Raw genomic sequence first — 57,671 nt, 5'->3', positions numbered from 1 at the left:
CACGGTCAGCGGCTCGCCGATGCGGTTCAGCGGTACCTGATGTCGGGCAGCCAGGGCCTGCACGCTGCTGATACCTGGGATTACCTCCAGCGCAAGGGCCAAGCCGCGCTCCCGGACCAAGTCCAGCACGCGCAGGGTGCTATCGTACAGCCCAGGCTCCCCCCAGAGCAGGAACGCGCCGACATCGCCAGGCCCCAGCTCGTCCTCGAGCAGACGGCCATACAAGGCCGCTCGCTGTCGGTGCCAATGCTGCACCGCACCGACATAGTCCGCCGCCTGCCCATCACGCCTGGGGTCGGCCACCTGCACCAGGCGGTAGCCACCGGCCGGAACGTAGCGCTCCAGGATCATCGTGCGCAGGCGCGCCAGCTCGTCCTTGTCGGGGCCCTTGTCCAGGATGAAGAACACCGTGGTGCGCCGCAGCGCCTCCACGGCCTCGAAGGTGACCTGGCGGGGGTCGCCAGGCCCGATGCCAATCAGCAGAAGGTTTTTCATCGCCCTGCCCGCGCGGATGCCTGCGCCCATTGTCGGCCGGCCGCCGGTGTTTGGCAAAACGCCCTACAGGATCGAGAAGTTGTAGCTGACGATGACCCGCGTCTCGTCCATGTCCCGCGCCCACCGCTCATAGTTGCTGCGGTAGGTGGAGTTGCGCAGGCGCACGCTCAGGTCCTTGAAGGTACCGCCCTGCACCTGGTACTTGAGCTCGGTATCGCGCTCCCATTCCTTGCCTTCAGCGGTGCTGCCGGGGACTTTGATATGGTCACCGTTGATGTAGCGGGTGAAGAAGGTCAGGCCGGGCACGCCGAGGGCCTTGAAGTCGTAGTCATAGCGTACCTGCCAGGAGCGCTCCTGGGCGGCGGCGAAGTCGTTGACCTGGGCGTAGTTGACCAGGTACGGGTTGCTGCCGTCGAGGTACGGCATGGCGCTCTCGCCATACATGCGCTGCCAGCCGGCACTGATCTTGTGCCCGCCCAGGCTGTAGCCGAGCATGCCGCTGAAGGCGCGGTGGTCGATTTCGCCAGCGCGGGCGTTGCCGATGTCATCGCTCTTGATCAGGCGCAGGTCCGCCGACACGCTGCCCAGCGCCAGCGGCTGGGTAGCCACCAAGCCCAGGAACTGCTGACGGTAGATGTTCTCCAGGCGCGACACCTGGTACTGGCCGCTGAGGCGATCGCTGAAGCGGTAGTCGACGCCAGCCAGGTCGAAATGATCGGCCTCGGTGTCGCAGGCGTAACGCTTGTTCTTGCAGTGCACGCGAATGTCCTGGCGGTCGGTGGAGTCTCGCGCCGTGTACTGGTTCAGGCGCGCCAGGGTGAGTTTCAGGTCGCTCACCTCCTCGGAGGTGAGCATGGCGCCATGGAACATCGTCGGCAGCAGGCGGCCGTCGTTGTACTTGAGCAAGGGCATGTCCGGCATCATCGAGCCATAGCGCAGTACCGTGCGGGACACCTTGACCTTACCGGCCACGCCCAGCTTGGCGTACTGGTCGACCGAACGGCGCGGGTCATGGCCGGACGCCGGCAGCAGGCCGCTGTTGCTGTCCGCCGGGCTCGAGTCGAGCTTGAAGCCGACCATGCCCAGGGCGTCCACGCCAAAGCCCACCGTGCCCTGGGTATAACCGGACTGCACATTCAGGATGAACCCCTGCGCCCACTCTTCGCGCTTGGACGCCCCTTGGCTGGAACTGCTGTGGCCGTCACGGAAATCCCGGTTGAAATAGACATTGCGCGCCTCGAGCTTGGCGGTAGTGTCTTCAAGAAAACCAGCGGCCTGGGCCTGGGCACCGGCACACAGGAAGAACAGGCCGGCAACTCGACGCCCGGGGGCAAGGGGGAATGGGGCAAACATGCGAAAGGAACATCCAGAACAAAGCGAAAACGACCCGGGGCAGCACGCCGCCCCGGCACTACAAGACCGTCGGCAAATACCCCGGCCAGCTTCCTGGATGATCGCTCAGCCGCTCTAGACCAAGCCATAGGACCATGGTCTAGGTAGGCCTCAAGAGCACTATGAAAACCGCTGTGAATACCGCACGAAAAACTAGCAAAGTTCCGTGATTACTTATAAAAAGTTTGCGGTTTACCCTCATGAGTTCGAAGACTACACTCGATATCAGCGAACAGCTTTACCCATCCTCGTGGCCGGCGTTTATGGCTTTTTTTGTATGTTCGTCACGCCCCGCCACGGTACTTACAGGAGTGATGACAGTGTCCAGACTTGCAGAGTTTCGTGCTGCCGAAAAAGCTCTCCAGGAACAAATGGCGCAACTGGAGGCGATGAAAAAGGATGCCGGCCTAAAACGCGAAATCGAATTCGAGCAGAAACTAGTCGGCCTGATGAAAAGCTATGACAAGAGCCTGCGCGACATCATCGCCATCCTCGACCCCAAGGCGGCCACCCGGGCCCCGACTGCAGCGCCCAAGCAGCAGCGCCGCCCCCGCGTGGTGAAGGTGTACGAAAACCCGCACACCGGCGAGCTGATCGAGACCAAAGGCGGCAACCACCGCGGGTTGAAGGCCTGGAAAGAGCAATACGGCGCCAAGACGGTGGAAAGCTGGGTACGCACATGAAACATCAACGCGTACTTCACACTTTTTTCACATCGACACGCGCAGTATCGAACCAGCTAAAGGACTAGCGACCCCATCACGCGCCCGCACACGCGGGCCTCTAATTCCAGCGCCCTGCACTCGTGCAGGGCGCTTTCATTTGCGCTCACGCCTCACTGCCGTATCATGGCCCACCTGTCTTTACCGCCAGGGCCCGTCCCTGGCCTCGTTCCTGGAGCACCCATGAGCCTGCACGATCTGCAAACCCTGCCAGGCGTTACCGCCAAGCCGGACGCCGCCACCGCCCGTTTCGTCTTCAACCACACCATGCTGCGGGTCAAGGACATCGAAAAGTCCCTGGACTTCTACACCCGCGTGCTGGGCTTCAGCCTGGTGGACAAGCGCGACTTTCCGGAAGCAGCCTTCAGCCTGTACTTCCTGGCCCTGGTGGACCCTGCGCAGATTCCGGCCGATGACGCCGAACGCCACCAGTGGATGAAGTCGATCCCAGGCATCCTCGAGCTGACCCATAACCATGGCACCGAGAACGACCCGGCATTCGCCTACCACGATGGCAACACCGACCCGCGCGGTTTCGGCCACATCTGCATTTCGGTACCGGACGTACGCGCCGCCTGCGAGCGCTTCGAAGCCCTGCAGGTGCCCTTCCAGAAGCGCCTGAGCGACGGCCGCATGAAGCACCTCGCCTTCATCAAGGACCCCGACGGCTACTGGGTGGAGATCATCCAGCCAACCGAGCTCTGAGCCCGCCGGCAAGGCACGCTCGTCGGGCCGGGAACCCTCGGCCCCTCGCTGTGGTATATGGAATAGACCTGTTCCAAGCCACAGCGAGGTAAGGACGATGCAAACCCTTCACTGTGAATACCGCGACCACACCATCACCGCCAGCGTGATGACCCACCCAGGGTCGCCCCTGCCGTTTGCCGCCGGTTGCCTGATCACCGACCCGGAAGGTCACACCAGCAGGCGCCTGTCACTGCCGATGAAGATGGCGTTCCTGTCCGACCTTGAGAACGCCCAGCACGCCGCCCTCGCCCATGGCCGATGGTTGGTGGACCAGCAGCTCGACGGCGATCACCAGGTGTTCTGATCCAGTCATCGAGGCAGCAACACGATCTCTTGTGGGAGCGGCGGGTACAAGCCCGCCCCCACAGGTGTTCCCAAAAACTCAGGGCTGCCGCGCATAGGCAACCGCCTGCGCCACCTGCTCGTCGGTCGGCCGCACGCCGGTGTAGAGCACGAACTGTTCCAGCGCCTGCAAGGCGATCACCTCCAGCCCAGTGATCACCGGTTTGCCCAGCGCCTCGGCACGGCGGATCAGCGGCGTGCGCGCCGGCATCGCCACCACGTCGAACACCCGCTCGGCCGCCGCGATGGCATGGTCGGTAAAGGCCAGCTCATCCGCCTCGGGTCCGCCGGCCATGCCGATCGGCGTTACGTTCACCAGCATCGGCGGGCACAGGTCGCCCAACTCTGCCTGCCAGCGGTACCCGCACATATCGGCCAGTTGCCGGCCGGCCTGCTCGTTACGCGCCACGATGATCCCTTCACGCAGGCCCGCATCGCGCAAGGCGCTGGCCACCGCCTTGGCCATGCCGCCGCTGCCGCGCAGGGCGAACGCTGTGTTCGGATCCACCTGGTGCCGCTCCAGCAACTGGCGTACCGCCAGGTAGTCGGTGTTGTAGGCCTTCAGATGGCCGTGGGTATTGACCAGCGTATTGACCGAGTCGATGGCCGCAGCGGACGGGTCGACCTCATCGACCAAGGCCATGCAGGCCTCCTTGTAGGGCATGGAGATGCCGCAACCACGGATGCCCAACGCACGGATACCCGCCACTGCCGCCGGCAGGTCCTGGGTGGTCATGGCCTTGTAGTAGTAGTCCAGGCCCAACTGCCCATAGAGGTGGTTGTGAAAACGCACCCCGAACGTACCGGGCCGCCCGGCCAGGGAAATGCACAGCACGGTGTCTCTGCTCGGTGGAATCGCCATTGCCTGCTCCTTTGCTGGGGCTGAATCGATTGCGCAGCGTAGCAGACGCAACCGCCTGGGAGCACCCGGGCCCGGATATGAAAGTTGATAAAGCTAATGACCACTATCGAGGGCGTTGATTTCACCTGGCCGTGGCCTGCCGATAAGGTAGCGTCATGTCACACAGGAGGTCCCCATGGCCACTATCCAGATCATGTCCGTCATCGGCAGTGCCGTACCCGCCACGTTGCGCGAACAAGGCTTGCTGGCGTGCTGGTACCTGACCCGCAATGGCGAGACCGTCAGCGGACCGCTGACCTCCCGGGCCACGGCACAAGCGTTGGCCGACCGCCTGCAAGCCACGAGCCTGCTTGCCTGACCGAATTTTCGTTGTGCGTTTGCTCCCTTGACGCTCTCCTTGCCCGCCTTTTCAGGCGGGCTTTTTTATGTCGCCAGCTCGCCCTTCTCCAACCGACAAACGGCCACCGCGGAACCGTTCCAGCATGAAGCTTTTTTCATTTCCCGGCCCGCCTTCAACGAGCAATCGACAGCACTTCGGCCATACTCCACAATGCAACGGTTTTTTGGGGGAAACCCTTGCACAGCCAACGACATACCAACTTTTAGTGAGCCTCAACGTGAAAACTTCCCTGTCCATCCTCAGCCTGCTGCTGTTGCTCACAGGAACCGCGACCCTTCCGTCGACTGCTGCTGCACAACCCCCGGCCCAGGTCCAACGCGACCCCGCCAAGCTGCACCTGGCTTCCGGCAGCGCCTTGCTGGTCGATCTGAACACCAACCGAGAGCTGTATGCCAGCCACGCCGACCGTGTGGTGCCGATCGCCTCGGTGACCAAGCTGATGACCGCGATGGTGGTGCTCGACGCCAAGCTGCCCATGGACGAAATGCTCACCATGACCATAGCCAACAACCCGGAAATGAAAGGCGTCTATTCCCGGGTACGGCTCGGCAGCCAGCTGAACCGGCGCGAAACCCTGCTGATCACCTTGATGTCCTCGGAAAACCGCGCCGCCAACTCCCTGGCCAACCACTACCCAGGCGGCTACAGCGCCTTCATCAAGGCCATGAACGCCAAGGCCCGCAGCTTGGGCATGGCGCATACCCGCTATGTCGAACCCACAGGTCTTTCGACCCAGAACGTGTCCACCGCCCGGGACCTGGCCAAGTTGCTGCTGGCATCGCGCAGGTACCCGATGCTCGGCGACCTCTCCACCACCCGCGAAAAGACCGTGGCGTTCCGCAAGCCTAACTACACCTTGGGCTTCCGTAACACCGACCACCTGGTGAACAAGAGCAACTGGGACATCAAGCTGACCAAGACCGGCTTCACCAATGAGGCCGGCCACTGCCTGGTGCTGCTGACGAAGATGGACAACCGCCCGGTGGCCATGGTGATCCTGGATGCCTTCGGCAAGTACACCCACTTCGCCGACGCCAGCCGCATGCGCCAGTGGCTGGAAACCGGCACGGCCAAGCCGGCACCGGCAGTGGCCATGCAGTACAAGGCCGAACGCCAGAACCGCGCTCGCCTGGCGTCGGACTGAAGCCAATGAAGTGCACGCCCGCTCCTGCAGGTGGGCGTGCAACAGCAGATCGCGGTGTCAGGCCAGAGCGCTGACCATGCTGCCTGCGCTGCTGCCGCCGCTCTTGCGCAGGGCCTCGAGCAACAAGGCGGTGGCGGCCTGGATCTCTCCCGTGAGCGTGGCGATGCTGGCCTGCTTGGCCGAGATCGCCGCAAGCTTGGTGGTTTCGTCCATGTCGCTCTGCATCAACGCCGCCAGTTGCTTCTGTTCTTCGGCCAACTGTTTCTGCAGTTGGCGGATCATCTCGCGCAGCTGCTTGATGTGCGCAGGCTCGTCACTTTCCTGGGCGTCCTGGGTCGATTTCGCCTGGGCGCCGCCTTTCAAAGTGAAAAGATCACCCTGCAGGGTCAAGCCGGCCTTTTCACTGCCCTCGCCTTCGCCAGCCTGCACAACAGCGCCGGTGGTGACGGGGATATTGAGGGTGGCGGCGGTGATTGCGACCATGTCATACCTTCCTTGCAGTGAGTCTTCGCATTGACCTCCCTATCGGCGGCCGGGCGCACTTCTTGAATCGCACGTGGCCGATAAATTTGCCGCACCGCCACTCGTCCACCTGATACCCACGCCTGGCCCCGCGCGCCGTTGCGCCACCAGGCCGCCCGATCAGCCCTGCAACGAGATGGCAATGACCAAGACCCGTTCCCGCAAAGCCTTGTACATCGGCCTGCCCCTGGCCCTGGCGCTCGCCGTGGGAGGCGCGGCCGCCGGCTACTTCTACTGGAAGGCCAACGCCGGCTACCCGCGCAAGATCGTCCAGCAGGCCGAGGACATGCACGAACACATGCTCTCCTTCGATGGCCACATCACCGTGCCACTGACCTTCGGCACCCAAGGCCAGGAGGTGGACAAGGACGGCCCGTACCCCTTCGACCTGGTCAAGGCCGGCAAGGGGCGGTTGTCGGGCGCTGCGCTGACCATCCTGGCCTGGCCGGAGATGTGGAACGGCCCCAATGCCCCGCACAAGCCCACGTCGGGCTTCGTCGACGAAGCGCGCCACCAGCAGGAGGTGCGCTACCGGATCATCAGCAACCTGGTGCGCGACTTCCCCAACCAGGCCGGTATCGCCTATACCCCGGCCGACTTCCGCCGCCTCAACGGCGAAGGCAAGTTCGCCGTGTTCATCAGCCTGCTCAATGCCTACCCGATGGGCCAGGACCTGTCGCAGCTCGACCTGTGGGCCAAACGCGGCATGCGCATGTTCGGCTTCAGCTATGTGGGCAACAACAGCTGGGCCGACTCGTCGCGGCCGATGCCGTTCTTCAACGACACCGCCGATGCCCTGGGCGGCCTGTCGCCGATCGGCGAGCAGGCGGTGCGCCGACTCAACGACCTGGGTGTGATCATTGATGTCTCGCAGATGTCGACCCTGGCCTTGAAAGACGTGGCGCGCCTGAGCCGGGCCCCGATCGTCGCCTCCCATTCAGCGCCGCGCGCGCTGGTGGATATCCGCCGCAACCTGAGCGACAAGGAGATGCAGCTGATCAAGGACAGCGGCGGCTTGATCCAGGTGGTCGGCTTCGGCGCCTACCTCAAGCCCCTGGGCAAGCCAACCCTGGACAAACTCGAACGCTTGCGCGCGCGCTTCGACCTGGGCCCGCTCAAGGACCTCAACTATGCCCTGATGCCAGGTGACCCAGCCATCACTATCTGGCCTGAGCAACGCTTCGGCGAATACGCCAGCAGCCTCTACGACATCCTCGACGAAGAGCCCAAGGTAGGCCTGAAGGCCTATGTCGATGCCATCGACTACATCGTGAAGAAGGTCGGCATCGACCATGTCGGGATCGCCTCCGACTTCAACGAAGGCGGTGGCCTGGACGGCTGGAAGGATGTCAGTGAGATCCGTAATGTCACCGCCGAACTGCTCACTCGCGGCTACAGCGAAACCGATATCGCCAAGCTCTGGGCCGGCAACTTCCTGCGCGTCTGGGAACAGGTGCAGAGCGCCGGCCACCCCGTCGCTACCACCCACTGAACAAGGCCTGCCGCCCATGAGCAACCGTCGTACCTTTCTCAAGCAGGCTGGCCTGGTCGCCGCCGCCCTGCCGCTGCTGCCACAGGCACTGGCGGCCACTCCGGCGCCGCCCCCTCTGGCCGGCCCCGACAAATGGCGCAACCTGCGCGCCCTGTTCCCCCTGGCCCCCGACGTGGCCCACTTCGCCAATTTCCTGATCACCGCCCATCCGCGCCCGGTACAAGAAGCGATCGACCGGCACCGCGCCGACCTCGACCGCAACCCAGCCCTGCGCATGGACTGGGAAAGCCAGTACGAATGGCGGCGCGAAGACGAAGTGCGCCAATGGGCAGCCCACTACCTGGAGGTGCAACCACGCCAGATCGCCCTGACCGGCAGCACCACGGAGGGCCTGGGCATGATCTACGGCGGCCTGCACGTGGCAGCGCACCAGGAGATCCTCACCACCGAGCACGAGCATTATTCCACCCGCAACTGTCTGGCGTTCCGCCAGCGCCAGCACGGCACCCAGGTGCGCAAGCTGCGCCTGTTCGACCACCCACGAGAGGTCTCCATCGACCGCGTGCTGAGCCTGATCGACCAGAACATCCGCCCCCAGACCCGCGTGCTGGGCATGACCTGGGTACACTCCGGCAGCGGGGTGAAATTGCCAGTGGGCGCGATCGGCGAGCTGGTGCGCCAGCACAACCGCGAACGCAGCGAAGAGGAACGCATCCTCTATGTGGTCGATGGCGTGCATGGGTTCGGCGTGGAGGACCAACGCTTCGCCGACTTCAACTGCGACTACTTCATCGCCGGTACCCACAAGTGGATGTTCGGCCCCCGCGGCACAGGCATCATCTGCGCCGCTTCGCAGCAGATGCAGCACCTGACGCCGACCTTCGCCACCTTCTCGCGCAACGAAGACTTCGGCACCATCATGACGCCCGGCGGCTACCATGCCTTCGAACATCGCTGGGCCCTGGGCAAGGCCTTCGAACTGCACCTGACGCTGGGCAAGGCCGACGTCCAGGCACGCATCCACCAGCTCAACGACTACCTCAAGGCGCACCTGGCCGAGCACAAGGCGATCGAGCTGGTGACCCCGCGCAGCCAGGCATTCTGCGCAGGCTTTACCTTCCTGCGCATCGAGGGCCGCGACTGCGACGCGGTGGCGGCCCACCTGATCGCCAACAACGTCATGGTCGATGCCGTCGACCGTGACGTCGGCCCCGTGATCCGCTTCGCTCCGGGGCTGCTCAACGACGAGCAGCAGATCGACCGGGCCATGGCCCTGCTCACCCAGCACTTCTGACAAGGCATCCCAATGAACCTACCTCTGTATCGCCTGACCCTGGCGACTCTGTTGGCCAGCTGCGGCCTGTCGGCCCAGGCCGCGGATACGAAACCCAGCACGGTGTTTCGCGACTGCAAGGCCGCCTGCCCGGAAATGGTCGTGGTCCCGGCCGGCAGCTTCCAAATGGGCACTCCCGACGACGAACTCGGCCGCCAGGACGACGAAGGCCCGGTGCACCGGGTGACCTTCGCCAAGCCCTTCGCCATCGGCCGCTTCCAGGTGACCGCCGGCGAATGGAGCGCCTACCTCAAGGCCTCCGGCACCCGCATCGCCGACGGCGACGAGCGCCCGGGCCGGCGCTGCACGGCCTCAAAGCCCAGCTACCCGCAAGGGCCACGTCAGCCTGCGGTGTGCATGAGTTTCCAGGACGCCGAAGGCTATGTCGCCTGGCTGTCGAAACAGACCGGCAAGCACTATCGCCTGCCCAGCGAGGCCGAACGGGAATACGCGGCCCGTGCCGGCAGCACCGGGCCCTTCCCCTTCGCGATGGACCCGGATGCCGATTACGAGATCAGCCGCAACGCCAACACCTATGGCCCCAAGGATGGCTACAGCTACACCTCACCTGTGGGCAGCTACCCACCTAATGCCTTCGGCCTTTACGACATGCATGGCAATGTCTACGAATGGGTCGCCGACTGCTGGAGCCCCAACTACGATGGCGCGCCCGACGACGGCAGTGCCTGGACCGACGGTTTGGCCGGCGGCGACTGCAAGACCCGGCAGATCCGCGGCAACGACTGGACCGAAGCGCCGATCTTTTCCCGCTCCGGCAACCGCAACACCCGCTCGCCCGACGTCCGTGGCGACTGGCTCGGCCTGCGTGTGGCGCGCGAACTGTAGAACACAACCTGTAAGCACGCCGCGCGCCCTGTGGGAACGGGATCACCCGCGAAGAAGGCAACACCAGCTGCGCCGGTATTCGCGGGTAAACCCGCCCGGGGGCCTTTGCCCGCTAAATTCCCCCTTCCACCGCTCGTTCCAAGAACAGGCCCAGGCCGCCCATGGCGCCTGGCCCTTCCGCCCTACCCGGCCGCACATTCAAGGAACCGACGACCATGAGCCAGACGACTTCGCACGACAAGCTCCACGACCTGATCAGCGTGGGCTTCGGCCCTTCCAACCTGGCGCTGGCCATTGCCCTGGAAGAAAAGGCCATCAGCAGCGGCCAGACCCTCGACGCGCTGTTCCTCGACAAGCAGCAGGACTACCGCTGGCACGGCAACACCCTGGCGACCCAGAGCGAGCTGCAGATCTCCTTCATCAAGGACCTGGTATCCCTGCGCAATCCCACCAGCCCCTACAGCTTCGTCAACTACCTGCACAAGCAGGGCCGGCTGATCGACTTCGTCAACCTCGGCACTTTCTACCCCTGCCGCCTGGAGTTCAACGACTACCTGCGCTGGGTCGCCGAGCACTTCGCCGACCAGGCCCAATACGGCGAGCAGGTGCTGCGCGTGGAGCCGGTGGTCGCTGATGGGCAGGTGAACACCTTGCGCGTGATCTCCCGTGACGCCCAAGGCCGCGAACACGCCCGCCTGACCCGCTCGGTGGTGGTCGGCAGCGGCGGCTCGCCTCGCATCCCGGCGGTGTTCGCCCCCTACCGCCATGACAAGCGCGTCTTCCACCACTCCCAGTACCTGGCCGCCCTGGAGCAACTGCCGTGCGCCAGCGGCCATCCGATGCGCATCGCCATCATCGGCTCCGGCCAGAGCGCCGCCGAGGCCTTCATCGACCTCAACGACAGCTACCCCTCGGTCAAGGTCGACATGGTCCTGCGTTCCACTGCCCTCAAGCCCGCCGATGACAGCCCGTTCGTCAACGAGATCTTCGCCCCCAGCTACACGGACCTGGTGTTCAACCAACCTCCACAGGACCGCGAAAAACTCATCGAGGAATACCACAACACCAACTATTCGGTGGTCGACATCGACCTGATCGAACGCATCTACGGCATCCTCTACCGCCAAAAGGTCTCCCACCAGTTCCGCCACGCGGTGCTGTGCCGCCGTGCGGTAGAGGCGGTCAGCGCCACTGCCGACGGCATCGAGCTGACCCTGCGCGACCACGCCACCGGCAAGGACCAGACCCACCGCTACGACGCCGTGATTCTTGCCACTGGCTACGAGCGCCGCTCCCACCGCGAACTGCTGGCCCCGTTGGAAGGCTACCTGAAGGACTACCAAGTCGACCGTGACTACCGCGCCCTGAGCCAACCGCAAATGCGTGCCAACGTGTACCTGCAAGGCTTCTGCGAAACCAGCCACGGCCTGAGCGACACGCTGCTGTCGGTACTCCCGGCCCGTGCCGAGGAGATCAGCCATTCGCTGTACCAGCACTTGGGCAAGGCCCGCGAGCCCCGCCCGGTCGCTCAACTCCTCAACGCTTGAAGCCGGAGCCCTCCATGACCTGTCAACCTCGCAGCGCCGTGGCCGACCTGCTGGGCCTGCTCAAGCCGTTCTGGCCGTTGGTGGCGTTGTCCACGCTCCTGGGCATGGTGGGGGGTATCAGCGTCACCACGCTGCTGGCCACCATCAACGGCGCCTTGCACAGCCAGCACGGCCTGACCCAGGGCGTCGTCCTGGGTTTTGCCGGGCTGTGCCTGCTGGCCCTGGTCAGCACCATCTGCTCGGACATCGGCACCAACCATGTCGGCCAGCACATCGTCGCCCGGCTGCGCAAAAGCCTGGGGGAAAAAGTGCTGGCCGCGCCGATCGAGCAGATCGAACGCTACCGCAGCCATCGCCTGATCCCGGTCCTGACCCACGACGTCGACACCATCAGCGACTTCGCCTTCGCCTTTGCCCCACTGGCCATCTCCCTGACCGTGGTGCTGGGCTGCCTGGGTTACCTGGCCATGTTGTCGTGGCCGATGTTCCTGATGGTGCTGGTGGCCATCGGCCTAGGCACGGTGGTGCAGTTCATCGCCCGCAACCGAGGCCTGAACGGCTTCGAGTCGGCGCGTGAAGCCGAAGACGAGTTGCAAAAGCACTACAGCGCCATCGCCGGCGGCGCCAAGGAACTGCGCATCCACCGTCCGCGCCGCCAACGGATGTTCCGCCAAGGCATCCAGGACACCGCCGAACGCATCTGCACCATCCAGGTACGCTCGATCAATACCTTCGTGCTCGCCAAGAGCTTCGGCTCGATGCTGTTCTTCGTGGTGATCGGTGCGGCGTTGGCGATGCAGTCGCTGTGGCCGGCGCAGAACCAGGCGGCGATGAGCGGCTTCGTACTGGTGCTGCTGTACATGAAAGGGCCGCTGGACAATCTGATCGGCGCCTTGCCAGTGGTCGGCCGCGCCCAGATCGCCTTGCGCCGTATCGCCGAGCTGTCGCGCCAGTTCTCCTCCCCCGAGCCGCACCTGCTGCTCGACGGCCCGGCCCAGCCGGCCAGCGCCGTGCAGAGCCTGGCGCTCGAGGCCGTGACCTATGCCTTCGCACCGGTACCCGGTGCCCAGCCGTTCAGCCTGGGCCCGGTGGACCTGCGCATCGAGGCAGGGGAAATCGTCTTCGTCATCGGCGACAACGGGTGCGGCAAGACCACCCTGATCAAGCTATTGCTGGGCCTGTATACGCCCCAGAGCGGGCACATCGCCTTGAACGGCAAACCGGTGGTGGCCCAGACCCGTGACGACTACCGGCAGTTGTTCACCACCATCTTCGCCGACTACTACTTGTTCGACGATGTGGTCCAGGGCGACACGCACATCCCCGAGGATGCCGAGCGCTACCTGCGCCGCCTGGAGATCGACCACAAGGTCAGCGTGCGCGACGGCGTGTTCACCACCACCGACCTCTCCACCGGCCAGCGCAAGCGCCTGGCCCTGCTCAACGCCTGGCTGGAGGAACGCCCGGTGCTGGTGTTTGACGAATGGGCCGCCGACCAAGACCCGACCTTCCGCCGCATTTTCTATACCGAGCTGCTGCCCGACCTCAAACGCCTGGGCAAGACCATCATCGTCATTTCCCACGACGATCGCTATTTCGACATCGCCGACCAACGGGTGCGCCTGAAGGCCGGCAAGATCGTCAGCGAACCGCAACCCGCCTGATCCCGCCGCTCGCCGCCGACCGGAAATTTTTTCCGGTTTGTGCGGTGACGCACGTCTCAAGCACAGTAATAAAAATCATTCCCAATAATCTGCCAACGCAAGAGCACAGCCCCATATGTCCAAACACGTACTGAGCCCGCTGGCCAGGGCCCTGAAAACCCGTCGCCTGTTCACCACCCCACGCCTGGCGCCGACCCTGGCCCTGACCATGGCCTTGCCGCTGAGTGCCCAGGTCCAGGCACGCGAAGCCACCTTCGACATCCCAGCACAGCCACTGGCCCGTGCTCTGCAGCAATTCGGCAAGCAAGCGGACGTGCAACTGCTGTTCAGCCCCGACGACGTGGGCAACCTGCAAGGCGCCACCGTACGCGGCCGCCTGGACACCGAAACAGCCATTCGCGCCCTGCTGGTCGGCACCAACCTGCGTTACGAACTGCGCGGCGACACCCTGACCATCAGCGGCCGCGGGCCGACGTCCTCGGTCGAACTGGGCACCACCACCATCGCCGGCACGGGCCTGGGCAGCACCACCGAGGGCACCGGCTCCTACACCACCGGCCAGACCAACACCGCGACCAAGCTCAACCTGAGCCTGCGCGAAACCCCGCAGTCGGTCAGCGTGATGACCCGCCAGCGCATGGAAGACCAGAACCTGCGCAGCATTGGCCAGGTGCTGGAACAAACCCCCGGCATCAACGTGCAAAGCCCGGGCAGCGACCGCCTCTACGTGTATTCCCGTGGCCTGGCCATCGACAACTATCAGTACGACGGCATGCCCACTACCTCGTTCGCCTTCAGCCAGGCTCTGCCCCAGGCGCTGTCGGACATGGCCATCTATGACCGAGTCGAAGTGATTCGCGGCGCCACCGGCCTGATGTCCGGCGCCGGCGACCCCTCCGGTACCGTCAACCTGGTGCGCAAGAAGCCCACGTCCACCTTCCAGGGCTATGTCAGCGGCGGCCTGGGCTCCTGGGACCTGTATCGGGGCGAGGTGGATGTCTCCGGCCCGCTGAACCAAAGCGGCACGGTGCGTGGCCGCGCGGTGGCGGCCTATCAGCAGGGCAACAGCTTCACCGACCACCTGGAGCAGGAAAAGACCATCCTCTACGGCGTGACCGAAATGGACCTGACCCCCAACACTTTGTTCACCCTGGGTGTCGAGTACCTCAATAGCGACCCGCGCGGCTTCTCCACCACAGGCCTGCCGGTGGTCGGCAAGGACGCCGCCGGCAACGGCTTCCAGTTCCGCATGCCGCGCTCCTACAACGGCGCCAGCCGCGACAGCACCAACCGTCAGGAATCGGTCAACACCTTCGCCTCGATCGAGCAGAAACTCGACCACGACTGGACCCTGAAGGTGGCCGCCAACTACCTGTACGGCACCCGAGACTACGACTCGATCATCGTCGGCACCACCACCGGCTTCGTCAACCCGAGCACCGGCGACGGCCTGAAGTACACTGCCACCAAGGGCGACAACACACAGGTGCAGCGCGGTGTGGACATCATGCTCAGCGGCCCGTTCGAGCTGATGGGACGCGAACACGAACTGGTGGTGGGCTTCAACTACCAGAGCTACGAGAACCGCCGCAACGGCTTCGGCAACCTGCTGGCCAACGGCACGAGCGACAACGGCGTCAGCGGCAAGCCGGTGAATATCTGGCGTTGGGACAACAAGGCGCCGAGCGCGTCCTACAATTTCAACCGGGAGGACGACAACATCAACCAACGCCAGAACGGCGCCTACCTGGCCACCCGCCTCAAGCCCACCGACGACCTGGCGGTGATCCTCGGCGCACGGGTCAGCAACTACAAGTACGACGCCATGCTCCACTACAACGTGGCCAACATGCAGCGCTTCAACACCGACGACTCGGTCAAGGCCACCGGTGAAGTCACCCCCTATGCCGGCGTGGTCTACGACCTCAACGACGTGCATTCGGTCTACGCCAGCTATACCAGCATCTTCAAGCCCCAGCCCTACCGTACCCAGTCCGGCAAGCTGCTCGATCCACGCGAAGGCGACAACTATGAGATCGGCCTCAAGAGCGAGTACTTCGGCGGCCGCCTGAACACCGCCATCGCCTTGTTCGAAGTGAAGCTGGACAATGACGCCGTCGCCGACGGCACGGTCGAAGGCACCGATGGCCTGGTCACCGCCTACCGCGCCGAGAAGACCAAGACCAAGGGTATCGACATGGAGATCAGCGGCGAACTGACGCCAGGCTGGAACCTCCTGGCCAGCTACACGTACTCGCGGGTCAAGGACAACGACGGCGAGCGGGTCAAGACCACCATCCCAACCGACATGTTCAAGCTGTGGACCACCTACCAGTTAAAGGGTGACCTGGACAAGCTGACCATCGGTGGCGGTGTGAACTGGCAGAGCGGCATGCACTTCACTGTCGACAACTGGCAGTTGAACAGCCCGGTAAAGGTCAAGCAGGACGACTACGCGATCGCCAGCCTGATGGCCCGCTACCAGTTCAACCGCCAATGGTCGGCCACCGCCACCGTGGAGAACCTGTTCGACAAGAAGTACTTCAGCTCCCTGGACGAGAACTTCTACAGCGCCTCGTACGGTACGCCACGCAGCTTCCTGATCAGCACCAAGTACGCGTTCTGACCGGGACAAGAGAGCGGCGCTATACCTGTAGGAGTGGGCTTGTCCCGCGATCAAGGGCCAAGCCCTCGCCAGGCGACGGTGATGTCGGGGCCGGCCTAATCGCGGGACACGTCAGATCGCCGCTCCTACAAAGCGCTCGCAGAATCAATTGGTTATGCGCTGTTGTATGAGAGCAGGCCCCACGCTTGCAGCGGTTCGATCAGCCCTGCCGCACGGCCAGCCAATCGAGCGCGTCGGCATAAAGCCCCTCTATCTCCGCCACGATCCCACCCATGCGCAGGAAGTCGTGGGACAGCTCCTCCTCCACCCGCAAGGTCACGGCAGTACCACCGGCACGTAGTTGCTCGGCATACGCCAGCCCCTCGTCACGCAAAGGGTCATGGCCGGCAACCGCGATATACGCCGGCACCTGGGCGGCGGTGCAATCCCCCAGCAATGGCGATACCCGCCAGTCGAGCCGTTGCGCAGCATCGGTGACGTACTGCGCATAGAACCACTCCAGCGTCTCGCGCTCCAGCAGGTAGCCCTCGCCATAACGCCGGTGCGAATCGCGGGTGGTGCTGATGTCGGTGACCGGGTAGAACAGCAACTGCGCCAGCGGTTGCACCCCCAAGACCTGAGGCTCGCGGGCAGCGACCATCGCCAGTACCGTGGCCAGGGTAGCGCCGGCACTGTCGCCGGCCAGGGCCACGCGGCGCAGGTCCAGTTTCCATGCATCGGCCAGGGCCGGCAGCGCCTTGAGGCTGTCCTCGGCGTCCTCCACCGCGGTCGGGAATGGGTGCTCTGGCGCCAGCCGATAGGCCGGGGCCAGTACCGCGAAACGCCCGTCCAGGGCCAGGCGACGGCACACCGAGTCGTGGGAGTCGAGGCTGCCGACCACATAGCCGCCACCGTGCAGGTAGAGGATCACCGGCAACCGCGTCTCGTCCTGGCCGGCGGCGCGGTACAGGCGCGCGGGCAGTTGCGCGCCGTCGCGCATCGGCAGGCTGAGCGCGTCTACCCTCACGGCGCCCGGTGGGTTGGGGTCGAGGATCTGCGAAGACGCTTCGAAATCGCTGCGCGCCTGAGCCAGTGGCTGCAGGTGCAGTGGCTGGCTCTTGCCAGCCAGGCGGCCGAGTTCGACCAGTTCGAGGAAAGCGGACAAATCAGAGTGCAAGCGCATGCGGTGCTCCAGGGGCAATCGGTAATGAACAACAAAGCAAGGCATTCGCAGGCCCCCGCACCTACAGGGACCCGCAAAATCAAGTCATCGGGAAAAGGGCTGCGCAGCAGCCCCTGTTTCAGTGCTGCAACTGCCCCAGCCGCACCAGGCATTGCCGCACCTGGTCCAGCAACACCTCATGGCTGAGCATGTCGTAATGGCCGACAGCGACCCGCTCGTGGCCGATACCACACTGCACGTGCTGCTCGAAACCACTGACCAGCGCCGCCGGCAGGTCGGCACGCCACCACAGGCTGGCCGGGCAGCGGGTACGCGGCATCGCCGGCGTCAGACGCGACAGCGCTTTCAGGCGCAGGCCGACCTGGTAGGCACGGGCCAGCTCGTCCGCAGCGAAGCCTTCGCCGGCACGCTCGCCCAGCAACCCGGCGAACAATTGCCCAAGCCCCTCGAGGTCTGGCTCGGCCTGCGGCAGGTGCTCGCGCGACACCGGCAAGCCACAGGTTTGCCGGAGGAAGGCCGGCAGGTCATCGCGCCAATCGTCCTGTGCAGGCACCTCGGCGAAGGGGATGAAACTGTCCACCAGGCCCAGGAACGCCACCGCCTGCCCCTGCATCTCCAGCTGCGCAGCCACCAGCAGCGCCAATGTACCGCCCAGGGACCAACCCAGCAGATGGTAAGGTCCCTGGGGCTGGCACTGGCGGATGTACTGGGCATAGTCGATGGCCATGCTTGCCAGGCTGTCGTCCTGCCAGTCGCGGTCCAACAGCATCCGGCATTGCAGCCCATGGACCCGGTAGTGGCCCTCCAGGCGGCGGGCCAGCGGCTCGTAGTCGAACACCGTGCCGAAGCCTGCGTGCAGGCAGAACAACGCCGGTGCATCGACGGCCGTGGCATTGAGCACAAGCAGCGGGTTCAGGTCGCTCTCGTGCGCCTCGTAGCCCGACAGTTGGGCGATGGTCGGTTTGGCCAGTATGTCGCGCAATTTCAGCTCGAACGGTGGCTCGGCCAGGCTGCGCACCTTGCTCAGCACCTTGAGGGTGCGCAGCGAGTCGCCACCGAGCTCGAAGAAGTTGTCGGTGATGCCGACCCGCTCGACCTCCAGCACCTCCTGCCAGATCTGCGCCAACAGGCGCTCCAGGGCATTGCGCGGCGCCACGTGGGCCTTGGCACGGAAGTCCGCGTCCGGCAGCGCCAGGCGGTCTATCTTGCCTGCGGGGTTCAGGGGCCAGGCGTCGAGCAGTACCACTTGCGCCGGCACCATATAGTCCGGCAACTGCTGTTGCAATGCATCACGCAAGGCCTCGCCCCGCACCTGCGGCGTCGCGGCCACCACGTAACCGACCAGGCGCTTGCCGGCCTGGCTGTCGCGGGCCAGTACCAAGGCATCGCGTACACCCGGCAAGCTGCGCAGGCGCGCCTCGATCTCGCCCAGCTCGATACGAAAGCCACGGATCTTCACCTGATGGTCGAGACGCCCAAGGTAGTCGAACAGGCCGTCGGCGCGACGACGAACCAGGTCGCCGGTGCGGTAGAGGCGTCCACCCGCCTCGAACGGGCTGGCGATGAATCGCTCGGCGCTGAGCCCCGGGCGTTGATGGTAGCCACGGGCCAGGCCCTCGCCACCGATGTACAGCTCACCGGGCACACCGTCGGGCACCGGGTCGAGCCAGGCATCGAGCACATACAGGCTGCGGTTGCCCACCCGCCGGCCAATGGGGGCGTAGGCGGCTTCGCACGCGTCTTGAGGAGCGGCTTTCCACAGCAGCGGCGTGACCACGGTCTCGGTCGGGCCATAACCATTGGTGAGCCACTGCGGGCGCAGACTACGCCGCGCCTGCTCGAAGCTCTCGTCGGCCACCGCATCGCCACCGAAGCAGTAGATGCGCACGGCCGGCGGCGTGCCGTGTTGCTCGGCGAACTCGGCCAGTTGCTTGAGGTAGGCCGGCGGGAAGCAAGCGATGCTGATGCCGTGGGCATGCAGCGCGGCCCAGGTCTGCTCGGCGGTCCACAGCGTGTCGTCTCGCAGCACCAGGCGCCCGCCCGCGCACAGGGTCGACAACCAACGTTCCTGAGCGCCATCGAAGGCGAACGACATGAAGAGCAGTTCTCGGGTGCTGGTGTCCATCCCGTACAACCCGATGATCGCTTGGCAGTGCATGGCCAGCGGCCCGCGCGGCACGGCCACGCCTTTGGGCTTGCCGGTAGAGCCGGAGGTGTAGATCAGGTAGGCCAGTTGCTGCTCGTCGATCGCCAGCGCCGGGGCCCGGCCCGGCAACGTCGCCCAGTCGAGCCGGTCCAGCTCCAGGCGCTCGACACCGCCGTCGGGCAGGCGTTGGCGCAGGCTGCTGACGCTGATCAGGATACGCATGGCCGAATCGTCGATGATCCACTGCAAGCGCTCCTGCGGGTAGTCGATGTCCAGTGGCACGTAGGCGGCACCGGCCTTGAGCACGGCATAGAAGGCCACCAGGGTCTGCACCGAACGGTTCAGCGCGACACCGATGCGCTCCTCGGCCCCCACGCCACGCGCCAGCAGGGCCTGGGCCAGTTGGTTGGCCTGGTGGTCGAGTTCGGCGTAGGTCAGTTGCTGGTCGCCGCACACCACGGCGACAGCATCCGGTTGCCGGCGGGCCTGAGCCTGCAGGCACGCCAGCAGCGAGGGCGCCTGCCCGTGGGGCAGCAAGCCGTTGCCGGCCTGCGCGGCGGCCGGCTCGAGCATCGCCAGGCTGCCCAAGGTAGCCTGGGGTTGCTCCAGCAGGCCCAGGAGCAGGCGTTCGAAGCAAGCGCGGATGTTCGCCACACTGGCCTCGGTAAAGCGGTTGCGCAGGTAGAGGAACTCGATGGAGAGGGTCTGCCCGAGGTTCACCGCCAGGTCCATCGCATAGTTGGTGACATCGCGCCCGCTGGCCGAACCAAAGCGCAGTTCGCCTTCGGCGGCCTCCTCCAAACGCTCGTCCACCGGATAGTTCTCGAACACCACGATGCTGTCGAACAGGCTGCGCCCGCCCTGCCCGGCCCAGCGCTGGATGTCGGCCAGCGAAGCATGCTCATGCTCGCGAACCTCCAGGTTGTTGGCCTGCAGTTGTGCCAACCAGGCCTGAACCGTCTGCTCCGGGTGCGGCGCCTGAACGATCGGCAGGGTATTGATGAACAGCCCCAGCATACTGCCCGCCTGGGGCAGGCTCGCCGGGCGCCCCGCCACGGTGGCACCGAAACATACCCGCTGCTGACCGGTGAAACGCTGCAGCAACAGCACCCAGGCCCCCTGGATCAGGGTGTTCGCGGTCACCCGCAACTGCTGGGCGGCCTGGCGCAGCCGCGCGGTGCGCGGCGCATCCCATTCCAGGTACAGGGCGTCATGGCCAACCTGCCCGGGTGCAGGCTTGGGCCACGTGCCGGCAGCCAACTCGGTGACCTCCTCCAGCGCCGCCAGCTGTTGGCGCCAGAAGGCCTCCAGGGCCTTGGCATCCCCCTGGCGCTGCAGCCATTCGATGTAATCGCGAAAACGCCCTTCGGCCTGCACCGGGCGCCCATGATAGGCCTGCAGCACCTCGCCCAGCAGACGCGAACTGCTCCAGCCGTCCATGAGGATATGGTGGCGGGTCCAGATCAGGTGGCAACGGCGTTCGTCCAGACGCACCACGGTCACCCGCATCAACGCGCCCCGTTGCAGGTCGAAACCCTCGCGGCACTCGGCCTCGGCGAGCGTGTGCAGGGCCTGGTCATCGACCTCGCGCCCACGCCAGTCCAACACCTGCACCAGCGACGGCGCCTGGCGGCATACGATCTGCAGTGGCTCGGCCAGGGTGCTGTCGTGCCAAAAGCGGGTGCGCAGCACATCGTGGCAGGCCAGCGCCTGGTCCCAGGCGGCGATGAAGCGCGGGATATCCAGCCCCTGCACAGGTACACAGGTCTGGTTGATGTACAGCGCCGCTTCGTCGGCCTCCAAGGAGTGGAACAGCATGCCCTGCTGCATCGGTGACAACGGGTAGATGTCCATCACCTCGCGGGCAGGCACCGGCACGTGCTCGAGCTGGGCCTGGGTCAGCCGCGCAAGCGGCACGTCGGACGGCGTGAGCCCGCCGTTGGCCTGGTCGCAGCAGTGCTCGACCAGGGCCTGCAGCTGCTCGCTGAAGGCCGTGGCCAGGGCTTGGACCTGGGCCGGGTCGAACATCCGCGGGCTGAAGATCCAGCCGATGCTCAGTTGCCCTTCGAACACTTGGCCATTGAGCGTCAGCCAGTTGCCCAGCGGTGCGTCGGCAGCGCGCTCGCTACCGGCGGCCTCGCGGGCCACGCCGAACAATGCGGCCTGGCCCGGCTGATGGGCGGCGAAGCTGTTGTCGAACTGGCCCAGGTAGTTGAAGGTGATGCGTGGCAGTGGCCGCTCGGCGAACAGCGCCCGGTTGGACGCATCACCCAGGTAGCGCAGCACGCCATAACCGATGCCGTTGTCGGGCACTGCCCGCACCTGCTCCTTGATCGCCTTGAGCGTGGCGCCCAGCCCTGGCCGGGGTGTCAGGCTCAACGGGTACTTGGTGGTGAACCAACCGACGCTGCGGCTCAGGTCCACCTCATCGAACAGTGCCTCGCGGCCATGGCCCTCCAGCACTACTTGAGTGCCAGCCTGTCCCGTCCATTGACAGATCACCCGTGCCAGAGCCGCCAATAGCAGCTCTTGGACCCGGGTGCGGTAGGCACTGGGCGCCTCCTGCAGCAGGCGCCGGGTGGTCTCGGCGTCGAGCCGGCTGTACACCGTGTGCGCATCGCGCTGCAACGGTACGCAATCCGGCGCCGTGGTCGGCAGGTCCTGGGGCAATGACTGTTGCAGCCAATAGCCGAGCTGGCCTTGCAAGGCGTCGCCAGCAGCCAGTGTCTGCAGGCGCTCTGCCCAGTGCTTGAACGATGTGGTGCGCGCCGGCAGCCGTGGCGGCTCACCCCGGACGGCCTGCGAGTAGGCGTGCTGCAGGTCCTCCAGCAGGATGCGCCAGGAGACGCCGTCGACCACCAGATGGTGGGCCGCCAGCAACAGGCGCTGCTGGCCATCGGCCCAGTCGAACAGCACCGCGCGCAACAACGGGCCTTGGGCCAGGTCGAGGCTGCGCTGGGCAACTTCGCACTCGCCCTGCATCGCCTCGGCATCAGCCACCTGGCGCTGCCAGAGCAGCGCCGGCGTCGCCTCCACGGGCCGGTGCTCGGCGTGCCAGCCCTCAGCGCCGGGGGTAAAGCCCAGGCGCAACGCATCGTGTTGCAGCACCAGTGCCTGCAAGGCCTGCTCCAGGGCTTCGGGCCGCAGCGGGCGAGCCACTCTGAGCAGCACCGACTGGTTCCAGTGGTGACGGTCGACGACCTCGGTGTCGAAGAACATCTGTTGGATGGGCAGCAGCGGCATCGCCCCCTGTTCCGGCCCACGGGCCTCGGCCATCCGCGCCTCACGCCATTCGGCCACCTGGGCCAGGCCCTGCACCGTCTGGTGCAGGAACAGCTGTTTGGGGTTGAGCCGGATGCCGGCCTCGCGGGCCCGGCTGACCACCTGGATGGAGATGATCGAGTCGCCACCCAGCTCGAAGAAGTTGTCCTGGCGCCCGACCTGCTCGACCTTGAGCAGGTCCTGCCAGATCGCTGCGATACGGGTTTCCAGCTCGCCCTGTGGGGCGTTGTACTGGCGCTGCGCGGTGGCCGCCGGCTGCGGCAGCGCACGGCGATCGAGCTTGCCGTTGGCGGTCAGCGGCAAATGTTCAAGCAACAACAGGTGCGCCGGCACCAGGTATTCGGGCAGTCGGCCACGCAACTGCGCGAACAACGGCCCAACCTCGAGGCCGGCCTCGCCAACCACATAGCCCACCAGTTGCTGACCCCGTTCACTGGCCTGGGCCAGCACCACCGCTTCACGCACGCCGGCCAGCCGGCGCAGGCTGGCAGCCACTTCGCCCGGTTCGACCCGGTAGCCGCGGATCTTCACCTGATCGTCCAGCCGCCCCTGGTAGAGCCATCGCCCGCGCTCACGGCGCACACCGTCACCACTGCGATACAGGCGCTGGCCCGGCTCGCCGAACGGGTCGGGCACGAAGCGTTCGGCGGTCAGGCCCGGCTGGCCGACGTAACCACGGGCCAGGCCCGCGCCGCCGATATACAGCTCACCGGTGACACCCTCGGCTACCGGTTGCAAGCCAGCATCGAGTAGCCGCACGTCGCTGTTGGCCAGCGGCTGACCAAGGCCCGGAGCCTGCGGGTCGAGCGCGCCGGCAAGCACCCCGACAGTGGTCTCGGTCGGGCCGTAGTGGTTGAACACCTGGCACTGCGGGGCCAGCACCGCGATGCGTTCGAGCAGCGCGGTCGTGGCACGCTCGCCACCTAGCACCAGCAAGCGCTGCGGCAGCACCGCCGCGCCCTGGGCCGAATCGAGCAGCGCTGCCAGGTGCGAAGGGACGATCTTCAGCGCATCCACACCCGCCATCGCCTGCCCCATGGCCTGGCTGTCCATGGCTGCATCGGCATCGATCAAATGCAGGGTACGCCCAGCGCACAGCGCGCCGAACAGCGTGGTATGGCCCAGGTCGGCGGCGACGCTGGAAACCATCGCCAGGCTCTGGGCCTGCGCCAGCGGCAGGTGCCGCAGCATGCCCTGCACGTAGTTGGCCAGGGCACCATGGCTGACCAGTACGCCCTTGGGGCGGCCGGTGGAGCCTGAGGTGTGGATGACGTAGGCGCAGCTCTCGGGCAAGGGCTCCACCGGCGTGAGCACCGGCGCCGCGGCGAGCGCCAGTTGATCCAGGTTGATCGCCTGCACCCCGGCTGGCAACGCCCACTGCCCAAGCCAGGCGGACTCGCTCAGCAGCAGGCGCGCACCGCTGTTTTCCAACACGTCCTGCAGGCGCTGGCCGCCCGCCTGCGGGTCTATCGGCACATAGCCGGCGCCCGCCTTGAAGATGGCCAGGATCGCCAACGGCAGGCTGGCGCCCCGTCCCAAGGCCACCGCCACAGGCACTTCCGGCCCCACGCCCTGGGCCTGCAGCAGCGCCGCCAGGCGCTCCGAACGTACGTCCAGTTCAGCGAAATCCAGGCGCTGCGAACCGGCCACCAGCGCCAGGCGCCGCGGGTGCTCGGCCACCTGCCGGCGGAACAGGGCCAGCACATGGCGGTCGGCAAACGCACAACGCTCGCCCTGGCCTGCGGCCAACAGCGTGTGGCGCTGGGCGGGCCCGAGCAAGGGTAGATCCTCGATGCGCACCCGGGGGTTCTCGCAGATCGCCTGCAGCACAGATCGCCACTGCCCGGCGATGCGCTCGGCGCTCGCCGCATCGAACAGGTCGCAGGCGTAGATCAGCGTGGCCTCCAGGCCCTCGTCGTGCTCCAGGGTGTTGAGGGTCAGGTCGAACTTGCTGCTGCGCACCGGTTGCGTCAGCGGCTGCAACTGCAACCCTGTGCTGGCGGTGGCGGCGGCGCCAAGGTCCTCATGCTGGTGGTTGAACATCACCTGGAACAACGCCGAATGGCTCAGGCTGCGCTCGGTCTGCAAGGCTTCGAGCAGTTGCTCGAACGGCAGGTCCTGGTGTTGCTGGGCCTGCAACGCCGCCTCACGCACCTCAGCGAGCAGGGTGCTGAACGGCTGCTCGGGGCGCACCTGCGCGCGCATGACCTGGGTATTGACGAAAAAGCCCACCAGCCGCTCGGTCTCGGCACGACCGCGATTGGCATTGGGCACGCCGACACGGATGTCCTGTTGCCCGCACAAACGCTGCAACAGTGCCTGGTAGGCCGCCAGCAGCAGCACGAACAGGGTGACGCCTTCCTGCGTCGCCAGCGCCTTGAGGCGCGCCGCCAGTTCAGGCCCAGGGCTGGCATCCACGCTGGCCCCGGCGTGGCTGGGTAGCGCCGGGCGCGGTCGGTCGGTGGGCAGGCACAGGATATCCTCGGCCCCCGCCAGCCGCTCGCGCCAGTAGGCCAACTGTCGCTCGCGCTCGCCGTGATCCATCCATTGGCGCTGCCACAGTGCATAGTCGGGGTACTGCACCGCCAACGCCGGCAGGCTGGCGTCGCGCCCGTCGACACAGGCGGCGTAGCAACCGGCCAGCTCCTCCAGCAGCACCTGCAACGACCAGGCATCGGCGACGATGTGATGCAACACCAGGCTCAGCACATGGTCGTCTGCCCCGCATTCGAGCAGCGCCGCCCGCAGCAAGGGGCCGTGGGCCAGGTCGAAGCCCTGCCCTGACTGGGCCAGCAGGAACGCCTCGGTACGCGCTGCCTCCCCGGGGCCGTCGAACGCTGCCATCGCATGCACCGGCAGCGCTACGGCGAACGGCGCCAGCACTTGCTGGCGCACGCCCTCGGCCGTTTCGACGAACACCGTGCGCAGGCTTTCGTGGCGCGCCACCACCTGTGCCAGCGCGTGCTCCAGCGCTTGTCGGTCGAGCGGGCCACGCATGCGCACGGCCAAGGGGATGTTGTAGGTCGCCGCCCCAGGCTCCAGTTGCCAGAGGAACCACTGGCGCTGCTGGGCGTAGGACAGCAGGAGCGGCTCGTCCTCGCCGCGCCTGAACATCGGCGCGATCGCATACAAGTTGATGCCCTTGTGCCTGAGCATCACCGCCAGCGCCCGGCGCTCCTTCGCCGTGAGCGCGCCCACGGACTCTATCAACTTTTGCACGCACGACCCCTCAATCAGGAAAGCAGTTTCTCAAGATCATCGGCAGATAGACGTTTGAGGGCCTCCAGGGATTTAGTCAGCTCGTCCTGCACTGGCGCCTGCTCCTGACGCAGGCCGTCGAGCGCCGTGCAGAACGCCTCCAGGGTGGCGGTTTCGAACAGCAGGCGTATCGGTACCTCGACCCGCAACTGCTCGCGCAGGCGCATGGCCGCCTGGGCCGCCAGCAGCGAATGGCCGCCCAGGGCGAAGAAGCTGTCGTCCAGGCCGACCTGGTCGACCGCCAGCAGCTCGCCCCACACCTGTGCCACCTGCACCTGCAGTTCGCCTTGCGGCGCACGGTAGGCGGCCTGGGCCTGCAGGCTGTCCAGGGCGGGCAACTGGCGTCGATCGAGCTTGCCGTTCGGGCTCAGCGGCATCTGCGCCAACACCACCAGGTGCGCCGGCAGCATGTGCTCGGGCAGCCCTTCGCGCAGGAACCCGCGCAACTGCACCTGCTGCGCCTCGCCAAACGTGCCCTCGGCCACCAGGTAGGCCACCAGTTGCGGGCCCTTGCCTGCGTCCGGCGCGGTGACCACGGTCTCACGCACAGCAGGGTGCTCCAGCAGGCGCGCCTCGATCTCGCCCAACTCGATGCGCAGGCCCCGGATCTTCACCTGATGGTCGATACGCCCGGCGTATTCAATGGCGCCGTCTTGGGCATAGCGGGCCAAGTCGCCGGTGCGGTACATGCGCTGCCCCGCCACGAACGGATCGAGCGGGAAACGCTCGGCGGTGAGGCCCGGGCGGCGGTGGTAGCCCCGGGCCAAGCCTTCGCCGGCCAGGTACAGCTCGCCGGTAACGCCCGGCGCGACCGGCTGCAGGTCCCGGTCGAGGATGTAGGTGCGCAGGTTGTCGATGGCGCGGCCGATCGGCACGCCATGGCGACCGTCGTCGACACAACGCCAGTGGGTGACATCGATCGCCGCTTCGGTCGGGCCGTACAGGTTGTACAGCTGTGCCTGTGGCAAGCGCGCGAATACCTGTTGCTGGGCGTCCAACGGCAGCGCCTCGCCGCTGCAGACGATACGCCGCAACGAGGTGCAGGCGGCCACCCCTGCGTGCTGCAGGAACACCTGCAGCATCGACGGAACGAAGTGCAAGGTGGTGACCTGTGCCTGGCGGATCAGCGCCACCAGACGCGCCGGGTCGCGGTGATCGCCTGGCCCGGCCACCACCAGGTGCGCCCCCGCCAGCAGCGGCCAGAAAAACTCCCACACCGAGACGTCGAAGCTGAACGGCGTTTTCTGCAACACCACATCACCTGGCGCCAGCGCGTAGGCGTCCTGCATCCAGAGCAACCGGTTGACCAGCGCCCGATGGCGGTTGCCCGCGCCTTTCGGCTTGCCGGTGGAGCCCGAGGTGTAGAGCACATAGGCCAGGTGCTCGCCGTCGACCTCGACAGCTGGACGCCCTGGGTCCTCGCTGGGCCAGGCCAGGGTATCGAGGTTCAGCACAGGCAGGGCCGGGCGCACCGGCAGGTCATCGAGCAGCCACGACTGGGTCAGCAACAAGGCGATACCGCTGTCCTCGAACAGGTAGGCCAGGCGCTCGGCCGGGTACTCCGGGTCCAGCGGCACATAGGCACCGCCGGCCTTGAGCACGGCCAGCAGGGCCACCACCATCTCCAGCGAGCGCTGAGCCGCGACGCCCACCAGCACGTCCGGGCCGACGCCTTGCGCCACCAGGTGCCGGGCCAACCCGTTGGCCCGTGACTCGAGCTCGGCGAAACTCAGCGTGACCTCGCCAAAGCTCAACGCCGGGGCCTGCGGCGTGCGCACCGCCTGGGCCTCGATCAGGCGCACCACGCTGGGCTGCTGTGCATGCTCGGCCCGCGGCCCTTGGCCCAGGGCCAGCCAGGCCTGACGTTGACGCTTGTCGAAGGGACGCAAGTCGCCGACTCGGGCCTGGGCATCGAGACCGGCCATGGAGGCCAGCAGCGCCAACAGCTGGGTGCCCAGGCCCTCGATCGTAATCGCGTCGAAGATCGCGGGGTCGTACTTGAAGGTCACGGTCAGTACCTGGCTGGCGTCCACCAGCAGGCTCAGCGGGAAGCCCGTCTGTTCATGGCCATGCACTTCACCAAAGCGCAGCCCGCCCGGGGTCCCCTGCTCCAGGACCTCGGCCACCGGGTAGTTCTCGAACACCAACAGGCTGTCGAACAGCGGCTCGCCGCTGTGCCCGGCCCAGCGCTGGATATCGTAGAGCGGCGTGTGCTCCCAGTCGCGCAGGTGCAGATTGAGCGCCTGCAGCGCCTGCAGCCAAGGCACCAGCGGCTGATCGGGCATGGCACCGGCGATCACCGGTAGGCTGTTGATGAATAGGCCGATCTGCTGCTCGATACCCGGCAGTTCGGCCGGGCGCCCGGACACCGTGGCGCCGAAGACCACCCGCGCCTGGCCGGTATGGCGTTGCAACAGACAGGTCCAGGCTGCCTGGACCAAGGTGTTGAGGGTGACCTTGGCAGCCCGGCCGAAGCCCTGCAGTGCCTGGGTCACCTGCGCGTCGAGGCTGGTACGGTACTGCCCGCCCCCGCTCGGCGCCCCCTCGCGGGTGATCGCCTGGCCGAGCAAGGTCGGGCCGTCGAAGCCACCGAGCTGCTCACGCCAGAAACGCTCGCCGGCGTCGGAATCGCGTGCCTGCAGCCAGGCGATGTAGTCACGGTAGCGCCCTGCAGGTGCCCCGGGCACTTCACCGGCATAGCGCTGCAGCACCTCGGCGAGCAACCGGGCATGGCTCCAGCCGTCCATCAGCAGATGGTGGCTGGTGAAGATCATCTGATAGGTCTGCTCGGCGCAGCGGGCCAGTTGCACCCGCAGCAACGGCGCCTCGTGCAGCACGAAACCCTCGTCCCGGGTCTGGGCCGCCAACCGTTGCAGAGCCTGGGCCGGATCGGTTTCGCCACGCAGGTCGAGCAGCTCGAACGGCAAGCGCACATCGCGCAATACCAGTTGCAGCGGCTGAGCCTGGTCCGCTGGCCAGTGAAACTGGCTGCGCAGGCTGTCATGGGCATCCAAGGTGGCCTGCCAGGCACGCTGGAAACGCTGCGGGTCGAGCCCATCGATACGCACCTGCAATTGGTTGATGTAGTCGCCTCGGGCCTCGCTGTACAGGCCATGGAACAGCATGCCTTGCTGCATGGGCGACAGCGGGTAGGCATCGACCAGGCGTGACGGCGCCACTGGCAGTGCGTCCAGGCTGGCCTGATCGAGGCCCGCCAGCGGCACGTCCGACGGCGTCACGCCACCGGCCTGTGGCGCCAGGCAGTGCTCGACCAGCACAGCCAGTTCCCGCGCATAGTCGTCGGCCAGGGCCTCGACCGTTGCCAGCGGGAACACCTGCTCGCTGAAGGTCCACTCGAACACCAGTTCGCCTTGGTACACCTGGCCATTGATGCTGAGCGGGCTGCCCAGCGGCGCGTCCTCGCCCTGCTCGCTGCCGGCCGCCTCGCGTGCCGGCACCAGCAGCGCCTGGGGGTCGTCGAAGCTGCCGTCGAACTGGCCCAGGTAGTTGAAGGTCACCTGGGGCGCGGCCAACTCACGCAAGGGTTGCAGGCGTGGGTCGGCATGGGCGCGCAGCATGCCAAAGCCAATCCCTTTGTCGGGGATGGCCCGTAACTGCTCCTTGATCGCCTTGATCGATTCGCCCAGGCCGTCGGCCGGGCGCAGGCACACCGGGAAGGCACTGGTGAACCAGCCTACGGTTCGGGTCAGGTCGAGGTCGGCGAACAACGCTTCGCGGCCATGGCCCTCCAGCTGCACCCACAATGTCGGTTGCCCGCTCCAGGCACGGAATACCCGGGCCAGGGCGGTCAACAGCAAGTCGTTGACCTGGGTGCGGTAAGCGCTGGGCGCCTGTTGCAGCAACGCCAGGGTCAGCGGTGCCGGCAGGCGGGTGCGCGCATGGCGGGCATGGCGCCTGTGCAGGCTGCCTGCGGGGTTGTCACAGGGCAGCGCCTGCAGCGGCTGGCGGGCCTGTTCCAGCCAGTAGTCGGCACTGGCGCGCATCGCCTCGCTGCCGGCATGGGTTTGCAGGCGCAGGGCCCAGTCGCGCACCGAGCTGGTCTTGGCCGCCAACCGCGCTGCCGGCTGGTGATAAAGCGTTTGCAGGTCTTCGAAAAGGATGCGCCAGGAAACGCCGTCAACCACCAGGTGATGGGCCACCAGCAACAGCCGCTGGCCACCGGCATAGTCGCACAGCACCGCACGCAGCAATGGCCCACAGGCCAGGTCCAGGCTGCGCTGGGCGCGCTCGCATTCGGCCAGCAGCGTCGCTGCGTCGGCAGCCTGGCACTGCCAGAGCAGGCGCTGCGCCGGGTCAGGCTCGACATGGGTCGCCTGCCAGCCGTCGGCGCCCTGGACGAAGCGCTGGCGCAGGGCATCATGCTGACGCAGCAAAGCCTGCAGGGCTTGCTCCAGCCGCTCGCCGTCCAAGTGCTGGCGCGGCTCGAGCAACACTGACTGGTTCCAGTGATGACGCTGGGCCATGGGCATGTCGAAGAACACGCGCTGGATCGGCAACAGCGGCAGCTCGCCGCTCACCAGGCCCTGCTCGGCCAGCGCCTGCGGGACACCGTGCTGGGCGACCTGGGCCAGGGCCTGCACGGTCTGGTGCTGGAACAGTGCCTTGGGCGTGAAGTGGATACCCGCCTGGCGCGCACGGCTGACCACCTGCAGGGAGATGATCGAATCACCGCCGAGCGCGAAGAAGTTATCCTGCCGACCGACCTGCGCCACCTTGAGCACGTCCTGCCAGATACCGGCGATGGCGATTTCCAGCGCGCCTTGCGGTGTCTGGAAGCCATTTGACGCTGCCTCGGCGTCCGGGCGCGGCAGCGCGGCGCGGTCGAGCTTGCCATTGACCGTCAGCGGCAGGCACTCGAGCGGCACCCAGTGCACCGGCACCATGTAAGCCGGCAAGCGCGCGGCCAGGGCCTCGTGCAGCCGAGCCGGGTCCTGGATCGTCGGAGCCACCAGGTACGCCACTAGTTGGGTACCGCCTGCGCCCTCCACAGGCAGCACCACCGCCTCGCGCACCCCAGCCTGGTCGAGCAGCGCCGCCTCGATCTCACCCAGCTCGATGCGCAGGCCGCGCAGTTTGAGCTGGTGATCGATCCGCCCAAGGTAGTGCAGTTGGCCATCGCCGCGCAGGCGCACACGGTCGCCGCTGCGATACAGACGCGCCCCCGGCGCACCGGCCGGGTCAGGCACGAAGCGCTCGGCGGTCAGCCCTGGGCGGCGATGGTAGCCACGGGCCAGCGACGCGCCGCCGATGAACAGTTCGCCCGGGGCATCCAGCGGACATGGGCGCAGGCTGTCGGCCAGCACCTGGGTCGTGACGCCGGCAATGGGCGAGCCGATCGCCACCACATCGCCATCGCCCACCTCGCCAGGCTCGTGCCAGGCGCTGTCGATGGTCGACTCGGTCGGGCCATAGAGGTTGACCACCCGACCCGGCCAGCGCTCGCGCAGCTGGCGCACCAGGCTGCCCTTGAGCGCCTCGCCGCCGATCAGCAGCAGGCGCAGCGAGGCCAACTGCTCGGTGCGGGCGTCTGGCAGCAGGCCCTGCAGCAGCGAGGGGGCCATCTGCAGCACGGTGATGCCCTGGGCGGCGACCAAGGGCCACAGCTGGCCCAGGTCGTCGTTGAGATTGGCCGGTGCCAGCACCAGTTGCGCGCCGCACATCAGCGGCAACCAGAACTCCCACACTGAGGCATCGAAGCTGAAGGCGGTTTTCTGCAGCACCCGGTCCTGGACGCTCAGGGGGTAGGCCTGGCGCATCCAGTGCATGTGGTTGGCCAGGCCGCCATGGCGCACCGCCACGCCCTTGGGGCGCCCGGTGGAGCCGGAGGTGTAGATCACGTAGGCCAGGTGTTCGGCGTCCAGTTGCAGCGGCGGCGCGCCCGGGTCTTGTGCAGGCGGCGCACTGCCCGTCTCGTCCAGCAACAGGCTGCGCGGGGCCGGCAAGGCGCCCGTGCGCTCGCGTACCCCCTCGGTGGTCAGTAACAACCCCAGGCCGCTGTCTTGCACCATGTACGCCAGGCGCTCGCGCGGGTAGTCCGGGTCGAGCGGCACGTAGGCAGCGCCGGCCTTGAGCACCGCCAGTTGCGCCACCACCAGCTCCAAGCTGCGCTCCAGGGCCAGGCCCACCAGGCACTCGTGGCCCACGCCCGCATCTCGCAACTGCCAGGCCAGGCGGTTGGCGCGGGCCTCCAGTTCGGCGTAGCTCAGGCTGCGCTCGCCCAGGCGCAGCGCCACGGCATCGGGGCCGACGGCGATGCGCTCGCGCAGCGCGTCGAGCAGCAAGGGGGCCGCGGCAAGAGGCTGCGCCCCTGTACTGGGCAATGCGACGACGCCTGCTGCTTCCAACGGTTTGCTCAGGTCACCGGCGAAGGCCTGCAACAAGTGCTGCCAGTGGCCGGCCATGCGCTCGACGGTCGCGCCATCGAACAGGTCGGTGGCATAGGTGAACGAGGCCCACAGCCGTTGGTCATCCTCGAAGGTGTCCAGGCTCAGGTCGAACGGCGAGGCATGCCGCGCCCAGGGCAGCGCCTCGACCTGCAGCCCGCCGCCGACCTGCGACGCCTGCGCCTGGCGGCCCTGGACCTGGTGGTTGAACATCACCTGGAACAGCGGGTTGTAGCTCAGGTTGCGCTCTGGCTGCAGCGCCTCCACCAATTGCTCATAGGGCAGGTCCTGGTGCGCCTGAGCCTGCATTGCGGCGTCACGTACCTGGCCCAGCAGACTGGCCAGGGTATCGCGCTCGTCGACCTGCGCACGCAGTACCTGGGTGTTGACGAAAAAGCCGATCAGGCCCTGGGTTTCGACACGGTTGCGGTTGCCCACCGGCACGCCGACACGGATGTCGCGCTGGCCGCTGTAGCGCTGCAACAGCCACTGGAACGATGCCAGCAGCAGCATGAACAGGGTCACGCCTTCGCGCTGACAGGCCTGGCGCAAGGCCTGCAGCAGGACGTCCGGCAGCCGGACCTCGCAGCGGGCGCCCTGCTGACTGGCCAGTGCCGGACGCGGGCGGTCATGGGGCAGCTCCAGCACCGGTTGCGGGCCACCCAACTGGCCGGTCCAGTAGGCCAGCTGGCGCTCGCGCTCGCCCGCCTCCATCCAGCAGCGCTGCCACACGGCATAGTCGCCGTACTGGATCGGCAAGGGTGCCAAGGTCGCGGCCTGGCCCAGGTAGAGGGCAACCAGCTCGCGCACCAGCACCTGCATGGACCAACCATCGGCAATGATATGGTGCAGCGCCAGCACCAGTACCTGGTCCTGCTCGCCCAGCCTGAGCAGGCGGGCCCGCAGCAACGGGCCCTGGCGCAGGTCGAACGGCTGCGCCAGGGTGGCGTCGACGAACGCCGCGATCAGCGCCTCGTGCTCGGCCTGCTCCAGCCCGGCGGGCGCCTGCTCGACCTCGATCGGCAGCGCCAGGCTCGCCAGGACCTGCTGGTGCGCCACCGGCTCGTCCTGGAAGCAGGTGCGCAGGCTTTCGTGGCGTGCGACCAGCGCATCCAGCGCCGCGTTCAGCGCCGGGAGGTCGAGCGCACCGCGCAGGCGCAGTGCCGCCGGGATATGGTAGGCGCTGCTGCTCGGCTCCAGTTGCCAGAGGAACCATTGGCGTTGCTGGGCATAGGACAGCGGCAGGCTACCATGCTCGTGGCGGCTGACCGGTATCGGCAGGTTCGCCAGGCTCATGCCCTTTTGCGCGAGCTTTTCCAGGAACAGCCGGCGTTGCTCCGGCGGCAGTTTGATGAAGCGCTGCACCAGCTGTGCGTTATCCAGGCCAGCCATCTCAGTTCGCCTCCAGTTCGTTTAGGAAATCAAACATGTCGCTCAAGTCGTCCTCGTGATTCGATGTCATGCAGCCCGCCACCGCCTCGGCGTACTCCGCCAGGGTGCGAGCCTTGAACAGCAGTTCCAGGCTCAGGTCCAGGCCAAGCGCCAGTTGGACCTGGGCGGTGACCTGGGTGGCCAGCAGCGAGTGCCCGCCCAACTCGAAGAAATTGTCCTGCAGGCCGACACGCTCGACCTTCAGCACTGCCTGCCAGATCCCGGCCAGGCACCGCTGCAGCTCGTCCTGCGGGGCCTGGTAGGCAGCCTGCCCGCCCTGGGCCGGGGGCTCGGGCAACGCCTTGCGGTCGACCTTACCGTTGGGGGTGAGCGGTAGCTGCGCCAGGCATACCCACTGGCTCGGCACCATGAAGGCCGGCAAGCGGCGCTCCAGCTCGGCACGCAGCAGGCGCAGGTACTCGGCCTCATCGCCCGACAGACCGCCCCCCGGCACCACGTAGGCGACCAGGACCTTGCCATGGGCCCCGTCACGGGCCGCTACGACGGCGTCACGTACCCCAGCCTGGTCCTTGAGGCAGGCCTCGATCTCGCCCAGCTCGATACGAAAGCCCCGGACTTTCACCTGGTGGTCGATCCGCCCCAGGCAATCGACCAGGCCGTTGGCTCGCAGCCGCACCAGGTCACCGGAGCGGTACATGCGCGCCCCCGGCGGGCCGAAAGGGTCCGGCACGAAGCGCTCGGCGGTCAGCCCCGGACGGTTCAGGTAGCCCCGAGCCACGCCCTCGCCGCCCAGGAACAGCTCACCGGCCAGGCCGGCGGGCAGCAGTTGCAGGCTGGCATCGAGCACCCGCGCGCTGCGGGCGCCGACGCGGTCACCGATCGGGGCATGGGCGGCCTCGCAGCGATCGCCTGCGGCAGCTTTCCAGATCAGCGGCGTGACCACCGTCTCGGTCGGGCCGTAGCCATTGATGATGTATTGCGGGCGCAAGGCGCGCTGGGCCAGGTCGAAACTGGCGCTGGCCACCGCGTCGCCACCGAAGCAGTACACACGCATGGCCGGCGGGTTGCCTGCGCGCTCGGCCTGTACGGCCAACTGCTGCAGGTATACCGGCGGGAAGGCCGCAACCGTCACGCCATGGCGATGCAGGGCAGCGAAAGTCTGCTCCGGTGTCCACAACGCATCGTCGCGCAGCAGCAGGCGGGCGCCGTGGGTCAGGCTGGTGAGCCAGCGCTCGTGGGCCCCGTCGAAGGCGAACGACATGAACAGCAGTTCGCAGTCGGACTCGCTCATTTCGTAGCGTGCGCCGATGCTCTGGCAATGCATGGCCAGCGGACCGTGCTCGACCGCCACGCCCTTGGGCAAACCGGTGGAGCCGGAGGTGTAGATGATGTAGGCCAGGTTACCTGGCTCGACGGCTACCGATGGCGACACACTGGGGTAGCTGTCCAGCTCCAGCTGGTCCACCGCCAGGGATCGCACACCGGCCGGCAACGGCACCGCCCAGGGTTGGCGGGAATCCACCAACAACAAGGGTGCCGCGCTGTCCACGAGCAGGTACGCCAGGCGCTCGGCCGGGTAGGCAATGTCCAGTGGCACGAACGCACCACCGGCCTTGAGCACGGCGAGCAAGGCCACGGGCAACTGCTCGTTGCGTGGCAGGGCGACGGCGACCCGGACCTCCGGCCCTACGCCCTGCGCCACCAGGGCATGGGCCAACTGGTTGGCACGCTGCTCCAGCTCGGCGAAGCTCAGTTCGCGCTCGTCCTGCACCACTGCCACCCGACTTGGCTGGCGCGCAGCCCAGAGGCTGATGCGCTGCTGCACCAGCAGGCCGTCGCCCGGCGCCGCCTCGGCATTGCGCTCGGCATCCAGGGCCACCTCGTCGGGCAGCGCCAACCCCAGTTCCCCCAGGGGTTGCCCGGGCGCGCTGACGAACTGCAGCAACAGATGCTCCAGGTGCGCGGCCAGGCGCACCACGCTGGCCGGCTCGAAGTGTGCCCGGGCGTAGTCGAAGCCCAGGTGCAGCTCATCGCCCAGCTCCACCGCCAAGGCCAACGGATAATGGGTCTGCTCGTGGCTGTGCACGGCACCGAAGCGCAGCGCGCTGGCATCCCGTTGACGCAGGACCTCCCCGACCGGATAGTTCTCGAACACCAGCAGGCTGTCGAACAGGCTTTCGCCCGCCAGGCCTGCCCAGCGCTGGATCTCGAACAACGGCGTGGCTTCGTGCTCGCCGCGCTCCAGGCTGTCGGCCTGCACCTGCTGCAACCAGCTGGCGACGGTCTGCTCGGCGGCCGGCGTGCCGATCACCGGCAAGGTATTGATGAACAGGCCGACCTGGCCATCGATGCCCGGTACCTGCACCGGCCGCCCGGCGACCGTAGTGCCGAACGCCACGCTGGCCTGACCAGTGTAACGCTGCAACAGCAGCATCCAGGCAGCCTGTACCAGTACGTTGGCGGTGACCTTGTGCTGGCGGGCGAAGGCCGTGAGAGCCTGGGTCCGTCCGGCATCGACCCGTAGCGTATGGCGGGCACGTCCAGGCTGCACCGGCAGGTTGCCGCCCAGGCTCTGGGCCAGGCGGGTCGGCGCTTCGAGCTCGGCCAGGCGCGACTGCCAGTAACGCTCGCCAGCCTCGCCGTCAACCTGCTGCAGCCAGCCGATATAGTCACGGTAACGCCCACTCGGCGTGGCGGGTGGCTGGCCGTGGTAACGCGCCAGTACCTCGCCGAACAGCCGTGCGTAGCTCCAACCGTCCATCAGGATGTGATGGTTGGTGCAGACGAGCCAATAGCTGTCGTCATCGGTACGCGCCAGACACAAGCGCAGCAAGGGTGGCTGGCGCAGGTCGAAGCCACGCGCGCGTTCCTCTTCGAGCAACTGCGCGAGGGCCTGCGCCGGCGCCGTGTGGTTGCGCCAGTCCAACAGCTGGAACGGCAATGCGACCTGCTTGCAGATGAACTGCAGCGGCGCGGACAGCTCGCCCTGCCAGAGGAAGCCGCCGCGCAGCGGTTCGTGGGCCTGGACAGCCTGCTCCCAGGCCGCGCGCAAGCGTGCCGGGTCCAGCCCTTGTACCTGCACATGCATCTGGTTGATGTAGTCGCCACGGCCCTGTTCGTACAAGGCATGGAACAGCATGCCCTGCTGCATCGGCGATAGCGGGTAGAGGTCTTCCAGCGTGGCCAGGGGCAGCCCCAGGCGCTCCAGCCCGGCTTGGTCGAGGCCAGCCAGCGGCACGTCGGACGGTGTCAGACCGCCAGCACCCGGCACGCAGCAGCCATCGACCAGACGGCGCAACTCTTCGCTGAACTGCTCGGCCAACTGGGCCACCTGCGCCGGGGCCAGCTGGTCCTCGGCGAAGGTCCAGCCCAGGCTCAGGCAGCCCTCGAACACCTGGCCGTTGAGCGTCAATGGGTGGCTGAGGGTGGCGCGTGCACTGTGGTCGCGACTGCCGCTGTCACCGGCCGGGCGCAGCAGGGCCTGCTGCCCGTCGAAGCTGCCGTCGAACTGCCCCAGGTAGTTGAACAGCACCTGTGCCCGTGGCAGCGCGGCCAGGCGCTGGCGTGCCGCCAGCGGGCCCAGGTGGCGGAGTACGCCATGGCCGAGGCCTTTGTACGGTACCGCCCGCAGTTGCTCCTTGATGGCCTTGAGGGAGCCCTCCAGGCCCTCGGTGGGCGTCAGGCGCAGGGGATACAGGCTGGTGAACCAGCCGACGCTGCGGCTGAGCTCCAAGTCATCGAACAGCTCCTCACGGCCATGCCCTTCGAGCTCCAACAACACGCTGGCCTGGCCGCTCCAGCGGCACAGCACCCGCGCCAGGGCGGTCAGCAGCAGGTCGTTGACCTGGGTACGCCAGGCCTGCGGCGCCTGCTGCAGCAGGCGCTCGGTGGTCGCGCCGTCCAGCCGGCTGTAAACCGTGCGGGCACGGCTTTCGAGCGCCAGGCCCGCCGGGATCGGCAAATCCGCGCCAGGCGCGCACTGGGCCTCCCAGTAGGCCAGTTGCCCTTGCAGCGAGGCATCGTCCGCCCATTGCACCAGGCGCAGGGCCCAGTCGCGGTACGCACCGGTCTTGGCGGGCAATTGCACGCTGGTGCCCTGCTCGAGCTGCCGGTAGGCCGTCTGCAGGTCTTCGCACAGCACGCGCCAGGACACCCCGTCCACCACCAGGTGATGCGCCACCAGGAACAGCCGCTGCCCGCCTGTGCCCAGGTCCAGCAACAGGCCTCGCAGCAACGGACCGTGGGCTAGGTCGAAGCATACCTGCAGGCGTTGACACTGCTCGCCGAGCGCCTGCTCGTCGGTCACGTGCGCTTGTTGTAGCAGTGGCTGCACCGGCTCCACCGGGCGATAGCTCGCCACCCAGCCCTCCTTGCCCTGGGTGAAGCCCAGGCGCAGCGCGTCGTGGTGATTCACCAGGGCTTGCAGTGCCTGTTCCACCCGCCGAGGGTCCAGGGGCCGGGCCGGTGCCAGCAGCACGGATTGGTTCCAGTGATGCCGATCGACCAGCACCTCCTCGAAGAAGGCCTGCTGGACCGGCAGCAACACCTGTGCGCCTTGCACCGGGCCTTGCTCGGCCTGCGGGGTAGCGGCGCAGGCCTGGGCCACTGCGGCCACGCCCTGCAGGGTCTGGTACTGGAACAAGTCCTTGGCCTTGATCTGCAGGCCGGCCTGGCGCGCGCGGCTGACCACCTGCAGGGAGAGGATCGAGTCGCCGCCCAGCTCGAAGAAGTTGTCCTGCAAGCCGACCCGGTCGCATTTGAGGACCTCGGCCCAGATCGCCGCCAGGGTGACCTGCGCGACACTTTCGGGCGCCTGGTGCGCCGCACGCGAGGGTTGCGGCATCGGCAAGGCCGAGCGATCCAGCTTGCCGTTGGCATTGAGCGGCAACTGCGCCAGGAACAACCAGTGCGTGGGTACCATATGCTCCGGCAGACGCTGGCGCAGTGCGGCGCGCAGGGTCTCGGTATCCGACTCGACGCCCTCACGGGCCACCAGGTAGGCCACCAGTTGCCCACCCAGCCCCAACGGCTGCACCAGCACGGCGGCATCGGCAATCGCCGGGCAGTCGCGCAAGGCGCTCTCGATCTCGCCCAACTCGATGCGCAAGCCACGCAACTTGACCTGTTGGTCGCGCCGACCGTGGTAGGCGAACGTGCCATCGGCGCGCAGACGCGCCAGGTCGCCGGTACGGTATAAACGGGCGCCAGGGGCGCCGAAAGGGTCGGGGACGAACTGCAGCGCGGTCAACCCCGGGCGCCCCAGGTAGCCACGGGCAAGGCCCGCGCCGCCCAGGCACAGTTCGCCAATCGCGTTGCCTGGCGTCAAGGCCAGGTCGGCGTCCAGCAGCCAAGCCGAACGCTCGCCTACCGGGCTGCCGATCGGTGCGTACAACGCCGGGCTGGCCATGGCCTGGCAGGCATGAATCAGCGGGCTGATCACCGCCTCGGTCGGGCCGTAGGCATTGAACAGCTGCCCCGCGCGCAGGCGCGACAGCCCGCTGAACTGCTCCTGGCTCCAGGCTTCGCCGCCGAGGATGCAGGCGCGCACCTCGAGCGGTGGGCTGCCTGGCTCGGCGGCCTCGAGGATACGCGCCAGGTAGCTCGGCGGCAGGTCCAGAACACTGATATCGTGGGCCCGCACCTGCTCCAGCAGTTGCGCGTAGGCCCATTGGGTGGCGTCGCCAAGCACCACCGCAGCGCCCCGCATCAACGGCATGAAGATCTGCTCGGCTGCCGCATCGAAGCTGATCGAGGCGAACTGCAACACACGGTCCTGCGGGCCCACGCCATAGCGTGCGGCCGCGCCATGGCAGTGCATGGCCAGGGCAGCCTGGCTGACCGCCACGCCCTTTGGCCGGCCGCTGGAACCGGAGGTGTAGATCACATAGGCCAGGCTCTGGCCCATGCACGGTGCGGCACGGGCAGGCACTATGGTGTCCACGGTGTCCAGCGCCAGCGTCCGCTGCCCTGCCGCCAATGGCAGGCGCGCCAACTGTGCCGACTCGCCGATGACCAGCGCCGCGCCGCTGTCTGCAAGCATGTACGCCAAACGTTCGGCGGGGTACGCCACATCCAGCGGCAGATAGCCAGCGCCAGCCTTGAAGATGCCCAGCAGGCCGACCACCAGGCCAATGCCCCGTTCGGCGACGATGGCCACCAGCGTCTCGGGCCCCACCCCCGTGGCGCGCAGGCGTGCCGCGAGCTCGTCGCTGCGCAGGTCCAGGGCGGCATAATCGATACGCTCATCGCCATGGATCAGCGCCAGGGCCTGCGGCGCGCGCCGCACCTGGGCGGCAAAGGCCTCCAGCACATTGCCCGGCGCCGCCTCGGTCGGCCCCTCGACCTGCGCCAGGCGCTGCTGCCACTGGGCTGGGGCCTGCAACTGGACTTCGCCCAGCGACTGTCGCGGCTGCTCCACCAGTGCGCCGAGCAAGGTCTGCCAGGCCTCGGCCATGCCGACGATACTGGCCGGCTCGAACAGTTCTGCGGCATACAGGAAGGCCACGTTGATGCCGTGGTCGGTCTCCAGGGTTTCCAGGGTCAGGTCGAACTGCGCCATGCCTGCTGGCAGTACCCTCTCCTGGGCGTGCACGTCCGGCAGGTTGCCCGCGGCGGCGGCGCCCACCGTGTTGAGGTGGTTGTACATCACCTGGAACAGCGGGTTGTGCTGCAGCGAACGCGGTGGGTTGAGCGCCTCCACCAGGCGATCGAAGGGCAGATCCTGATGAGCCTGGGCAGCCAGTGCGGTCTCCCGGGCCTGGCGCACGATCTGCTCCAGGGGGGCGCTTGGCAGGATGTCCAGGCGCAGCACCAGGGTATTGACGAAGAAGCCGACCACGCCCTCCAGGGCCTGGGCATTGCGGTTGTTCACCGGCAAACCGATGCGGATGTCGTGTTGGCCGCAGTAGCGTTGCAGCAACATCCCATAAGCAGCGACGAATACCTGGAACAACGTCAGGTTGTGCTGGCGCGCGTAGTGACGCACAGCCTGGGCCAGGGTGTCCGGCAGGCGCAGGTCCAGGCGCCCTTCGCGGTAGTCGCGGCGCACACCGCGCGGGTGGTCGCACGGCAATTCGAGCAGCGGGTGCTCGTTGCCCAGCTGCCCGCGCCAGTACGCCAGCTGACGCGCCATCTCGCCGGCTTGCAGCCATTGGCGCTGCCACTGCGCATAATCGGCGTACTGGATCGGCAACGCTGCCAGCACGGGCATTTCACCCTGCTGGAACGCGCGGTAGAGCTGGGCGAACTCACGCCCGAGCACGCCCATCGAACCGCCGTCGGAGACGATGTGGTGCAGCGTGACCACCAGCACGAAACGGTCGGCCGCCAGCTCGAACACCCGGACGCGCATCAGCGGCCCCTGCTCGAGGTCGAACAAGGTGTTGATCTCGGCCTCGATACGCGCCTGCAGCGTGGCCTCGTCGGCACCGGCCAACCTGTCCCAGTGCACCACCACCTGCCCTTGCGCCTCGACCACCTGGCACAACTGCTCGCCATCGCGAGCGAAATGGGTACGCAGGGCCTCGTGGCGCGCCACCAGCGCCGCGAAGGTGCGCTCCAGGGCCTGGCGGTCGAGAGCACCGTCGAAGTTAACCACCAGCGGTGTGTGGTAGGCGACGCTCTCGGGCTCCAAGGTCCAGAACAGCCATTGGCGCTGTTGGGCGAAGGATGCGGGCAGCGGCGCATCACGCCCGACGGCCACCAGCTCGCTGGCCGTGGCGGTGCCCCGGGCCGCTTCGACCTCGAGGGCGAAGGCTTGCAGGTCGGCACTGTCGAACAGGCTGCGCAACGGCACATCCGCCCGCACCAGGCGGCGAACACGGGAGATGATCTGAGTGGCGAGCAACGAATGGCCACCCAGGCTGAAGAAGTTGTCACCCAGCCCTACCCGCTCGACGTCCAGCACCTGCGCCCAGATCTGTGCCAGTTGCTGCTGCAGCGGTGTCTCGGGGGCCAGGTAACGCGGTTGGGGGGCATCCGGCAGCGATGCGGCAAGGGCCTGCAGGTCGAGCTTGCCGTTGAGGGTCAACGGCATGGTGTCGAGCAGCACGAACGGGCCAGGCACCATGTAGTCCGGCAGCGTCTTGGCCAGCTCGCGCTTCCAGGCGGCGACCTGTGCGGGCTGGTCACCGATGACACCCTTGGGCACCACATAGGCTACCAACTGCGCCGCGCCCATCGCCTGGAGCACTCGGCAATGGGCCTCGCGCACCTGCGCCAGGCCACGCAACCGCGCTTCGATCTCACCCAGCTCGATGCGATAGCCGCGAATCTTCACCTGGTGGTCGATGCGCCCGTGGAAGGTGAAACGCCCATCCAAGCCCTGGCTGGCCAAGTCGCCGGTGCGGTACAAGCGCGCGCCTGGTGGGCCGAAGGGGTCGGGCACGAAGCGCTCGGCGGTCAGCCCGGGGCGGCGGTGATAACCACGCGCAAGCCCCGCACCACCGAGCAGCAGCTCGCCCCGGGCGCCGCAGGGCAAAGCCTGCAAGTGCCCGTCCAGTACCTGGGCACGTAGGTTCGGCAAGGGGCGGCCAAGCGCCGGCGGCTCGGCACCGCCCTGCAGCAGCGGTGCCGTCAGCACGCCGACCGTGGTCTCGGTCGGGCCGTAGTGGTTGATCACCTGGCAGGCCGGCGCCCACTCGGCGATGCGCGCCAGCAGTGCGGGCGATGCGCTTTCGCCGCCCAGCACCAGGCATTGGCGTGGCAGGCCGGCGCCGCGCTGCTGGTCGCTGAGCAGGGCCTCGATGTGCGATGGCACGATCTTCAGTACATCGATGTTCGCCTGTGCCATGTAGGTGGCGAAACGTTCGGCGTCGAGGGTCAGGTCCAGGTCCAGCACATGGAGGGTGGCGCCGCTGCACAGGGCGCCGAACAAGGTGGTATGGCCCAGGTCGGCGGCGAGCGTGGACACCACCGCCATGCTGCGCGCTCCGGCCAGCGGCAGGGTTTCGAGGATACCCTGCACGTAGTTGACCAGGCCGCCGTGGCTCAACGCCACACCCTTGGCCTGGCCGGTAGAGCCGGAGGTATAGATGACATAGGCCAGGTGGGCCGGGTCGACCAGCACCACTGGCGCGCTCGCAGGCAGCCCCGCCCAGGCAGGCTGCGGTGCATCGAGCACCACCGTATGCACGCCCGGGCATTGCGGCAGCTGCGCCAGCACGGCGCGCTGGGTCAGCAGCACCTTCACCCCACTGTCCTCGATCATGTAGCCCAGCCGCTGGACTGGGAACTGTGGGTCGAGCGGCACGTACGCTGCGCCGGCCTTGAGCACGGCCAGCAGGCCCACCAGCATGTCCAGGGAACGCTCCACGGCGATGCCCACCAGCACATCCGGCCCGGCACCGAGGGCCAGCAGGTGGTGGGCCAGGCGATTGGCCGAACGGTCGAGCTCGGCCCAGGTGAGTTGCTGCCGGCCATGCACCGCGGCCACCTGGCCGCAGCGCTCGAGGGCCTGGCGCTCGATCAGGTGGTGGATGCACAAGGTCGCCTCCCGCGGCTGCGCGGTAGCGTTCCACAGCCGCTGCTGCTCAGCCTGCCCGGCCGACAGCACTGGCAGCTCGCCCAGCACGGTGGCGGGCGAACGTAACCAGCCATCGAGCAGGGTCAGCCAGTGCCAGGCCATGCGTTCGATGGTTTCGGCCTTGAACAGCTCCAAGCGGTAGGTGAACGCGGCGAACAGCCGCCCGCCGCGCTCGTAGGTATCCAGGGCAAGGTCGAAACGTGTGGTGTGGTGGTCGCGCTCCAGGGCACGCAACTGCAGGCCGCCGACCTGCCGCGCCTGCTCCAGGTCGGCCACTTGGGCCTGGTGGTTGAACAGCACCTGGAACAGCGGGTGGTGGCTGCTGTCACGGGCCACGCCAAGGCCATCGACCAGTTGCTCGAACGGCAGCTCTTGGTGCGCCTGAGCCCCCACGACAGCTTCGCGCACCTGCTGTAACAGCGCTGCCAGGCCCTGCTGCGCCTGCGGCTGCACGCGCAGCACCTGAGTATTGATGAAGCAACCGATCAGGCCCTCGACCTCGCTACGGTTGCGATTGGCCACGGGCACACCGAGGCGGATATCGTCCTGGCCGCTGTAGCGCTGCAGCAAGGCCGCGAACGAACCGAGCAGCAGCATGAACAGCGTGACATTGTGCTCACGGGCACTGTCACGCAGGCGCGCCGCCAGCGCCTCGGGGATCTCGAAGGCGTGACGACCGCCCGCCGACCCAGGGCGCAGGGCGCGCGGGAAATCGGTCGGCAGCGCCAGCGGCGGATGCTCGTCACCCAGCTGGCCACGCCAGTACGCCAGCTGGCGGGCCTGCTCGCCGGCCTCCAGCCAGCTGCGTTGCCACAGCGCGTAGTCGCAGTACTGCACCGCCAGAGACGGGAGGTCCAGCACCTGGCCGCGTACCAGGGCATCGTAGCGCTGGATGAACTCGTCGATCAGCACGTTCATCGACCAGCCGTCGGCGATGATGTGGTGCATCACCAGGACCAGCACATGCGCCTGCTCGGCCAGCCTGGCCAGGTGGATACGCAGCAGCGGCCCCTGCTCCAGGTCGAACGGCTGCATCGCCTGCTGCCGTACGAGCTCGGCCACGGCCGCCTGGCGTTGCGCCTCGGGCAGCGTGCCAAGATCATGCCGCACGATCGCCAGCGGTCGCTCCAGCGGCCGCAGGCAAGGCGCATCGCCTGCGTCGAGGGCGAACACCGTACGCAGGGTGGCGTGCCGCTCCACCAGGCCGACAAAGGCCTGTTCCAGGGCGTTCTGGTCCAGCGGCCCGCTCAGGCTGACCGCACTGGGCAGGTTGTAGGCATTGCCCTGCGGCTCGAGCTGCCAGAGCAGCCACATGCGCTGCTGGGCATAGGACAACGGGCAATCCTGCGCCGCACGCACCCCGGCCGGAATCGGCAACACCGAGAAGTCGACCCCTTCGCGTTCCAGCGCAGCGAGAAACACATGGCGTTTTTCCAGGGGCAGTGCCACGAACCGGCGGGCAAGTTTGCGAGCGTCATCTGCGTTCATTTACATCCATCCGTCTAGATCGAGCGAGGCGCAGAGGCGCCCGGTATCCAGGGAAAACGGATGGCTCAGCCGGAAAATTAGACCCCGCCATACCACCTGTGCCGCGGCATTCGCGTCATCGAGGCGGGTTCGCCACGGTGGCTACTGAAACATTTTCTTTCATTTTCACCGTAGGGTTTTCGATTCTCATTCGTCCTAACCATAAACAGCGCGCGTTCGTTGCGATCGGTCGCGCTTCTTCCTGTCCGATGGATTACCCTCACCCATGGCAAAGCAATCGAAATCCAGGCTGTGGTTCCTGGTTCACAGCTGGCTGGCACTGCCGATCTGGTTCTTCGTGCTGATCGTCTGTTTCACCGGTACCCTCGCGGTGGTGAGCCAGGAGCTGGTGTGGCTGGCCAACCCTGACGTGCGTGCCAGCAAGCCCGCCGAAGACGCGGAACGCCTGAGCTACCAGCAGGTGCTCGACGCGCTGCACAAGGCCGAGCCGGACATGGCCGTGCGCACCCTGGCCCAGCCAGACGGCTCGCACTTCGCCCTGCTGGCCAGCGTCACCTACCCGGACGGCACCGCCCCCACCCTGTACGTGAACCCCTACACCGGGGCGATCCAGGGCAAGAGCCCGGACTTCAACTTCGAGGCCTTCACCCGGGCCCTGCATGGCTGGTGGCTGGTGCCGTTCACCAACGGCTACAGCTGGGGCTGGTACCTGGTATCGCTGCTCGGCCTACCGATGCTCGCCTCGCTGGTGACGGGCCTGGTGGTGTACAAGAAGTTCTGGCGGGGCTTTTTCAAATGGCCGCGGCGTGGCCATGGCCCGCGCATCTTCTGGGGCGACCTGCACCGCCTGGCCGGGGTCTGGTCGATCGGGTTCGTCGCGGTGATCTCTATCACCGGCACCTGGTTCCTGATCCAGGCGATCCTCGCCGACAACCACGTCACCCTCTCCACCGAGCCGATCGTCCCGGTCATCGCCCGCGAGCAGGTGCCCCAAGGTGTCGACGGCGGCCCGCCGCCGCGCATCGACCTGGACGAAGCGGCCCGGATCGCCACCGCCGCGATCCCGGGGCTGGAGATCAGCTTCATCTCCCTGCCCGGCACCGCCTACAGCCATGTGCGCATGGGCGGGCGCGGTAGCTACCCGCTGATGTTCCAGACCGCTGAGGTCAACCCCTACACCCGCACCGTCGACAGCCAGTTCAGGCTCGCCGACCGCACACCCCTGGAGTTCGTCACCGAATCCATGCGCCCCTTGCACACCGGTGACTTCGGCGGACTGGCGATCAAGCTGGTCTGGGCCTTCTTCGGTTCGCTGCTGACCCTGATGGTGCTCAGCGGCCTGCTGATCTGGAGCAAGCGTACCGCCCAGGCCACCGCCGCCGCCCTCAAGCGCAGCGAGCGCCAGTCACGCCAGCCCCGCTCCGACGTCGTCGTGGAGGCCCAGGCATGAGTTCGCCCAGCCCCCTGAAGCAGTTCTGGCAGAAGTGGCGCTTTCACCTGAACATCCTGTTGGTGTTGATCCCCCTGGGCTTCATGCCCCGGTACTTCGCCGAAACGCGGCTGTTTCGCGGTGACAGCGGCCTGGGCGCCCATGCGATCGAGGCTATCGCCGTGGGCCCCTACAGCATCGACCTGGCCGAGATGCGCGACGAGGCCCCGCGTGCCGATGGCCCGGCTGGGCACTTCAAGCAGTTCAACGCTGCCTTGTGCAAGGCCTGCATCGGCGAGGTCAAGGCCATCTACCTGCGTATCGGCAAGCCGCGCAGCCTGCGCGCGGCAGGCACGATTTTCTTCGGCACACCGTACCGCATGGGTACGTCGCTGCCGGTCCCGCCCCGTACCCGCCCCGACGCCGACCTCTGGATCACCCTCGAAGGCTGGGACGGCCGTATGCACCAGGCATCGGTCCCGCTGACCAAGGCTTCGCCAGCCACCGTGGCCTGGCTCAAGAAACAAGGAGGCAAGCAATGACCCCCCTGATGCGCAGGCTCGCCCTGCCCCTGCTGGCCCTTGCCACCGCGCCGGCACTGGCCCACAACCCGATGTGCGAATGTACCGAAACCGGCGAGCAGATCACCTGCAAGGGCGGTTTCTCCGATGGCAGCGGCGCGCCTGGAGTGACCCTGGACGTGATCGGCTATGACGAGCAGGTGCTGGTCGGCGGCAAGCTCGGCGAGGACTCGACCCTGACCTTCAAACGCCCCGACGGCGAGTTCTACGTACTGTTCGACGCAGGCCCCGGCCACGTGGTGGAAGTCGACCATGCCGACATAGGCGCGCCATGAGCCGCATCCAAGTGGTGCGCCCGGCCGGCGCCGGGCACGAAACCCTTTATGTGCTGCTGGTCGCGCTGCTGATCGTCGCCATTGCCGCCACCGTGGTGACGCTGCGTGGCGAGCGCAAGGACGAGGTGGTCATCGCCCGCCACCAGGTCGATGCCCGCCGCGACCTCAGTGCCGCCGAGCAAGGCATCTATACCGACCTCTGGGTGGCCTTCGACGAGATCCAGCTGCTGCGCGAGGAAAATGACCAGGCCCCGGCAGTGGCCACCCTGGCCGAGGAAGGCCTGCCGCCCTTCGCCAACGACGCCAGCAGCGCAAGCAGAGGCCGCCATCAATGGCAATGGCTGCCAAACGGCGCCTACCTGGGCCGCAGCCAGGACACCCAGGTCGCCGGCAGTTTCCTGCTGATCCTGCCCCCCGGCGGCGAGCAGCCGGCCGATGTCTGGCTGCGCCGCGACCGCAGCACCCTGTTGCCGGACGACCTGGGCCAGGCTGCGCTGATCGCCGCAGGCTGGCAGCAGGTGGTCAGCCATTACGACGCCGGGGTCACCCGCCAACACCGCCACTGAACCCAAGGACTCCCCATGCTCCGCTCCACCCTCGCTCTGCTCCTGGCCTGCGCCCTGCCCGTCCTGGCCCTGGCCGATAACGGCAAGCCCCTGCGCATCGGCATCACCCTGCACCCCTACTACAGCTACGTGAGCAACATCGTGGGCGACAAGGCCGAGGTGGTGCCGCTGATCCCGGCCGGCTTCAACCCCCACGCCTATGAGCCCCGCGCCGAGGACATCAAGCGCATCGGCACCCTGGACGTGGTCGTGCTCAACGGCATAGGCCATGACGACTTCGCCGACCGCATGATCGCCGCCAGCGAAAAGCCTGACATCGCCACCATCGAGGCCAACGCCAACGTGCCGTTACTGGCAGCCACCGGCATCGCCGCCCGAGGCGCCGGCAAAGTGGTCAACCCGCACACCTTCCTGTCGATCAGCGCCACCATCGCCCAGGTCAACAACATCGCCCGCGAACTGGGCACGCTCGACCCGGACAACGCGGCGTTCTACCGCAACAACGCACGGACCTACGCCAAGCGCCTGCGCACGCTGCGGGCCGAGGCGCTGGCCAAGGTCACCCAGGCGCCGCAGGCGTCCTTGCGCGTGGCCACCATCCACGCCGCCTATGACTACCTGGTGCGCGATTTCGGCCTGGAAGTGACCGCCGTGGTCGAGCCGGCCCACGGCATCGAGCCGAGCCCGGCCCAGTTGAAGAAGACCATCGACCAGCTCAAGGCCCTGGACGTGCAGGTGATCTTCTCGGAGATGGACTTCCCGTCCGCCTACGTCCAGACCATCGAGCGCGAGTCGGGTGTGCGCATCTACCCGCTGACTCATATCTCCTACGGCGAGTACACCCAGGGCAAGTACGAAGTGGAGATGAAGCGCAACCTCGACACCGTGGTGCGCGCCATCCAGGAGACCCGCACGTGACCGCCGCCAACCTCAATGCCGCCTGCGGGCCGCGCATCGACTTCGAGGCCATCGACCTGACCCTGGGGCGCACGCGCATCCTCGAGCAGGTCTGTTTCAGCGTGGCCCCCGGCAGCGTGCACGCCATCGTCGGCCCCAACGGCGGCGGCAAGAGTTCGCTGGTCAAGACCCTGCTCGGGCAGATGCCCCACCAGGGCCGGCTCACCTTGCACTGGCCAGGGCCACGCGAGGTGATCGGCTACGTGCCCCAGGCCCTGGAGTTCGACCGGGGCCTGCCAATGACCGTGGACGACTTCATGGCTGCCCTGTGCCAGCAGCGCCCGGCCTTCCTCGGCCTGGCTCGCCACGCCCGGCCCGCCATCGACGCGGCCCTGGCACGGGTCGGCATGCTCGACAAACGCAAACGGCGCATGGGCGCGCTGTCCGGTGGCGAACGCCAGCGTGTGCTACTGGCCCAGGGCCTGATTCCCGACCCACAACTGTTGGTGCTCGACGAGCCCATGGCGGCCCTCGACGAAGCAGGTATCCAGGTGTTCGAGCAGCTGCTGCAGGCCTGGCGCCAGGCCGGTACCACGGTGCTGTGGATCGAGCACGACCTGGAGGCAGTGCTGCGCCTGGCCGACCGGGTCACCGGCCTGAGCCGCCAGGTACTGTTCGACGCCCCGCCTGCCCAGGCCTTGACCCCGCAGCGCCTGCTGGGCCTGTTTTCCGTCCACCCTCGCAGCGAGTGCCTGGCCTGATGAGCGATGAAACCTTCCGTCAACTGATCCAGGGCTGGGCCACGGCGGGCTATCTGCCAGAGGCGCTGGCCTACGGCTTCGTGATCAACGCCCTGCTCGCAGGCCTGATGATCGGCCCCGTGCTGGGCGGCCTGGGGACCCTGGTGGTGGTCAAGCGCTTTGCCTTCTTCTCCGAGGCGGTCGGCCATGCCGCGCTGACCGGCGTGGCCATCGGCATCCTGCTCGGCGAGCCCTATACCGGACCCTATGGCAGCCTGTTCGGTTATTGCCTGCTGTTCGGCCTGCTGCTCAATTTCCTGCGCAACCGCACCGGGTTGTCGCCGGACACCTTGATCGGCGTGTTCCTCTCGGTGTCCCTGGCCCTGGGCGCGAGCCTGCTGCTGATGTTGGCCGGCAAGATCAACGTGCATATCCTGGAGAACGTGCTGTTCGGCTCGGTACTGACAGTCAGCGCCCAGGACCTGGTGGTGCTGGGCATCGTCGCGATGCTGGTCCTGGCGCTGGCCTTGCCGCTGTACAACCGCATCATGCTGGCCAGCTTCAACCCGCAGCTGGCGGCGGTGCGCGGGGTGGCGGTGAAGACCCTGGACTACCTGTTCGTGGTGCTGGTGACCTTGGTCACCGTGGCCTCGGTGAAGGTGATCGGGGCAATCCTGGTGGGCGCCCTGCTGGTTATCCCGGCGGCGGCGGCACGCCTGGTCAGCCAGTCGCTCAAGGGCTTTTTCTTCATGTCGCTGGCCATCGCCACCCTCAGCGCCGTGCTGGGCATCCTGTTACCCATCGTCTTCGACCTGCCCGTACCTTCGGGCGCGGCGATCATCCTGGTCGCGGGCGCCTGCTTCGCCCTCGCGGCCCTGGCCCGCACCCTCGTTCCCCGCCTGCAAGGAAACCCGGCATGACCTTGAACCTCAAGCACCTGACCCTGGCCCTCGCCCTCGCTGGCCTGCCCAGCTTCGCCCACGCCGCCGGCAGCGAAGTGCTGACCACCTTGCCGGTGACCCACAGCCTGGCTGGCGCCTTGCTCGAGGGTACCTCGGTGCAGCTCAAGCGCGCCGCCCCGGCCAACCTGCCGGCCACGCGTCAGCCGTCGTACTTCGGCGGGCGTGGCGGGGCCAGCCTGCACAAGGCCGCGCAGCAGGCCGACGCGGTGATCGGCCTGCGCTCGATCTGGCGCGACGACCCGCTCTACCCCATGGCCCGGCGTAGCAATATCCGCATCGTCGAGATCGATGCCGCACGCCCGGTGGACGGTGCCCTGCCGGGCATCGCGGTCAAGGGTGACGACGCCTTTGCCAGCTACCCCTGGCTCAACCCGACCAACCTGGGGCGCATGGCTGATGTGCTGGCCAATGACCTGGAGCGCCTGTCGCCCGGCGACAAGGACAAGATCCAGGCCAACCTCGCCGGCCTCAAGCGCCAACTGCTGGCCCTGGCCGCCGAATCGCAGGCACGCCTGGCCGAGGTCGACAACCTCAGCGTGGTCTGCCTCTCCGAACGGCTGGGGTACCTCGCCAGTGGGCTCAATCTGGACGTGGTGGAACAGCCGCTGCCCGCCGGGGACCAATGGGACGCAGCCACACTGCAAGCGCTGACCGACAACCTCAAGGCCCAGGACGTCGCGCTGGTGCTGCATCATCGCCAGCCGGAGCCAACGGTGGCCGCGGCGGTCGCGGCCGGTGGCGCCCGGCTGCTGGTGATCGACAGCGATCCGGAGGATGCCGTAGAGGGTTTGAAAACGAGTGTCGAGCAGGTCGGGGCGGCGCTGGACCAGGGGTAAAACCTGCAGTTCGTGCTTCGCAACTACGTCTCCATTGGCGCCCTGCCCGCGAGGGGCCAACCTCGTAGGGCAAAAGGGCTTTCTCGAACACAGCACCGATCGATCAACTAGACGTTCTTCGCCTACCGTAGCCCCTCCTGCCATAACTCGATGATGACGATGACGATGACGATGACAACGGAACCTCATCTCCCCCCATTGCAAAGACCATCTTGTTCATTTGAGATGAACCGACATAAGGACGGTACTCATGAAAAAGGTCATTAGGCAGCAAAGTAGAAACATAAGGAATCAGATTTTTCCTTGTAACACCAGCGCTCGGCTTATAATGGCCACTATTGTTTGACCAGAACTCGATTTTCGCAAAATCAAAATAGATCGATCCTGCTGCCAGGACGTCTTTCCCTTTACTCAAAGATTCGTGCCCATAAATCAGCAATGGATTTTTCTGGTGGGCGCCCTTCATATGCACCTTATTGATATCACCACAAAGAACACGGCCGGGGTCAGAGGCCAGCACGACAAAGGCAAAAATGCCATCCGCCGCAAACTCCTCACTGGACCGCCCCATCACTGCAGAAAACTCATTATCGTCAAGCGAAAAAAGTCCATATAGGCTGACCGTTTCACCTTCAACCTCCATCTTTCTCAATTCAAAAATTTGGTAATCTTCGGCATGCTTCTGTATTTCCCCCGTCCCGATGCTTATCGCGGACATTGCAGATCGGGCCGCGTAAATTTCACTTATCCCGCTAAGTTCCGCTTGAGAAAGTCGATCCAAGACAGGTTTCTTGGCCCTCTGTGCTTTTTCCTTGTCCGTAGCCGGTTCCCCAACGAGTCCCTCTCTATCGACGATGTTTGGCGGATTATTTCGACAAAACAGGTACAGGTTCATTCCATCTACGGTGCCGGCAGGATCTACACTCAACCATCGGCCTACCCAGGGCTGGTAATAGCGATACCCGTAGTAATACAGGCCCGTGGCATCGCGCTCTTTGCCTGAATAGCGCACGGTCTTGTAACTCGCCTCGATTTCATTACGCGCAACCCATACCGCCGTGCCGCCAAAGGGGTAGTACTCTTCCTGGCTGATCAGGTTGCCGGCGCCATCGACTTCCAGTGCGCTGCTGCCCAGCAGGTTGTCGTAGCTGTAGCGCAGTTGGTCGTTCGGTAGGTCGTCGGGTTTTCCTGCCTGCCAGTGCAGTACCCGCACTTGCGCACGACTGGCCTCGCCGACCGTCATCACCTGCAGGTCTTGCTTGAGCGTGTCGCCATGGGTGTGGGTACGCAGCTCCAGCCCTGGCAGATAGATCACCCGCTGAGCCTGGGTGCTGCGGGCTGTTCGCTGGGTGCTGGCTTTCAGCACGCGCTGGCTACGGCTGTCATAACGGTAGCTTTCACGATCGTCCGTAGCACCTTCGCGCTTCACCGACACGACCTGCTCGAGCTCGGCTCTCGAAGTCCAGGCCAGTGGTTGTCCCGGCAACAGCACGGCCTGCTGTCCGCCGGGGGTGAACAACGTCTCGACGACCGCCGGATTCTTCGTCAGCGAGCTCAACACGGCGCGGTTGCTGCGGTCGCTGACGGTGATGTCGGTGGTGTAGTTGTGGTTCGTGGCAGGGGCGCTGTGGCGGATCTGCAGCAGGTTGCCTGCGGTGTCGTAGCGGTACGTGCGGGTGTATGGGGTGTAGGTGGTGCTGTCGAAGGGGGTGACGTGCGGGAGGTGGCCGCCTGGTTGGCCGGCGTTGGCCATTTCGCGGCCCGTGGCACTGGCCAGTTGGTAGAGGCTGTCGTAGCTGTAGGTGTTTTCCGGCACCACTTTCTGGTTGCGCCAGAACCGGGTGGCCTCGGCGTCGTTGCGGATCTTCAGCACGTTGCCCACCGGGTCGTAGGCATAGCGCAGGTCCTGCAGCACCTTCGCGCCAGTGCCCTGGCGCTCGGTCTTGATGGATGCCAGGCGCTGGGTGTCGGGCTCGTAGGTATAGGTGGTCACCACACCGTTGCCATGCACCTCGCGCAGCTTCTGCCCGGCGGCGGCATAACTTACGGACTGGACGATGACCTGCTCGGCCTTGCCCGCGATCGTCAGCCAGCTGCCACTGAGCTGGCCGGCCACGTCGTAGGCCACCCGTTGCAGGTTGCCTGCGGCATCCAGGGTCGTCAGCATCGCGCCCGTGGCGTCTGCCGTGGTCTGGGTCGTATAGGTCTCGGGGGCCAGTCGGGTGTCCCATTCCGCCGCCTCTTCGCCCTGCCAGTCGGCGGCGATATCAGGATGGTCAGCATCCTTGAGCAGCTGCCGGGTCGTTGAGATCGGCACACCCGTCAGGGCAACGCTGTTCGCCTGCACCAGACCCGCCGGGTCATAATGGCGAGTCACCTGCCCGAGCAGATTATGGTCCCGTGCCTGTTGCGTAACCGGTGCCCAGACGAACCGCTCGGCAATCCGCGCCTCGCTGTCGGCCACCTGCTCCGTCACGCCCAGCGGTCGGCCGGCCTGGGACGGGGCCTCGTACTGCCAGGTACGGGTAACCGCCTGGCTCAGGTCGTCGTTACCCTCTTCGTCGGTAGCAATCTGAGCCACCTCCATGAAAGGGCGCCCGGCGGCATCCCTGAGGGTTATCGAGGTGCCCGCATCGACACTGCGGGTGCGCAAGGCCGTCCCGGCGAGATCCGTCAGGTAGGTGAAGTTCGCCCGGCCAGCCATCGCCAGCCGAGAATCGGCACTGCGTGCCAGGACGCCTCGGGCGTCGTATTGATGATGGGTGATGCGCTCATCCGTCACCTGCGGCTCATCTGGCCGACGGCAATAAGCGATAGTGCGTACAACCAAACCACGATTGTCGCCAACCGCAACGGTTGGCGTGTTTCGATGCAGAACCTGTGGGATGTCAGGCATCGGCAATCTCCTCGGCAAATACCCCCCTAGGGCTTTCAGTAGTCGGCGCCCACGACATCAGGACGCCATGCCGGCCGTCCTGTACGGTGTGCGAGGATCCTAAGCAAGGTGAAACGAAAAAAAGACTGCCAAGGCTGCGAGTTGCCTATCGGCACAACGGCGTTGGTGAGTAGCGGTTTTCCTTGACGCTTCGAGACAACTCGCGCGATACATAAGGGCCAGACCCAAACGGCCTGGCGTCACATGCCCGCTGACAGATGGCTTGCCGCACACAGCTCTCGGCCTGTAACGTGCGCCACATCGCCGCCCCCGGAGCCACCCGCGTGTCCCTCAAAGCCCTGCGCACCCTGGTGACCATTGCCCGCCACGGCACCTTCGCCCGTGCCGCTGACGTGCTCAGCCTCACGCCCTCGGCGGTCAGCCTGCACATCAAGACCCTGGAAGACGAGCTGCAGGTCGCCCTGTTCGACCGTAGCCGTCGTCAGGTGGTGTTGACCGAGGCGGGGCAACTGGCCGTGGCGCGTGCCGAGAGTATCCTCGCCGCCTATGACGAGCTGGCCGACACCTTGGCCTGCGGCCCCAGCTTGCGCGGGCGGCTGCGCATCGGTGCGATCCATACTGTGTTGGCCCGGCGCCTGCCCAAGGCGCTGGTGTGGATCAAGGCCAATCATCCCGAGCTGCACATCAGCGTGTTTTCCGGCATGTCGGCGGAACTGGCGCGCCGGGTCGAGGATGGCGAGCTCGACGCAGCGATCACCACCGAACCGGTGCCGCCCTACCCCCAAAGCCTGCACTACACGCCGTTGTTCGAGGACCGTTTCTGGGCCATCGCCAGCCCCGAGCTTGCGGGCCAAAGCCTGACGCAACTGCTGGCCAGCCAGCCGTTCCTGCGCTTCGACAAGCGTGCCTGGGCAGGGCGACAGATTGAACAGGAGTTGCGCCGGCAGCGTTTGCAGGTCAGCGAGCAGATGGAGCTCGACAGCCAGGAAGCCCTGGCGCGCATGGCCGCCTTGGGGCTGGGAGTGGCGATCATTCCCATGGCCGATGATGATCTGCAGCGATTGCCGCCGGCCATACGCTTGCCGTTCGGCGAGCCACAGCTGGTGCGCAGAGTGGTGCTGCTGGAGCATGAGAAGAGCCAGCGGCGGCATTTGAGTGCGGTGTTGAGAATGGCGTTGGAGGCGTGAGGGCGCGTATGTCGCAGTCGCTGCGGCGGCTGTAAGATCGAGCGCCGCGCGGGCGGCGCTTGATCTCATACCCACCTCCGAACTAAAGCCGGGCCCCATGGCAGCCCCGCAAATGTATCTGGACATGCACAAGCCTTGAAACGCTTCCCAAAGCCTTGCAGCTGGCCAACGGGACATGCCATGACCTGTTGCTGGGTAACGACCATGCGTTGGATGCCAGCAAAGCGCTGGTAGAGGCGCTGCTCGATGGGTTGGAGTTGCAGCGGGTGAAAGGGCCTGGGGTGCCGATAGCCTGATCGAAAGCGTTACCGCCATCGTGGGACAGCGATCCGACTTGTCCCGCGATGGGAGCTACACCGAACATGCATTTTTCCTCAACAGTCACTGCAGAAAACAACGTTTTTTTCTGCTGGCTGCCGCCGCTAGGCTATGCCGGTACCCGACGACGGACCGCCCACGATGCTCCACCTGCTGCTCACCACCTTGCTCCCCATCATCCTGCTGATCACGCTGGGCACCGTGTTGCGGATGCGTGGCTTCCTTGCCGAAACCTTTTGGCCAGGCGCCGAACGCCTGAGTTACTACATCCTGCTGCCCTCGCTGTTCCTCCACGGCCTGGCCACCGCCAACCTCGATGGCGTGCCGATCTGGGGCATGGTCGGGGTGTTGATGCTCTCGACCTTGCTAGGCGGCGTGTTGCTGGTGCTCTACCAGAGCGCGGCGAACCATGACGGCGCCGACTTCACCTCGGTGTTCCAAGGTGGCGTGCGTTTCAACAACTACATCGGGGCCACGCTGGCTGCCGGTATCTACGGCAGCGCGGGCATCGCCCTGGCGGCGGTGGCCAATGCCGCGATCGTGCCGTTGGTCAATTTGCTCTGCGTGCTGGTGTTCGCCCGCTTCAGTGCCCGTCACAGTTCGCCACTGACGGTATTGCGAGCGATCTTTGCCAACCCCTTGATCATCGGCTGCGCCGGCGGGCTGTTGCTGCGCGTGACCGGCCTGGGCCTGCCAACGGGCATAGAGCCCACCGTGAAGGCCCTCGGCCAGGCCGCCCTGCCCTTGGGGCTTCTGTGCGTAGGCGCCGCCCTGGGCGGGGCGCAGCTGGGCCATCAGGTACGGCCGGTGATGGCCGCCTCGGCCTTCAAGTTCCTGGTGATGCCGCTGGCCACCTGGGGCCTGTGCCGCCTGCTCGGGCTGAGCGGCCAGGCCGCGGTGGTAGCGGTCATGTTCCAGGCCCTGCCGACCGCCTCGTCATCCTATGTGATGGCCCGTCAGATGGGCGGCAACGCCCCGCTGATGGCCACCATCATCGCCTTGCAGACCATCAGCGCGGCCGTCACCCTGCCGTTGGTACTGAGCCTGGCGCTGGGTTGAGCCCGCTGCAGCGCCAGTGGGGTACTCAACTGCCTCGGCCCAATGGCGCCGCCAAAGGGCTATTCGTCACCCAATAAATTTCATCCAAAATCATATTGATAACGGCCTTTATATCATTTTGCTTTTGACAAATGCTATCCGCATCAGAAACTCCTTTTTTGCTTGGTCGCTGTTCAGTTCTTGCGGACCATGCTCATCCCAAAAAGCCGACCAATCGGTTTCATCAAAAACGCCCCAATCAGCCGATTCAAAAAACACATCCAGATGATGACGTGTAATGCTGTCCTGATGTACCTCTTCCTTCGAAAAAGGCACATAGCCGGCCATTAGCGTAGACTCATGATCGATGGCGTAAAGTTTTTCATCTTCACCGCGCAATACATTGCCGCCATTATTCCGTCTGTCACGCATAGCCAACAGATAGTCAAATATATAGAGAGGCGTATCTTGCCTCTTATACTCCTTCGGCGGCCGAGCGCCATTTACATATTCAACCACTATTTGCTTGGGATCTCCCACCACCAATGCAACGGGCGGAACGATATTCATACCCAGTGCATCGCTAAATTTCCACGCGAAAAACTCCCGCTTAGCATAGGTACGCTCTTCTGCACCAGTTGCGCCTGCCATGGCAAAACCATCAAACTTCTTGTGCATGACCACTTTGCCGTCCAGCTCAACCAGTCGTGTTACATGACTGGCATCATAGACCTTGATCTGTGTCGCCCCAGCGAGCCTATCAACCGTGATATTTCCATGATCAGCAAGGCGTAATATTTCATCATCATTGAAACGCAAGACTTCCGCTTCACTTTCCCCTGTTGTTCCTGATGGCACAGGCGCCATGGTAGGTCGAGAAGCTAACATCTCTTTTCGTACAGAGCCTACATCACGACGAGTCGGTCGCCGCGGAGGGGGTGAAGGGGGTGGAGGGGGTGGAGGAGACATACGGCCATCCAGATCCCTTCTGTTAACAGGACAGTTTTGGCACATCTGGAATAGATTCACCCCATCAATGAGCCCACCCGGGTCGGCACTCAACCAGCGCCCCAACTCTGTCTGGTAATAGCGCCAGCCGTAGTAATACAACCCCGTCGCATCCTGCTCCTTGCCTGAATAGCGCATCGTCCGTTGGG

At 66.3% G+C, this 57,671-nt stretch carries 31 protein-coding genes (1 of these 31 running past the window's edge); 21 read left to right on the top strand and 10 right to left on the bottom strand.

Annotated elements, in window-relative coordinates:
* A protein-coding gene (gene cobF / locus AC1MHZ_RS22355; protein WP_482966934.1) for a precorrin-6A synthase (deacetylating) crosses the window boundary here: on the bottom strand, window positions 1–495 show its 5' portion. 255 nt of this gene lie to the left of the window's left edge; 495 of the gene's 750 nt are visible here — the first part of the coding sequence; its start codon is at window positions 493–495; the stop codon falls past the left edge of the window.
* A 63-nt stretch (window positions 496–558) separates the two neighbouring features.
* Window positions 559–1,848, bottom strand: a complete 1,290-nt coding sequence (locus AC1MHZ_RS22350) for an OprD family porin (RefSeq protein WP_084857485.1) — start codon at window positions 1,846–1,848, stop codon at window positions 559–561.
* A 359-nt stretch (window positions 1,849–2,207) separates the two neighbouring features.
* Here AC1MHZ_RS22350 and AC1MHZ_RS22345 point away from each other — a divergent pair, with 359 nt between their 5' ends.
* The 3 genes from AC1MHZ_RS22345 (at window position 2,208) to AC1MHZ_RS22335 (ending at window position 3,660) form a co-directional block, all read left to right on the top strand.
* Window positions 2,208–2,570 carry a histone-like nucleoid-structuring protein, MvaT/MvaU family gene (locus tag AC1MHZ_RS22345; RefSeq protein WP_084857483.1) on the top strand — a complete coding sequence of 121 codons (363 nt, stop codon included), beginning with the start codon at window positions 2,208–2,210 and terminating at the stop codon, window positions 2,568–2,570.
* A 222-nt stretch (window positions 2,571–2,792) separates the two neighbouring features.
* Window positions 2,793–3,314 carry a lactoylglutathione lyase gene (gloA, locus tag AC1MHZ_RS22340; RefSeq protein WP_084857481.1) on the top strand — a complete coding sequence of 174 codons (522 nt, stop codon included), beginning with the start codon at window positions 2,793–2,795 and terminating at the stop codon, window positions 3,312–3,314.
* Window positions 3,315–3,411: 97 nt separating this feature from the next.
* Complete coding sequence (locus tag AC1MHZ_RS22335; protein ID WP_084857480.1) at window positions 3,412–3,660, top strand: hypothetical protein; 249 nt, start codon at window positions 3,412–3,414, stop codon at window positions 3,658–3,660.
* Between the two features lie 78 nt (window positions 3,661–3,738).
* Here AC1MHZ_RS22335 and AC1MHZ_RS22330 read toward each other — a convergent pair whose 3' ends face one another.
* Window positions 3,739–4,560: a shikimate 5-dehydrogenase gene (locus AC1MHZ_RS22330; protein WP_482966933.1), complete on the bottom strand. Its 822-nt coding sequence runs from the start codon at window positions 4,558–4,560 to the stop codon at window positions 3,739–3,741.
* A 175-nt stretch (window positions 4,561–4,735) separates the two neighbouring features.
* On the opposite strand from AC1MHZ_RS22330, the gene AC1MHZ_RS22325 reads away from it, so the two are divergent.
* Together AC1MHZ_RS22325 and pbpG are read left to right on the top strand one after the other, a co-directional pair.
* The gene (locus AC1MHZ_RS22325) at window positions 4,736–4,918 is read left to right on the top strand and encodes a hypothetical protein (RefSeq protein WP_084857477.1); all 183 of its coding nucleotides are present in this window, start codon (window positions 4,736–4,738) and stop codon (window positions 4,916–4,918) included.
* Window positions 4,919–5,177: 259 nt separating this feature from the next.
* On the top strand, window positions 5,178–6,104 hold the full coding sequence (gene pbpG, locus AC1MHZ_RS22320) for a D-alanyl-D-alanine endopeptidase (RefSeq protein ID WP_324812752.1): 927 nt from the start codon (window positions 5,178–5,180) through the stop codon (window positions 6,102–6,104).
* 57 nt (window positions 6,105–6,161) lie between these two features.
* Here pbpG and AC1MHZ_RS22315 read toward each other — a convergent pair whose 3' ends face one another.
* Entirely contained in the window at window positions 6,162–6,587 is a 426-nt protein-coding gene (locus tag AC1MHZ_RS22315) for a hypothetical protein (RefSeq protein WP_084857475.1), read from the bottom strand.
* Between the two features lie 181 nt (window positions 6,588–6,768).
* On the opposite strand from AC1MHZ_RS22315, the gene pvdM reads away from it, so the two are divergent.
* The 6 genes from pvdM (at window position 6,769) to AC1MHZ_RS22285 (ending at window position 16,134) form a co-directional block, all read left to right on the top strand.
* The gene (gene pvdM / locus AC1MHZ_RS22310; RefSeq protein ID WP_084857473.1) at window positions 6,769–8,118 is read left to right on the top strand and encodes a pyoverdine-tailoring dipeptidase-like protein PvdM; all 1,350 of its coding nucleotides are present in this window, start codon (window positions 6,769–6,771) and stop codon (window positions 8,116–8,118) included.
* Between the two features lie 16 nt (window positions 8,119–8,134).
* Complete coding sequence (pvdN, locus tag AC1MHZ_RS22305; RefSeq protein WP_084857471.1) at window positions 8,135–9,412, top strand: pyoverdine-tailoring periplasmic protein PvdN; 1,278 nt, start codon at window positions 8,135–8,137, stop codon at window positions 9,410–9,412.
* A gap of 12 nt (window positions 9,413–9,424) precedes the next feature.
* Window positions 9,425–10,297: a dihydropyoverdine dehydrogenase gene (gene pvdO / locus AC1MHZ_RS22300; RefSeq protein WP_084857469.1), complete on the top strand. Its 873-nt coding sequence runs from the start codon at window positions 9,425–9,427 to the stop codon at window positions 10,295–10,297.
* Between the two features lie 215 nt (window positions 10,298–10,512).
* Window positions 10,513–11,844 (top strand): lysine N(6)-hydroxylase/L-ornithine N(5)-oxygenase family protein, encoded by a 1,332-nt coding sequence (locus tag AC1MHZ_RS22295; RefSeq protein ID WP_084857467.1) that lies wholly within the window; start codon window positions 10,513–10,515, stop codon window positions 11,842–11,844.
* 14 nt (window positions 11,845–11,858) lie between these two features.
* Window positions 11,859–13,508 (top strand): cyclic peptide export ABC transporter, encoded by a 1,650-nt coding sequence (locus AC1MHZ_RS22290; RefSeq protein WP_482966932.1) that lies wholly within the window; start codon window positions 11,859–11,861, stop codon window positions 13,506–13,508.
* A gap of 115 nt (window positions 13,509–13,623) precedes the next feature.
* A complete protein-coding gene (locus tag AC1MHZ_RS22285; protein WP_482966931.1) occupies window positions 13,624–16,134 on the top strand; it encodes a TonB-dependent siderophore receptor in 2,511 nt (836 codons plus the stop codon).
* Window positions 16,135–16,333: 199 nt separating this feature from the next.
* Here the strand turns inward: AC1MHZ_RS22285 and AC1MHZ_RS22280 are convergent, their stop codons facing one another.
* The 4 genes from AC1MHZ_RS22280 to AC1MHZ_RS22265 form a co-directional block, all read right to left on the bottom strand.
* Window positions 16,334–17,296, bottom strand: a complete 963-nt coding sequence (locus AC1MHZ_RS22280; RefSeq protein ID WP_482966930.1) for an alpha/beta hydrolase — start codon at window positions 17,294–17,296, stop codon at window positions 16,334–16,336.
* A 118-nt stretch (window positions 17,297–17,414) separates the two neighbouring features.
* Entirely contained in the window at window positions 17,415–25,943 is an 8,529-nt protein-coding gene (locus tag AC1MHZ_RS22275; RefSeq protein ID WP_482966929.1) for an amino acid adenylation domain-containing protein, read from the bottom strand.
* A gap of 14 nt (window positions 25,944–25,957) precedes the next feature.
* Entirely contained in the window at window positions 25,958–33,778 is a 7,821-nt protein-coding gene (locus AC1MHZ_RS22270) for an amino acid adenylation domain-containing protein (RefSeq protein WP_482966928.1), read from the bottom strand.
* Window position 33,779: 1 nt separating this feature from the next.
* On the bottom strand, window positions 33,780–44,789 hold the full coding sequence (locus AC1MHZ_RS22265) for an amino acid adenylation domain-containing protein (RefSeq protein ID WP_482966927.1): 11,010 nt from the start codon (window positions 44,787–44,789) through the stop codon (window positions 33,780–33,782).
* Window positions 44,790–45,054: 265 nt separating this feature from the next.
* Here AC1MHZ_RS22265 and AC1MHZ_RS22260 point away from each other — a divergent pair, with 265 nt between their 5' ends.
* Genes AC1MHZ_RS22260 through AC1MHZ_RS22225 form a run of 8 tightly spaced genes read left to right on the top strand, consistent with a single transcriptional unit; the run spans window position 45,055 to window position 51,075 of the window.
* Window positions 45,055–46,239: a PepSY-associated TM helix domain-containing protein gene (locus AC1MHZ_RS22260; protein ID WP_324818427.1), complete on the top strand. Its 1,185-nt coding sequence runs from the start codon at window positions 45,055–45,057 to the stop codon at window positions 46,237–46,239.
* A complete protein-coding gene (locus tag AC1MHZ_RS22255; protein WP_084857452.1) occupies window positions 46,236–46,760 on the top strand; it encodes a thiamine pyrophosphate-binding protein in 525 nt (174 codons plus the stop codon). The genes AC1MHZ_RS22260 and AC1MHZ_RS22255 overlap by 4 nt, the downstream gene beginning before the upstream one ends.
* Window positions 46,757–47,074, top strand: coding sequence for a hypothetical protein (locus AC1MHZ_RS22250; protein WP_084857450.1), 318 nt, complete (start codon window positions 46,757–46,759; stop codon window positions 47,072–47,074). Before AC1MHZ_RS22255 ends, AC1MHZ_RS22250 begins: the two co-directional genes overlap by 4 nt.
* Entirely contained in the window at window positions 47,071–47,640 is a 570-nt protein-coding gene (locus tag AC1MHZ_RS22245) for a DUF6162 family protein (RefSeq protein WP_084857448.1), read from the top strand. Before AC1MHZ_RS22250 ends, AC1MHZ_RS22245 begins: the two co-directional genes overlap by 4 nt.
* A 15-nt stretch (window positions 47,641–47,655) precedes the next feature.
* Window positions 47,656–48,558, top strand: coding sequence for a metal ABC transporter substrate-binding protein (locus AC1MHZ_RS22240; protein WP_482966926.1), 903 nt, complete (start codon window positions 47,656–47,658; stop codon window positions 48,556–48,558).
* Window positions 48,555–49,298 (top strand): metal ABC transporter ATP-binding protein, encoded by a 744-nt coding sequence (locus AC1MHZ_RS22235; protein WP_084857444.1) that lies wholly within the window; start codon window positions 48,555–48,557, stop codon window positions 49,296–49,298. Before AC1MHZ_RS22240 ends, AC1MHZ_RS22235 begins: the two co-directional genes overlap by 4 nt.
* Window positions 49,298–50,197: a metal ABC transporter permease gene (locus AC1MHZ_RS22230; RefSeq protein WP_084857442.1), complete on the top strand. Its 900-nt coding sequence runs from the start codon at window positions 49,298–49,300 to the stop codon at window positions 50,195–50,197. Before AC1MHZ_RS22235 ends, AC1MHZ_RS22230 begins: the two co-directional genes overlap by 1 nt.
* 2 nt (window positions 50,198–50,199) lie before the next feature.
* On the top strand, window positions 50,200–51,075 hold the full coding sequence (locus tag AC1MHZ_RS22225; protein WP_465002232.1) for a metal ABC transporter solute-binding protein, Zn/Mn family: 876 nt from the start codon (window positions 50,200–50,202) through the stop codon (window positions 51,073–51,075).
* A gap of 103 nt (window positions 51,076–51,178) precedes the next feature.
* Here AC1MHZ_RS22225 and AC1MHZ_RS22220 read toward each other — a convergent pair whose 3' ends face one another.
* On the bottom strand, window positions 51,179–53,971 hold the full coding sequence (locus AC1MHZ_RS22220; protein ID WP_482966925.1) for an RHS repeat-associated core domain-containing protein: 2,793 nt from the start codon (window positions 53,969–53,971) through the stop codon (window positions 51,179–51,181).
* Between the two features lie 323 nt (window positions 53,972–54,294).
* Between AC1MHZ_RS22220 and AC1MHZ_RS22215 the strand changes: the two genes are divergently transcribed.
* On the top strand, window positions 54,295–55,158 hold the full coding sequence (locus AC1MHZ_RS22215) for a LysR family transcriptional regulator (RefSeq protein WP_084858916.1): 864 nt from the start codon (window positions 54,295–54,297) through the stop codon (window positions 55,156–55,158).
* 459 nt (window positions 55,159–55,617) lie between these two features.
* Window positions 55,618–56,535: an AEC family transporter gene (locus AC1MHZ_RS22210; RefSeq protein WP_084858918.1), complete on the top strand. Its 918-nt coding sequence runs from the start codon at window positions 55,618–55,620 to the stop codon at window positions 56,533–56,535.
* Between the two features lie 108 nt (window positions 56,536–56,643).
* Here the strand turns inward: AC1MHZ_RS22210 and AC1MHZ_RS22205 are convergent.
* Window positions 56,644–57,671 (bottom strand): RHS repeat-associated core domain-containing protein (locus AC1MHZ_RS22205; RefSeq protein ID WP_482966924.1); only part of this gene is annotated, 1,028 nt, incomplete at its 5' end.

The organism is Pseudomonas sp. FA-1 (genome assembly GCF_056856075.1).
This window is presented reverse-complemented; position numbering and strand designations above follow the sequence as displayed.

Excerpts from the sequence above, each read along its gene's own strand:
- AC1MHZ_RS22350 (WP_084857485.1), bottom strand. The coding sequence starts at position 1,848 with ATGTTTGCCCCATTCCCCCTTGCCCCCGGGCGTCGAGTTGCCGGCCTG.
- gloA (WP_084857481.1), top strand. The coding sequence starts at position 2,793 with ATGAGCCTGCACGATCTGCAAACCCTGCCAGGCGTTACCGCCAAGCCG.
- AC1MHZ_RS22335 (WP_084857480.1), top strand. The coding sequence starts at position 3,412 with ATGCAAACCCTTCACTGTGAATACCGCGACCACACCATCACCGCCAGC.
- AC1MHZ_RS22330 (WP_482966933.1), bottom strand. The coding sequence starts at position 4,560 with ATGGCGATTCCACCGAGCAGAGACACCGTGCTGTGCATTTCCCTGGCC.
- AC1MHZ_RS22325 (WP_084857477.1), top strand. The coding sequence starts at position 4,736 with ATGGCCACTATCCAGATCATGTCCGTCATCGGCAGTGCCGTACCCGCC.
- AC1MHZ_RS22315 (WP_084857475.1), bottom strand. The coding sequence starts at position 6,587 with ATGGTCGCAATCACCGCCGCCACCCTCAATATCCCCGTCACCACCGGC.
- pvdM (WP_084857473.1), top strand. The coding sequence starts at position 6,769 with ATGACCAAGACCCGTTCCCGCAAAGCCTTGTACATCGGCCTGCCCCTG.
- pvdN (WP_084857471.1), top strand. The coding sequence starts at position 8,135 with ATGAGCAACCGTCGTACCTTTCTCAAGCAGGCTGGCCTGGTCGCCGCC.
- pvdO (WP_084857469.1), top strand. The coding sequence starts at position 9,425 with ATGAACCTACCTCTGTATCGCCTGACCCTGGCGACTCTGTTGGCCAGC.
- AC1MHZ_RS22295 (WP_084857467.1), top strand. The coding sequence starts at position 10,513 with ATGAGCCAGACGACTTCGCACGACAAGCTCCACGACCTGATCAGCGTG.
- AC1MHZ_RS22290 (WP_482966932.1), top strand. The coding sequence starts at position 11,859 with ATGACCTGTCAACCTCGCAGCGCCGTGGCCGACCTGCTGGGCCTGCTC.
- AC1MHZ_RS22285 (WP_482966931.1), top strand. The coding sequence starts at position 13,624 with ATGTCCAAACACGTACTGAGCCCGCTGGCCAGGGCCCTGAAAACCCGT.
- AC1MHZ_RS22280 (WP_482966930.1), bottom strand. The coding sequence starts at position 17,296 with ATGCGCTTGCACTCTGATTTGTCCGCTTTCCTCGAACTGGTCGAACTC.
- AC1MHZ_RS22270 (WP_482966928.1), bottom strand. The coding sequence starts at position 33,778 with ATGGCTGGCCTGGATAACGCACAGCTGGTGCAGCGCTTCATCAAACTG.
- AC1MHZ_RS22265 (WP_482966927.1), bottom strand. The coding sequence starts at position 44,789 with ATGAACGCAGATGACGCTCGCAAACTTGCCCGCCGGTTCGTGGCACTG.
- AC1MHZ_RS22260 (WP_324818427.1), top strand. The coding sequence starts at position 45,055 with ATGGCAAAGCAATCGAAATCCAGGCTGTGGTTCCTGGTTCACAGCTGG.
- AC1MHZ_RS22255 (WP_084857452.1), top strand. The coding sequence starts at position 46,236 with ATGAGTTCGCCCAGCCCCCTGAAGCAGTTCTGGCAGAAGTGGCGCTTT.
- AC1MHZ_RS22250 (WP_084857450.1), top strand. The coding sequence starts at position 46,757 with ATGACCCCCCTGATGCGCAGGCTCGCCCTGCCCCTGCTGGCCCTTGCC.
- AC1MHZ_RS22245 (WP_084857448.1), top strand. The coding sequence starts at position 47,071 with ATGAGCCGCATCCAAGTGGTGCGCCCGGCCGGCGCCGGGCACGAAACC.
- AC1MHZ_RS22240 (WP_482966926.1), top strand. The coding sequence starts at position 47,656 with ATGCTCCGCTCCACCCTCGCTCTGCTCCTGGCCTGCGCCCTGCCCGTC.
- AC1MHZ_RS22230 (WP_084857442.1), top strand. The coding sequence starts at position 49,298 with ATGAGCGATGAAACCTTCCGTCAACTGATCCAGGGCTGGGCCACGGCG.
- AC1MHZ_RS22220 (WP_482966925.1), bottom strand. The coding sequence starts at position 53,971 with ATGCCTGACATCCCACAGGTTCTGCATCGAAACACGCCAACCGTTGCG.
- AC1MHZ_RS22210 (WP_084858918.1), top strand. The coding sequence starts at position 55,618 with ATGCTCCACCTGCTGCTCACCACCTTGCTCCCCATCATCCTGCTGATC.